Below are 56,211 nucleotides of genomic sequence, written 5' to 3' on the forward strand. Positions count from 1 at the left end.
CACCTACGATGAACGCAACCGGCTGATCACCGGACCCGAAGGCGACTACACCTGGACGCCGCGTGGAACACTCACCGAAATCGACGACGGATCCACCACCTCGCTGTACGCGTTCGACGGGTTGGGTCGGATGACCGCCGCTAACGAAGGCACCGCGGTCACCTACACCTACGACAGCCTCGACCGCATCGCGGCCCGCAACGGCTCGACCAGCGGTTTCGAGTTCAACGGCGCGTCGATCAACCCGACCACCGACGGCAACAGCATCTACACGTTGACACCGTCAGGGTCGATCTTCGCGCTCGACACGCCGTCGTCGTCGGCGAAGGTCGCGACGTTGAACCGCCACGGCGACCTGCAACGCATCACCAACCCGACCGACGGGACCACCGACGCCCACAACCTCACCGACCCGTGGGGCGCGCCGTTGACTTCGGCCGGTGACACCCCCGACGCCGGTTTCCAGGGCGACTACACCGACCCCGACACCGGCGACGTGTGGATGGGCGCACGCTGGTATGACCCCGACTCAGGCACCTTCTCAAGCCGCGACACCTACGCAGGCACCGCCGGCAACCCGAAATCGGGGAACCGGAACCTCTACGGCGAAGCCAACCCCAACAAACACTGGGACCCCACCGGACGCCTCCCTCAAGAGATGAGCGTCTGTCTTTCCCAGGGCGGCGACTTCGCTCAATGCGAACGCAACCACGCCGAGTATCTAGCCAACCAACAGGCAAGGCCTACGGCGACCTGTAGCTCGATCGAGACGTGCCAACGGACCACCAACAGCGTGCTCCCGGGGGGCCGCGACGGGTTCGGATCGAGCAACCTCCAACAAGGCTCCACTGGCGCCGCGGTCACCAACTGGCAGAAGGCCCTCGCCCAGGCAGGGTTCAGCCCCGGCACACCCGACGGCGATTTCGGACCCAAGACAGTCGCCGCGACCAAAGCCTTCCAACACGCAAGCGGCCTCACCGCAGACGGCATAGTGGGCCCCCTCACCAAGACCGCCATGCAACAAAACCTCACCGGCCACATCACCTCCGCCAAGCCGACACCGGTACCCAAAGAAACACCAGGCCGCCTCGCCGACCACACACTGATCAGCGACCCGAATGTGCGGCCGCAGGCGCCCGGGGAGTCACAGTTCGTTGACTTGGACGAGCTAGTCTTGGTTGCGCATGTCACCGCAATTGGCCTTGAGGCGCCTGACGAGCCGCTCGTTCTTGACGCGTCTCGGTCGGCCGTCTTGGCCGACATCGCCGCGGAGGCGTGGATCCATGGCTACCCGAACCCTCCTGCGTCCAAGCTCGGCGGTGGTGAGGACCGGAGTGGACCTTCAGCGGAAGAGCTCTTGTGCCCGGCGGTGTACAGCTTTTCAACTTGTGCTGACGCAGCGCTTCTCGGCGAGCTGGCGAAGGGATATAACGAGGCGATATTCCCCGAGTACGATGGTCACGATGACGTCGCAGGTAACGCGTTTCAACATCAGCTATGGGCAGCGACACTGACCGCGACATATGGCGAAGCTACTGCGCGAAGTCTGCTGATGTTCCATGAGCTGTCAAATCCTGAACAGACGCCCTTCGATTGGACGATGGATACATTCAACAACGAAGCTGGCATACAGCTAGCACTTGACTATCCGACCAACCTGGCGCGCTATGACGCGCTATCCGCCTACCAGAGCATCGCGTATGCAAATATAATAGCCGGAAATGGTTGCTTCATTGTTGACGATAATGTACCCCGGGAAAGCCAACCGGATTCGATTTGCACGATCAATCCAGGGTAGGAGAGCCGTGGAGCGTAACATTCTTGTACTTGCTATAGGCGCTTCAGTCTTGATGGCCCTGTTGCTGGGATGTTCTTCTACCAGCAGGCAAGCTGGCAATTTCGATAAGTCGGAGTGGCGCGATGCTGTGGCTTCTGAGGCAGGTTCTGGGGAGCTGCTTGGTCTATTTCCGGCTGACTCCGTCTTCGTGGTCGGTTGCCCGGGGCCATCAGACGAAAACGACGTCCCGCGCGTCGAGGCATTCGCGACGCTTGACCTAACTCCCGAGAGCGCAGCTACCATTCTCCGGGATGGTGGCTGGACGTTGGTCGACTCGGACCTTGCGAGCGTCGAGGCAATCAAGGAGCTACCCGGTGAGTCAGTAGCACATGTACGGATCATGTTCTCCGGTGAAGCCATACTTCTTCAGGTGCGACTCGCCGTGCCTGATGTCTGCGAATCCGGCCTCGTCTTCCCAGCGGTGCCGTCGGCTCTGCGGTAGGAACGGTCTGCCGCGGGTGGAGGTGACACCCGACGTGCAGGCTGTCAGGCATCGGTTGGCCGAATCCCGTCACCTCGCCGTCGCAGATGATTCAAGACGGTCGTCCGGTGCACCTCGTACCGTGCGGCAAGCTCGTTGATCGAGGCTCCAGCCGCATGGTCATCGATGAGTCTGTCGACGGCTGCCGAGTCGAGCCTGTGGTTCCGGCGGACCGCCCTTAGTTGTCTCGGACGTGGGCGCTCCGGACCGGCCTCAACCCGCCCGATCGCGTCGAGGACACCGTTGAGGGCCGTTCCCCAGGCGGAGAGCAGGTCACAAGGGTGTGAAAGCTGTCCCTCACGGTCCGCCCTAGGGGACTCGAACACTCGACCGTCTCGGTGCGTCGCGCACTCGCCGTCGACTCGGAAAGCGCGAGTTTTCGGATCAGCCCGCATGTCGCCACAGAGTTTCGACACCGACCAGCGATGGCGTCCTTGAGTAGCATGGGAGATACTCACACGCGACGAACCTGTCGCTGAGCGCATCGACAGGCGCAGCCTCCGCTGGCGTCGTCTCTCAGCCCTAGCCGACACCGATATCTCGTCTCGTTCCGGCGGCCCTCCACGCACAGCGCGGAGGGCCGCTCTCGTCGAGGTGGCGCAACCCAGGTCCGCCGCACTTGGGATCCGACGGTCCCCTCGCGCCAGCGGCCGGTCCGCTCGGGGTTGGGGCCACCTGCGCCTGGTCAAGACCTCGGGAATCGATCGAGGCTGCCGTGTTCGCCGATCATGTGGCAGACCATGGCCGCTTCGGTGCCGGTGGCCCAGTTGGCCCAGTCGAGGTCGCCCATGGGGACGTCGAGGGTGGCCCGCACGACCTGGTGATCGTGCAGCAGTACGAAGATGCGGAGCCCGTCGGTTGTGCCGTCGCGTTCGACGACGGGCACTGAGATGCCGGTCCACGGTCCAGATTCCCATTCGTGCTCAATCATGACAGGTCCCTTCGGGATCGGCGTCGGCGCTCGGGGCGACCAGAGCCTCTCGGCGTCGGAGGCGTCGGGACAGTGGGTTCACCGCCCAGGTGGGACGAGTTCGGTATTGACGTCAGCGAACACGCTGGGCTGTTCGCCTGCACACTCCCGTAGCGCCGAGGTTGGGACTCGATCGAGGGGCTCGAGTCGAGGTGTGTCGAATGCGGTCACGGCGTCGCCGTCGAATCCCCATCCGTATCCGCTGACGAAGAGCCGTCGTCCTGTTGCGCATTCGAGGCCCTGAGCGGCGATCAACAAGGTGTCGGTCACGAAACACGGCGCTGACCACGCTTCCCAGCCCGCTGGTTCCCCAGCAGGAAGAGCGGTCGAGCAGCTCACCGGATCGATCCAGTCACCGACGTCAGCGGCGAACTCCCCGTCACTGGAGCGGACCGCCCGTGCGCTGCACGATGCCAGGACCACCAGACAGGCGAGCCACACGGCCACGGTCATGACACCAGGCGTCGGCCGCCGCCGAGAGCGGGCACGGCCGGTTTCGAGGGGTTCAGGTTGGTTGTCGGTCATGTCAGGGGCCTCCCACCGTGAATGCTACGTATAAGTATGTCGACAGATAGGTAGCGATCCTTGAGCGTCGTCGTGTGGCCGAAGGAGAACTGCAACGCCGTCTCGGCGAGAACCTGCGACGCGTCCGCCGTGACCGGGGCCTGTCTCAGGAGGCGTTCGCGGAGTTCTTGGGGGTGCACCGCACCTACATCGGCAGCGTCGAACGAGGCGAACGGAACCTGTCGCTGCGTTCGGTCGAGCGCCTCGCCGACCAACTCGATTGTGATCCGCTCGACTTGCTCTCAGCTCCCTGACCGCGCCGACGGGTTGGCCGTTATCCCCAGGTTGGCTGTGGATAGCCGCGGGGATTTCCACAACGAATTCCACATCGAATTCAAGGATCTGCCCTTTTCGTCCACAGGGGACCGTCCATACGCTCCTGGTCTCGCTACAAACCACGCTTGTCCACGGGAGCCTCAGGGTTACCGCCCTCGCACCCGTCTCGGCAGGCCACCAACCCCCAAGGAGCGACCATGACCAACACCGCCGACAGCGAAACGCCATCAGCCGCTGACCTGTTGACCATCCCCGAGGCCGCCCAATACGCCCCCGCGTTCGGTCAGCGATTCATCCGCCGCCTCCTGGACATGCGGACCCTGCCCAAGGTCAAGATCGGCGGCCGGGTATTCGTCAGCCGCCGAGACCTCGACGCGCTCGTAGCCGCCCACCGGGACCCGCCTGCCCCAGACTGATGAAAATGCCGGTCCTCGAGGCTCCTTCAGTTGGCGGCATCGGCATCGCCGAACAAGGCTCGCCCCAGCGTGTTGGCCCGCGCTATTGCACCCACAAGCTGGTCGCGGGCTCGTCGATGGGTCTCTCTCGAAGGCCGCCACTCCTAACAGGTGACCCGCGGTTCAGCCTGGTTCCGGCCGATCCTCGTCGCAGACGGCGAGGAAGTCGCCGGGCGGCTCTCCGAAGTCCTGGAAGTCGATAGCCACCGCCGGGTGGGCGCGCCATCGTCTCTGCCGTCCATCTGATGGCTCGACGCGGTCCCAGGTAGGCCTGGCGTCCCAGAGTCCTTCACTGGCGGACATGCGGCAACGGGTGAAGGGGATTGCTTGTGCGCGCGCGAGCTGATATATTCGTAGTCGGCGTAGAGAGGACTGCATGCCGGTTCCCGACAAGGACCCCACCAAGACTGCGTCGCGGTGCTTGAGCTGAGGGTCCCTGCGCTACCAGTAATGATCTGAGAGCGAACGCCGCCTTCGGGCGGCGTTCGCCGCGTTCGGGTAGCCTTGGGTCTCTGTATCTTCTGTTCCTGGATGAGTCGGGCACGCACGGCGGGAGCCCAGCGCTGATCGTGGGCGGCCTCGCCGTCCACGAAGACGACGCGCTCCACCTTCAACGGAAACTCGAGTCGTTCCTCCAAGGCCGGATATCCGGTCCGCCTCATTCGCTGAACGCACTCAACCTCGAGCTCCACGCGACGGACATCAAGAACGGAAAACGGGACTGGGCGAAGGTCGACTACAACACGAGGCTCGACGTGTTGCACGGAGCGCTGGTCACCCTGGGCAGATATCAGGTGCGGTGGGCGAAGTTCCCACTGGCGTTCTTCGGAGCCGTCGTGGACGCGGCGAAGGTCAGCGATCGCCGAGAGCGGGAGCGGCTGGCCTACGAACTCGTGCTCAACAAGTTCGATGCGATGTTGTCCAGGGTGAACAGCGCCCCTGCCCGCCAGCGTGGCCTCGTCATCCACGACCAGCGAGTCGTGGGAGGAGGCAAGCGTGTGTGGACCGAGGAGCGAGCGATCCAGGAATGGACGAGGGACTGGCGCGAATCCGCTGGGCGCGTCGGCCAGCTGCATCACCTCGCGGACATCCCGCTATTTGCAGATTCTCAGGCATCTCGGCTGATCCAAGGCGCTGACCTGGTGAGCTATGCACTCTGGCGATACTACGGCGCCAGAGACCGCGAGTACCTCGACATCTTGTTGGACCGCTTCGACAGTGACGGGGTCGCACTTCACGGGCTCATCCACTACTCGCGGGACTTCGCTACGGGCACTTGCGACTGCCCGCCCTGCGTGAACCGCCTTGAGCGCGGGATGGACCCCAGAACTCCCTGAGGAACTCAGCTAGAGGCCGATGTCGCCGCCGGCCTTCGCTTCCCACATCGACGTCCGGCGCACCTAGCGGCGCATCACCGGGTCTCCGTCGGCCTAGCGGCGGGCGGGACGGTCGCTGTTCATTCGCTGCTCGATGCGGTCTGCGATCTCGACGTCTCGGCGCTGCGAGGCTTGCAGGTAGCGCAGCGACGCGTCCGAGGAGGCGTGGCCCATTCTCGCCATGATCTCGCGTAGCGACGCTCCGGCGGTAGCCGCTGAGGTCCCGGCCAGGTGGCGCAGGTCATGGAAACGGGTGGCCTCGTCGATGCAGGCTTGTCGCAGAGCGCGTTTCCAGTGCGGTGCGAAGTAGCCGTTGAGCAGCGGGCCGTCCTTGAGCGAGGTGAACACGAGCGCATCAGGGCCGTCACTCACGAAGGCGCTCAGGTGCTCGTCGACCATGGCGGCTACAGCGGTGGGGATCACGACGCTGCGATGCGCCGCGGCGGACTTCGGCGGACCAAGAGTCGCGCCCTGTCCGCGGATGAATGTCAACGCCTGATCGACGCGCAGCGTCCGGGCGTCGATGTCGACGTGGCGGCGGGTGAGCCCGGTCAGCTCGCCGAAACGCAACCCTGAGGTGGCGGCGACCCACACCAGCGCGGCGAACCGGGGGAGGATCGCGTCCGCGATGGCTTCGATGTCGTCCCAGCCCAGGGGTGGCCGTTCGGTTGAGCGTTCCGAGGCGGCGCCTTTGATGTGGACCGGATTCACGCGGATGACCCCGTCGTCTACGGCGGTGTCGAGCATCGTGCGGAACAGTCGGTACACCTTGGCGACCGTATTGGGGTGCAGCCCGGACTGTGACAGGCGGCCGTGCCATGCCCGCACCGCCGATGGCGTGATGCTGCGCAACTCGACCGACTCGAAGTCCGCCACGATGTGGGAGAGCTGAGAGGCATAGGTATCGCGGGTACGCGGACGAAGCTCGCGGCCCTCGAGCCAGCGAGTGGCGAAATCGCCGAAACGTTCCCGCCCACTCGATGGGTCGACATGGCGGCCCGCCACCAGATCGGTCTCTACTGAAGCCAGCCACGCACGCGCTTCGGCTTTGGTCGCGAAAGTCGTATCGGCGGGCACCTGGTTCCCGAGATGCGAATACCGTGCCTGATAGCGCCCAGACGGGAGCTTACGGATGTTGCCGAAAGGCCTGCTCGTGCCCATGCGCGCCTACTCTCGACCGACGTTCTAGGCGCACTCTAGGCACAAACGCCTCCGTCGCACCACGCTCAACCAGGCCAATAGGCCTTCTGACCTGCGATGTTACAGAGAGCGGGTGACGAGAATCGAACTCGCGTTCTCAGCTTGGGAAGCTGATGTTCTACCATTGAACTACACCCGCAGTGAGCAGCCAGCGTAGCTTCCGCGTTTCAGGGAGCCCCGTTCGTTGCGACACTGAGTTCATGGAAGCGTGCTCGACCCATACTCACCCGGCCCACGCCGGGGACGACTGTGGCCCACCCGTGAGCATGCTGCCGTCCCTGTGAGACGTCGCTGCGTCACGCGGCTCCGATGACGGCAATCGGAGGAATCGTTGCGGCAACCGGCCCGTCGGCCGAGGAGTTCGTGGACCTCGACGTCCCGTTGTGGGGCTGGGGAGCGCTTGTCGGAGCAATCGTGGTGCTGCTCGTCGGCGACCTGCTCCTCGTCCACCGCACACCCCACGAGATCTCGTTTCGCGCCGCCGCGATCGAGTCGGCGGTGTGGATCGCGATCGGCCTGAGCTTCGTAGGAGTGCTGGCGTGGTGGCAGGGCGGTGCCGCTTCCGGTGAGTACCTCGCCGGCTACCTGATCGAGAAGAGCCTCTCGGTGGACAACGTGTTCGTCTGGGCGGTGATCTTCAACTACTTCGCGGTGCCCAACCGCTACCAGTTCCGCGTCCTGTTCTGGGGAATCTTCGGAGCGCTCGTCCTGCGCGCTCTGTTCATCTTCGCCGGGGTGACGCTGCTCGAGACCTTCGACTGGATCCTCTACGTGTTCGGGGGGTTCCTGCTGTTCACGGCGTTCAAGATCTCCCGGAGCCACGGGACCGAGGTCCATCCCGAGTCCAACCCCGTACTGCGGGTCGTGCAGCGCGTCGTGCCCTCCACGACCGAGTTCGACGGCCAGAAGCTGTTCACGCGCCGAACGGGACGGCTACTCGCCACGCCGCTGTTCGCCGTACTCGTGCTGATCGAGACCACCGACGTCGTCTTCGCCGTCGACTCGATCCCCGCCATCCTCGCGGTGTCACGCGAGCCGTTCATCGTGTTCGCCTCCAACGCGTTCGCGATCCTCGGTCTGCGTGCCCTGTATTTCCTGCTCGCCGGCATGGCTGGGCGGTTCCGCTACCTCAACCGCGGTCTCGGGGTCATCCTCGCCTTCGTCGGTGTCAAGATGATCATCGTGGAGTGGTACCACTTCCCGACTGCCGTGAGCCTCGGGGTCATCGCGGGCGTCCTCGCCGTGACCATCTTCGCAAGCCTGCGGGCCGACGACGCCGACGCCGAAAGGGCGAATCGATGAGCACCGAAGCGCCTCTACTGGTCTTCGGCGACGACGGGTCACCCGAGGCCGACGTCGCCTGGCTCTGGATCAACAATCACCACTGGCCCGGTTGGCGCATCGAGGCCGTCACCGGGACGACGCCGGATCCCGCCGAGCACGCTCCGCCCCGACCCAGAGAGTGGACGCCGCCGTGGGACCGCTCGCCCACCGCGCCGGCCGACATCGCGTCGTTGTCCTTCCTCGTCGCGACGGGGGACCCGCGGGTACTGCTCGCCGAGCATCGTGACGCGGCGCTGATCGTCGTCGGGTCGCGGGGACTCGGCCATCTGCGAGCCATCTGGAAAGGGAGCACCTCGGAGTGGCTGATGCATCAGCCGGCCGCTCCCGTCGCCGTGATCCGCTCGGCTCGACCGGCGCGTTCGGCACTGATCTGCGTCGACGGCTCGGAGCACTCGTTGTCGGCCGTGCGCGCGATGGCACGCCTGCCCCTTGCGCCGGACGTCGAAGCGACGGTTCTCGCCGTGGTCGACGGAACGGTCGACGCCGGTGCGGCCACAGGATCCGCCGTCGGGCTCCTCGCCCACGAGGGAGTGGCAGCCAGCGAGCTCCACCTGAAAGGACGGCCGGCGAAGGTGATCCTCGATCGGCTCCGGGACGCTCCCGTCGACCTGGTCGTTCTGGGTACTCGGGGTCTCACCGGCGTCGACCGGATGAAGCTGGGTTCGACCGCGGCCAAGGTCGTGCGGGACGCGCCATGTTCCGCGCTCGTCGCCACGGTGTAGTTGTACAGGACAGCCTCTGTCTGATGTACGTTACGGCCATGGACGTCGCCGTTTCGGAGTTCCGGGCCCATCTGAGTGAATGGCTTGCGCGGGCGCAACAGGGCGACGAGATCGTGGTCACCGACAGGGGTACGCCCGTCGCGCGCGTCGTCGGGATCGGTCGTTCGTCGACCCTCGACCAGTTGACCGAGCAGGGAGTGATCTCTCGACCGTCTGCGGCCGGCCGACCGGCCGCGGCAGGAGCGAAACGGCCTCGATCCAAGCGTCCGGTCGCCTCACGTGTGAGCGAGCAGCGCGGCTGACCGATGGCGCTGGTCTATTTCGACTCCAGTGCGCTCGTGAAGCTGGTGGTGGAGGAGGACGGCACCGAGACCGCAGCGGCCCTGTGGGACGGGTGCGACGCGGCGCTGTCCAGTCGGATCGCCTACCCGGAGGTCTGTGCGGCGCTCGCCGCGGCGGAGCGGAACGACGATCTCGACAGCCGCAGCCACGCCGCCGCGCTCCGTGGATGGGAGACCTACTGGGCCGCGACGAGACCTGTCGAGCTCACCGTCGACGTCGAGCGCGCCGCCGGTGATCTGGCCCGCCGCCTTGCACTGCGCGGAGCCGACGCCATCCACCTGGCGAGTGCCCGTGCGCTCGGAGTGTCGGATCTCGTCGTCGCGGTGTGGGATCGGCGCCTCCACGCAGGAGCCATGGCCCTCGGCCTCGCGGTAGCGCCGGCGACGCTGGGGTCCTGACCAGCGACCGGGACGTCGCGGGCGTCGAGCCTCAGATCGGTTGAGCGCCGGGCGTCCCCGCCACGACCCGCCAGGTGCTCAGCGTCTCGGCCTGCTGGTCCGGCACCGTCGCATCGGCGATCGCCCGGTACGTCGTCGTCCAGGAATCGGGCGTGACCTCGCAGGTGCAGTAGCCCTTGCGAGCGTCGAAGAACCGGATCTGAGGGTTCGAGGCGGTCAGCAGAGGTGCGATCAGCCCGACGTTCTCACCGAGCGGGAACCGTGACGTGATCGACGAAGCCATGAACTCGGTCGCGACCACCGGCGAAGCGGCGTCGAAGGGATCGGGCTTCACGTCGCCGACCGTCGCCGAGTGGAAGTCGCCGGTGAGGACCACGACGTCGTCGACCCCGTCGGCCGCGATGGTCTCGAGGATCCGGCGCCGGTTCGCGAAGTAGCCGTCCCAGGTGTCGTTCACGACGACCGGTTCGTCGCCCAGCGGCAAGGTGGCGCCGTGCATCATCACCTGGTTGGCGAGCACCTTCCAGCGAGGGCCGGCCGCGCGCAGCCCGTCGAGCAGCCACGCCTCCTGGTCCGCTCCGAGCATCGAGTGATCGGGGTCCATGGCGGTCGGGCCGATCGTCGTGATCGGCAGGGCGTCGCCGAACCCGGGGATGGACACACGGTCGCCGTCGGTCGGCTGATCATCGCGGTACTGGCGGCCGTCCAGCATGAACAACGACGCCAGGTCACCCCAGTCGATGGTGCGGTGGATGTCCCAGCCGACGCCGTCGGGCGGGTCGAGCCGCACCGGCATGTGCTCGTACCAGGCGAGGTACCCCGCCGCACGGCGCTCGTCGAAGACCGCCCCGGTTGCGCCGTCGGGGCCGAACGGTCCCGCGTAGTCGTTGACCACCTCGTGGTCGTCCCAGGTGACGATCCACGGCCGGGCTGCGTGGCTCGCCTGCAGGTTCGGGTCCGTCTTGTAGAGCGCGTAGCGGTTCCGGTAGTCGGCGAGCGTGAAGCACTCACCGGCGGTGTGACTGCGGGCCGCCCCGCCCGGGATCTGGATCGGATCGCGGCCCGGCGCGGCCTCGTAGATGTAGTCCCCGAGCCAGACGAACAGATCGAGGTCCTCGAGGGCGAGGTTGGCGTGCGCCGCGTAGAAGCCGTGCTCGTAGTTCTGACACGACGAGAAGCCGAACCGCAGGGACTCCACCGTGGCCCCGACGGCCGGGAGGGTCCGGCACCGTCCCACCGGGCTCGTCCATTCGCCGATGCGGAACCGGTAGAAGTACCAGGTGTCGGCCGCGAGGCCGGTGGCGTCCACGTGGACCGAGTGGGCGAGGCCCGGGATCGCCGGAGTTCTTCCGCTCGCAACCAGACCGACGAAGGAGACGTCGAGCGCGACCTCCCAGGTGACGTCCAGGTTCTCGTCAGGCATGCCGCCGCCGTCGAGAGGCGTCGGCGCCAGCCGCGTCCACAGGATCACCGACGTCGACGTCGGGTCCCCGGACGCGACGCCGAGGGTGAACGGGTCGCCGGGCAGGTCGACCGGCTCCAGGGGTTCGGGCGTGGTCCCGGGTATCGGCTCTGCGGAAGGCGTAGGCGTCGGCGTCGTATCAGCGGGCGCCTGCGTGGACGACGTCGTGGTGTCCGGGGCCGGGCCGGCGCTGTCGTCGCCCCCCGAACACGCCGCCGCGAGTGTGGCGGCGACGGAAGAGGCGAGGAAGGCGCGCCGGGTCGGTCGCCAGGGTCGGGGAGTCACGGTGCAATCATCCCCCACCGGCGGGCGCGCCGACGCCGCGCCCGCGGTTCCCGTACCATCCGGCCATGACCGACGTGCACGAACCCCGGGCCGGCTTCACGCGGATGGAGGACTCCACCGCCGCGGACTGGGACATCATCACGATGCACCACGCCCAGCTCGTCGCCGGGCTCCCCGGCCGGATCATGGACCACCTGCGGCTCCTCGACGGCGACTTCGGCGGATTCGCGGTCGACCGTCTCACCCACAGTCTCCAGACGGCAGCGCTCGCCGAGGCCGACGGGCGCGACACCGAGTACGTCGTGTGCGCTCTCCTGCACGACGTCGGTGACACGCTCGGTCCTCTGGACCATCCCGGTGTCGCCGCGGCCATCCTCAAGCCGGTCGTGTCCGAGGCCAACCACTGGATGGTCGGCCACCACGGGATCTTCCAGGGCTACTACTTCTGGCACCACATCGGCCTGGACCGCAACGCCCGCGACGGCTTCCGTGACCACGAGCACTACGGCCGCACCGAGGAGTTCTGCCGGCTCTACGACATGGTGGCCTTCGACCCGGAGCGGACGACCCCGCCTCTCGAGTACTTCGCCGATGCCGTCGCCGAGGTGTTCGCGCCACCTTCGTTCGGGTGACCCGTCGTCGCCTGTCCCCCCGGCCGCGGCCCCAATAGGCTCGGCCCGATGGGAGAACCAACGCCCGAAGAACGTTCGCTGTGCGAGTTGTGGGAGGCCGACGCCGCCATCGGCGTCGGCGCGCCGACCGCCGGGCTCGGGCACTTCGCCGCCGACGTCTGTGCCCTGTGGGTGGACGGCCGCCGCCTCGAAGGCGTCGACGAGATCCGTCGCGAGGCCGAGGCGCTCGGTGGTGCCTCGGGCACCCGTGAGCTCACCTACTCCGAGGTGACCTGCCGCATCGTCGGCGACACCGGTGTGATCCACGGCCGTTATCTGCTGTGTGAGGAGATCGCCGCCATCGGCCCGGTGGAGATGACCGGCAGGTTCACCGCCACCTTCAACCGTGGAGCCGACGGCTGGGAGTGCGTCCTCGCGCACTACGACGGTCCGATCACCGCTCCCCATGCCCACGAGATCGGTGACGACGCATGATCCTGTCCGACCGCACCATCCGCGAGTCCCTCGACGCCGGGCGTATCGAGATCGACCCGCTCGGCGACAACGCCGTGCAGCCCTCGTCGGTGGACCTGCGTCTCGACCGCTACTTCCGGGTCTTCCGCAACCACACGCTCGGCATGATCGACGTGAAGAAGAACCTCGAGGCGCTCACCGAACCCGTCGAGATCACCGAGGAAGAGGCGTTCATACTCCACCCCGGGGAGTTCGTGCTCGGCTCGACGCTCGAACGTGTCCGCCTGCCCGACGATCTCGTCGCCCGCCTCGAGGGGAAGTCCAGCCTGGGGCGGCTCGGCCTGCTGATCCATTCCACCGCGGGCTTCGTGGACGCCGGCTGGAACGGCCAGCTCACCCTCGAGTTGTCGAACGTCGCCAACCTGCCGATCACGCTGTACCCGACGATGAAGATCGGCCAGATCAGCTTCCTGCAGATGACCACCCCCGCCGACGTGCCCTACGGCGGGAAGTCGGTCGGCTCCAAGTACCAGGACCAGGTGGGTCCCGTACCGAGCCGTTACTGGGAGAACTTCGAGCGGTAGCGCCCCGGTGCGAGACCAGCGAGGGCCGGCGCCCGGCGCCTCATGAGATGAGGCGCAGTCCGGAGTGACGGGTGGAGCGCAACCTCCCGACCCGCTCGCCGAGACGGTGGCGGCCCCCCGACAGCCACCAGAGGGCCACGATCCCGGCGAGCTCCAGCATGTGCGTCGTCTCGTCCAGCACCGTCGAGCTTCCCGTCGCGGCATCCACCACCCCGGTCACGAGGAACGTGACGCCCAGCGCCGACATCATCGGCACGAGTCCGATGGAGCGTTCCGGGCGCAACGCGGCGTAGCCGAATCCGATGGCAAGGGCCATGCCGAACGCCCCGAGATGACGCCCCACGTGGGGGGTCGCGCCCGCCTCGTCACCGGACACGAGCAGTGGGACGTTGAGCAGCACCAGGGTGGCCGCGATCGAGCCGAGCGCAATCCGCACCCATTCGCCGCGCCCCGCGTCTGGAGCACCCGCTCGTCGCAGGACCGCGCTCGTGAGGTCGGGTATCTCGGCGACGGTGTTCATCACCGCTGCCCGGCGCAGAGCGTGGACCCGCTCCTCGAAATGGCGGCAGGTCGCGCACGAATCGAGGTGTTCGGTGAGGTGCAGGCCGTCGGCGGAGTCGACCTCCCCGTCGACCCTCGCGGAGATGAGCGCACGTGCGTCGGGACAGTCCATATGGGAAAGGTCGTTCGGCGGTGGCGCCCGGTTCCCGACCGGGCAGAATCGATGTCGTGGATCGTGTAACCGAGCTGGCGCTCGCGGCGCGCGACGGGAACCGTCACGCGCTCGAGGAGTTCGTCCGTGTGACGCAGCGTTCCGTGTGGCTGCTGTGCCGCCACCTCGGGGATCCCGACACGGTCGAGGACCTCGTCCAGGACACGTATCTGAGGGCGCTGCGGTCACTGCCGCGATTCCGCAACGACGGTCCGGCCCGGGCCTGGCTCCTGCGCATCGCGCGCAACACGTGCGCCGACGCCACCCGCAGCCGTATCCGTCGCCGCCGGCGGATGGCGGAGGGGGAGGCGCCGGACACGCCCGTCGTCTCCGGCTCGTGGGAGGTCGTCGAGGACCTCCTGCGAGGCATCTCGGCGGAACGGCGGGAGGCGTTCGTACTCACACAGTTCGTAGGCCTGTCCTACGCCGAAGCCGCTGCGGTCGCCGGTTGCGCCGTCGGGACCATTCGATCTCGAGTCTCGCGAGCGCGAGAGGACCTCCTGGCGCTTCTCGACGACGAGACCAGGGGAGCGACCGGCTCGTCCGGCTGAAGGTCCTTAGATCTCCGGGAACTCCTCCCGGCGTCCGGGCGACCTCTTCGTCGTGCGGCGACCGACGCCGTCGAAGGAGGAAGACCCCGATGCGACGATTTCTCGTGCCACTGGTGCTCGTGGCACTGCTTGCCGCGGCCTGTGGCGACGACGACTCGGAGACTTCGGCGGACCCGACCGCCACGCCGACGGCGACAGTCGCAACGAACGGGGACGGGTCACGGTCGGCGCTCGTGGTCACCGACGCCCGGTACCGCCGTGCCGGCGAGGGACTCGGCGCGGCGTACCTCGTCATCACGAACACCGGCGATGAGGCAGGCCGACTGTCCGCTGCTGCCTCGGGCGCAGCCGGGGAGGTCCAGTTGCACGAGACCGTCACCGATGACGACGGACTGATGGGGATGGTCGAAGTGCCCGAGGGATTCGAGATCCCGGGTGGCGGTGAGCTGATCCTCGAACCCGGAGGCAAGCACCTCATGTTGATCGATCTCGCAGCGGACGCAGGAGGTCAGATCACGATCGAGTTGGTGATCGACGGTGACACGATCGCTGTCCCGTTCGCCTTCAGCGAGGAGCTCTCCGCGATGCCGGGCCACGACGGTGGCCAGTCGATGGAGGGCGGGTCTATGGACGATGGATCCATGGAGGACGCGTCGATGGAGGACGGGCAGTGACGGAGCGGCCGGTCCGCAGCAGCCCCGAGACGATGGCGATCACCCCCACGACGCCGGCCGCCGCTATGACGGCCCGGTCCAGTCCCGGGGGTGCGTCCGATGGGATGATCGCTCTCGAGAGGGCCTCGCGGCGCGTCCAGCTCCACAGGGCGAGCTCTGTCCCGGCCAGCGCGACGAACACTGCACTGACGCTGGGCGTCATTCGACCCCCGATGGTGAGTGCCACCAGGGCCGCTGCGAGGGCCGTTGCGGGCAGGGCCCAGAGCAGCAGCGATGGACTGGTCTCGGGGGGCACTGAGCGCACGGCCCACACGCCGGCCACGAGAGCGGCTGATGCGGTCACCGCCACCGTGGTGACGGTGCCTCTCCGCCCACCACCCACCAGCACCGCCAAGGCCCCGAGGGCTAGGGCCGTTACTGCTCCCAGGACCGGAGGAACGATCGAAGGACCTGACAGAAGAGTCGAAATGACCGTCACGCCCACGGCCCGGCCGTCGACCGTGAGCGGGACGACCGCCTCGAGGATCGTGTCGCCCGGTTCCGCTCCGGGGGGGCGGGCCGGGTTCATCCAGTGCGTGCGGTGATCGTGCCACGCGTAGCGGCCGTCAGAGGCGACGCGGCGCCACTCCGGCGCAGCATCAGGGTCGGCAGCAGGTGGGAGCTCGCGGTCGCCGAAACGGTCCTCGTTCAGGTATATGCTCGGCGAACGCCGGTTCTCCTCGACGGTCCCGTCGGCGCCGAAACGCATGTAGGGCTCGCCTCGGTAGCCGACGACGACGACCTCGGCTCCCGTCAGGTTGGTGAGTTCGAGGAAGCTGTCACCGCCGATGAACCTCAGCTCCAGCCCCTCGACTGCCGGCTCGACCGAGACGATCTCCGAGCGGTAGTCGGTCGGCCCGGCCGGGTCCGCAGCTGCTGGCCCGCCGATCGCCACGAGCGCCGCGCCGGCGATGAGCACGGCCACGGCGAACCGGGACATCTCAGCTGACCGTGACGACGATCTCACCACTCGGATGAACCGTGCAGATCCCGATGAACTCCCCGGCCGAACGGAAGCGTTGACGGAGTACCTCGCCCGCCCCGACGAAGAACGGGCCGATCAGATGGCCGCGGTCGTCCTCGTTCACGATCTCGATGACGTCGCCGACCGACATGTCGAGCTCCGCAGGGAGGATCTCGAGTGGCTCGCCGCGGTCGAAGGCTTCACCGGCCCCTTCGGGGATCACGTAGGACAACGTCGCAGCGTCCTCGGCGGCGGACTCGACGCCGAACGTGTCGGCCCCGCCGCCGCTACAGCCGACGAGTGCCACCGCGGCGACCATCACGGTCGCGAACGCGGCGGGTAGGACACGCCGTGGCGGTCCGGCGAGCCCCGACCGCGGAGGTCCGCTGCCGAGGCGGTCAGGTGACGTCACCGAGGAGTGTCTCCATGTCGGTGGCGAGGTCTGCTCCCCGGGTGCCGAACGGCCAGGTCACGACCAGTCGGCCCTCGTCGTCGACGGCGTACAGCGACCCGGTGTGGAGCACCTCGACGGCGCCGTCGGCGGTTGTGGCGACCTGGTAGTCGGCCCCGAACCCGTCGGCCGCGGCACGCAGTGCCGCCTCGTCGGTGGTCCGCAGGGGATGCGCGTCGGGAATGAACGATCGTAGGTAGTCGGTGATGACGCGATCCGTGTCCCGATCCGGGTCGATGGTCGCCATTGCCACCTCGACCCGCTCGGCCAGCGACGCATCGAGCAGGGACAGGGCGTAGCGGATGTCTGCGAGCGTCGTGGGGCACACGTCGGGACACGACGTGTAGCCGAAGTAGACGAGTAGGAGCCCGTCCTCGTCCGCGCGGAACGGGAACGGCGCTGCTCGGGCGGTCACGTCGGGCAGGGAGAGTTCGCCGACGACGGGTGCCGGCGTCCGGACGAACCCGGTGAGTCCGCCGGTGTCGGCAGTGGTCGGCGAGTCGGCGGCGGAATCGGGTGGCGCGGCCCCGGTCGAGCGGGATTCCCCGCACGCGGCGACCGTTGTGAGGCCGAGAGCAACCACGGCCGGGGCGATGATCCGCAGCCCTCTCATCTCAGCTCCAGGATGTAGGCCACCACCGCGTCCACCTCCCCGTCGGTGAGCACGTTCTCAGGCATCCGGACCGCGTACCCCTCGACGATGTCCGCGCCGGGTTCGGTGATGGCCCGCCTCAGGTACGCCGGATCCGCCGCCGCCGTCGTGCCGTCCAACAGAGATACCTCTGACCCGGCAAGGCCGCGCCACGACGGGCCGACGCCGCCTTCGCCCGACTGGCCATGACACGACACACATCCCTGTGCCGCGGCGATCTGGCGTCCCTCCGCAGCGAGGGGACTGAGCGCGATGTCCTCGCCGGGGCCGCTTCCACAACCGAGGGCGACGGCGGCGAGGACGACGGCGAGGACGACGGCAGTACTGCGGAGGCGGGAGAGAGTCGGGCACCGGGAGGTCACTACGAAGTAGGTCGTCCCGCGCCGCTTCCCGGTTCCCGGCGCTGACGGTGCCGTTCGAGGCGGCGGGCCCCCGTCGCAACCAGGGGCCGGAAGTCGCCGTCGGTCATGACCACGCCGTCGACGCAGTGGGTCTCGATCGTGCCGCCGCCGAACTGTTCGTCGTAGAGGCGGCGGTAGGCCCCGCCGGCCTCGACGAGCTCGTCGTGTGAGCCGGACTCGACGATCCGGCCGTCGTCCACGACGTGGATGACGTCGGCCGCACGGATGGTGGACAGCCTGTGCGCCACGGCGAGAGTCGTGCGACCCTCGACCAGTTCGGCCAGCGCCGCCTGGATGCGCCTCTCAGAGGCCGTGTCCAGCGCGGAGGTCGCCTCGTCGAGCACGAGGATGCGTGGGTCGTGCAACAGGACGCGGGCGATGGCGATGCGTTGGCGTTCACCGCCCGAGAGTCGGAAGCCCCGCTCGCCGACGACGGTGTCGTAGCCGTCGTCGAACTCGACGATGCGGTCGTGAATCGCCGCGGCCCGCGCGGCCTTCTCCACGTCGGCGTCGGACGCGTCGGGTTGCGCGTAGGCGATGTTGGCCCGCAGCGTGTCGGCGAAGAGGTAGGACTCCTGGGTGACCACGCCGACGATGTCGGCCACCGACGCGAATGTGAGGTCCCGCAGGTCGACCCCGTCGATGGTGATGGCGCCGTCGGTCACGTCGTAGAGCCTCGGGACGAGGTTGAGGATCGTCGACTTGCCCGCGCCGGACGCACCGACGAACGCGACGAGTTCTCCCGGTCGGGCCTCGAAGTCGATCTCGTCGAGCGTCGGGACCGGCTCGCCCTCGCGGGTCTCGTAGTGGAACGACACGTTCTCGAAGGCCAGACGGCCGTGGACCTCGTCGCGCCGCAGCTCGGTGGCGCCGGGGCGCTCGACGACGTCGGGTTCGGTGTCGAGGTACTCGAAGACGCGTACGAACATCGCCTGCGAGGACTGGAGCTCGACGAAGGTCTCCAGCATCCGCGCCACGGGGAAGAACAGCCGGTTCTGAAGCGTGGTGACGGCGACGATCGTCCCCGCCGTCAGGTTCGTGCCGCCGTCGATGAGAAGCCCTGCGGCGAGATACACGGCCACCGGGGAGAGACCCAGGAACGCCTGGATGACCGTGAAGAACGCCTGGCCGATGACCTGTTGACGGGTGGCGACGTCGGCCACCTCGCGGTTGCGTGTCTCGAACCGGCGGATCTCACGGTCCGACCGGCCGAACAGCCGGGCGAGCGTGAACCCCGAGACCGACAACGTCTCGTTGGTCAGGACGTTCATCTCGGCGATCGCGGCCTGGGACCGTCCTGTCAGCTCGCGGCGTCGCCGCCCCACCCAGCGCGTGGCCACCACGAACACCGGCACGGTCGCGAGGGAGATGAGCGTCAGCTGCCACGAGAGGATCGTCAGTGCCGCGAGCGCTGCGAGGAAGGTGACGCCGTTGGACAGGATCGACGACATCGTCGTCGTCACCGCGGTCTGCACGCCCCCGACGTCGTTGGCTATCCGCGACTGGAGGTCACCGGTGCGCGACGTCGCATAGAACGACAGCGACAACGAGTGGAGGTGGGCGTACACGCGGTCACGCAGGTCACGCAGGACGTGTTGGCCGAGGACGTTGGTCACCCACGTCTGCCACACGCCCAGACCGGTCGACGCGATGGTGATCGCCACCATCGCCACGGTGAGGACCCACAGGAGGCCGATGTCGGGCCCGCCGGTGTCGGGGAACAGGGCGTCGTCGAACACGACGCGGATGAGCAGCGGATTGACGACGCCGAGCAGCGATGTCGTGAGGACCAGGCCGAGCACGAGTGCGACCTGCCCGCGGTGGACCGCGAACAGCCCGATGACGCGCTTCCAGCTGAATCCGCTCATCGGGCGACCCTACCCAGGGGTGCCCGATGAGGTGCCGTCGGAGGTGGTCCCGTCAGGGCGACGCGACCGGCCCGGGCTCAGTCCTCGTCGGTGTCGTCAGCGAGTTCGCGGGCCTGGATGACCCAGTTCCACTTCCGGATCCGCCCGGGCACGCCGAGGGTCTTCTCGAGTTCGATGACGGCGGCCTCGTCCATCGACGCGATCTGTTCGAACGACGTGATACCCGTACCGGCGAGGGCCTTGAGGACGATCGGGTCGGTGCCCTTGATGCGGCTCAGGTCGTCGTGGTGTACCGGCGCAGCAGCGGGGGCGGCCTCGGCTTCCTCGGGCGCACCGGCGGCCTCGCCGGCGGAGGTGTCCGGCTCGTCGCCGCCGAGGGACACGTCGGTCGGCGGCGACCCCTCATGGTCCGGCTCGTCCTGGCCGTTGGAGGGCGCGGGGACGGCGGTGTCGGGCAGTGGGGCGACGGGGTCGGGTTCGAGGGTTGCGACCGGTGACGCCTGGCGCATGCCGAAGCCGAGGGGCCCCTCCAGTTCGGCCTCGGGCCGCACCCGGCTGGCGGCCGGCACGAGACGTTCCTCGTCGGCGGCCTTCTCGCCCTCCTCGATCGCCTCGAGGAGGTGCATGGCGATGTCGGCGACCTTGACCTGGTCGTCCTCGACGCCCTCACCCTTCACGCCGTCGTCGATCATCACGTAGCAGAACGGGCAGGCCGTGGCGATGCGCGACGCACCGGTTGCGAGCAGTTCCTGGGAGCGTTCGACGTTGACCGCCTTGCCGACGTGCTCCTCCATCCACATGCGTGCGCCGCCGGCGCCGCAACACATCCCCTCGGTCCCGTTGCGGCCGGCTTCGACGATCTCGAGCCCACCGATGGAGCCGACGACCTTGCGGGGCGCGAGGTAGACGTCGTTGTGGCGACCCAGGTAGCACGAGTCGTGGTAGACGAGGCGCTCGTCGAGGCGGGCTTCGGTCATGTCCAGGCGCCCGTCGGCGACGAGCCCCTCGAGGAACTGGCTGTGGTGGACCACTTCGTAGTGGCCACCGAGCTGCGGGTACTCGTTGGCGAGGGTGTTGAAGCAGTGCGGGCACTGGGTGACGATCTTGCGGACGCCCATCGTGTTGAGCGTCTCGACGTTCTGCATCGCCAGCATCTGGAAGATGTACTCGTTACCGGAGCGTCGGGCGGGATCGCCGGTGCACATCTCGGCGGGGCCGAGGATGGCGAAGTCCACGCCGGCGCGCTGCATCAGCTTGGCCATGGCCGTGGAGACCTTGCGGTTCTTGTCGTCGAAGCTGCCGGCGCAGCCCACCCAGTAGAGGTACTCGGCGTCGAAGGGGTCGCCGCCGTCGAGGACGCGGATGCCCTCGAGGTCGCCGACCCAGTCCGCCCGTTCGCCCTGGGACATCCCCCACGGGTTCCCCGAGTTCTCCATCGAGCGGTAGGCGGCGCCCAACTCGGTGGGGAAGTCGCTCTCCATGAGCGAGAGGTAGCGGCGCATGTCGAGGATCTTGTCGAGGATCTCGATGTTGACCGGGCAGGCCTCGTCACATGCCTTGCACGACGTGCACGCCCACACCTCCTCGGAGGTGATCCGCTCGAACACGTTGTTCGCGCCGATCGTGATCTCCGGGTCGGTGCCGAGCGGCGGCGACGTCGGAGGGGTGCCGGTGGCGGCCATGACCTCGCCGGTCTTGAGGACGATCTCGCGGGGGTCGAGGGACTTGCCGGTGGCGTGTGCAGGACACACGGCGGTGCACCGGCCACACATCGTGCACGAGTCCGTGTCGAGCAGTTGCTTCCAGGTGAAGTCCTCGATGGCGACCGCGCCGAACGATTCGAGTTCGGTCTCCATCAGGTTGCCCATAGGCCGCATCGCACCCTTGGGGCGCTCACGGTCCCGCAGATACATGTTCAGGGGCGAGGTGAACATGTGCCGCAGCATGGTGACGGGCAGGATCAACAGGAAGACGATGAACGAGACGACGTGGGCGATCCACCAGGCCTGGTGCCAACCAGCCAGGTTGTCGAGGCCGTCGACGGTGGTGGCGAGCGGGTAGCCGATGACCGACCACTTCTCGAAGTCCGGCGTGCCGTTCTCGGCGATGCGGAAGACCTCGGCACCGAAGCCGGTGACGCCGATCAGAAGGAACGTGCCGAGGATGACGGCGTGTTCGGGCTTGGACTTGATGCGGATGCGGTACGGCCGCATGGGGCGGGGTCCGTAGCGCCGGCCGATCGCCCAGAGCACACCGATCAGGAAGATCGCCCCGGCGATGTCGCCGACAGCGGAGTAGCCCTGGTACACGCGACCGTGGAGGAACTTGGCTGAGTCGGGTAGCTGGTGGTCGATCTCGAGGGTCGTCGTCACGGCGAGCAGGACGAGGAACCCGAAGTAGATCATCGAGTGCATGATCCCGGCGACGGGCTCACGCATGAGCGTCTGCATGTACACGCCGGCGCGGAAGTCGGCCAGGCGGCGCTTCACGTTGCGTGGCGTGGTGGACCGGTTGTCGGGCGCGCCGCGTTCCCAGTTGGCGACGCGGTTCGCGAACAGCACGGCGCCGACGACGATCAACACGGGGATCACCGTGTAGAACGCGGCTTTGAGCGGACTCGGGATGTTCCCGAAGACCTTGCGCGTGATGTCGGAGTCGCTTTCGAATCCGAGGGCGGTGGAGACGATCCCCGAGGCCGCGGTGAACGCGGCGACGGCGACGCCGAAGGCGATGACGACGTGGCGGGGCTTGACCGCTCGTCCGGAGTTCTCTGTGGTCATGGCGTTGGCGAGGCTAGTTGCCGCGGGCGCCGTCGGCGGAATCGCGGCGCCTTGCTTGTAGGAACGCGCCGGCGACAACCGCTGACGCCCGGCCGGGGCGCAGCCCGGGCGGAGGATGTGCACGGCGTACCGCGTGGGGTCCGAACGAGTTCACGATCCGGAAACACTCGCGAAAAACGGTCGTCCTACCTTCTGAGGCCGTGGATGTCGCTCTCGTGCACTGGCCAGGGGACGAGGCGAGGCGGCACCGACTCCGCAACCGTGGAGTCGCCCGTCTCCTTCTCGTCGCGCCCGACGCGGAGCCCCCGGCGATCGACCATTCCCTCGAGGACTGGGTGCGGATGCCCGCGCCCGAGGTGGACGTGCGGGCCCGGGTCGAAGGTCTGCGCCAACGTTTCGCCGCCTTCGACACCCCTCACATCGACGAGGACGGTGTCGTCCGGTTCGGCGACGACTGGGTTGCGGTTCCCCCGGTCGAGGCGCGCCTCGTCGGTGCGATGATCGACCGCTACGGCGCCTGCGTGGGCCGTGACGTGCTCGCCGCGGCGGCCTGGCCCGAGGGGAGTCCGGGTCGCAATGCCCTCGATGTGCACATGGCCCGGCTGCGCAAGCGCCTCGCCACCGTGGAGCTGGCGATTCGAACCATCCGGTCCCGGGGCTACCTGCTCGAGTCCGCGGCCTGATCTGTCAGATTTCCGTCAGATAGCGGACGTACCTTCGTAACGGGCGGCGAATCGGAGCGAAACACGCCATACCTAGCGTCAGGTCGACGTCAGAGTTCGCATACCAAGGAGGGAAGGGCTCGTGAGACGCAAGCTTGCGATCGGTGCCACCGCATCGATTGTCACGATGTTCCTCCTGACGGTCCCCGCGGCCGCTCAGGAAGACGGAACAGACCTACAACCGATCATCGACAACATGTGGGTGTTCATCGCAGGGATCATGGTGTTCTTGATGCAGGCCGGTTTCGGCCTCGTCGAGGCCGGCATGACCAGGGCGAAGAACGTCGCCAACATCATGGCGAAGAACCTCGCTGACATGTCGATCGGTGTCATCGCCTTCTGGGCGGTGGGATTCGGTTTCGCGTACGGCGCGGACTCGGGCAACATCATCGGCACCGACGGTTTCTTCCTCTCGGGAGCCCCGATCGGTATCGACGGTGGCCTGTCGATCTGGACCGACTTCTTCTTCCAGGTCGTGTTCGCCGCCACCGCCGTGACGATCGCGTCGGGAGCCATGGCCGAGCGCACGAAGTTCAGCGGCTACCTGATCTTCTCCGCGCTGATGACGGCGTTCATCTACCCCGTCGTCGTCCACTGGTTCTGGGGCGGTGGTCTGATCGCCAAGATGGAGGTCGGCGACGCCGTCTTCAGTGACTTCGCCGGCTCCACGATCGTGCACTCGACCGGTGGCTGGGCGGCGCTCATGGGCGCCTACTTCCTCGGTCCACGTATCGGGAAGTACGACGAGAACGGCAACCCGCGGGCGATTCCGGGCCACAACATGGCCTACACCATCATCGGTGTGTTCATCCTCTGGTTCGGCTGGTTCGGGTTCAACCCCGGCTCTCAGCTGGGCATGGACGAGGTCGTCGCCCGTGCCGGTGTGACCACGCTGCTCGCGGCAGCCGCCGGTGGCCTCTCGGCCGGTGCGGTCGTGTGGTTGAAGACCGGACGTATGGAAGTCGGCATGGCCGGCAACGGCGTGCTCGCGGGCCTGGTGTCCATCACCGCCGGTACCGCGGCGATGAACACCATGGGAGCCTTCGTCACCGGTCTCATCGGTGGCGCGATCGTGGTGTTCGCCGTCCTGTTCATCGACCGGATCGGCATCGACGATCCCGTCGGCGCCATCTCCGTGCACGGCATCTGCGGCGTGTGGGGAACCCTCGCCGTCGGTCTGTTCGCGGTCTACGACGACGGCTTCCTGGGACGGGCCGAGGCCGGCCTCTTCTATGGTGGCGGTATCGAGCAGCTGCTCGTGCAGCTCTTCGGTGCGCTGATCGTGTTCGCCTTCGTGGTGGTCGCAGCCGGCATCGTCTTCTTCACGCTGAAGAAGCTCAACCTCCTGCGGGTCACCCCGGAAGAGGAGATGCAGGGTCTCGACGTCATGGAGCACGGCTCGCCGGGCTACAACAACGACACGGTCACCGTGGGCAGCCACGGCATCCCGGAGACCGCCCCCAACACCAAGCTGCGGCTCTAGGAGGACGAGATGTTGCACATGATCACAGCGATCATCAGACCCCACAATGTGGAGACCGTGAAGGACGCGCTGCGAGAGCAGGGAATCCAGGGCATGACGGTCACCGAGGTCAAGGGATACGGCCGCCAGGGCGGTCACACCGAGACCTACCGTGGTGCCGAGTACACCGTGGACTTCATGCCGAAGGCCAAGATCGAGATCCTCGCGGAGAGCGATCAGGCCGACCTGGTGGTCCAGACCATCTCCGACGCTGCCCGTTCAGGGAAGATCGGCGACGGAAAGATCTGGGTCACCTCCGTGGACCGCGCAGTGCGGATCCGCACCGGCGAGATGGGTTCCGAAGCCGTCTAGGTTCCGGATTCGATGCACAGCTGAACTGATGGTGTGGGGCGTCGCCTTCGGGCGGCGCCCCACCCGCGTCGAGGGAGGGGGTCCGGACCCGGGTCAGCCCTTCGCCTGGTTGGCGACGGCCGCCGCGGCCGCGGCGATCTCGTCGGGGTCGCCCAGGTACCGCTGCGTGATCGCCATCTCCGTGGCGGGGCGCATGTCGTCCCCGATCTCGTAGACGAGTGGCACGCCTGTCGGGATGTTCAGGTCCGCGATCTCGTCGTCGGCGATCCCGTCGAGGTGCTTGACCAGCGCCCGGAGGCTGTTGCCGTGGGCCACGACGAGCGGGGTTCGGCCGGCGTAGAGGTCGGGGACGATCGCGTCGTACCAGTACGGCAACATCCGCTCGACCACATCGGCGAGGCACTCCGCAGCGGGGACCTGTTCGGGAGCGAGAGTCGCGTAGCGCACATCGTCGTTGGGGTTGTGGGGGTTGTCGGCGGTGATGGGCGGCGGCGGTGTGTCGTAGCTGCGCCGCCACACATGGACCTGGTCCTCGCCGTAGCGGCGGGTGGTCTCGGCCTTGTCGAGTCCGGTGAGGTCGCCGTAGTGGCGCTCGTTGAGGCGCCAGTGGCGGTGTACCGGCAGCCAGGAGCGTCCCATCTCCGACAGGGCACGGTCCGCGGTACGGATCGCCCTGGTGAGCAGGGAGGTGTGGAGCACGCCGGGTTCGAGCCCCTCGGCGGCCATCAGGCGGCCCGCTTCGGCCGCCTCGGTGCGACCCTTGTCCGACAGGGGACAGTCGTACCAGCCGGTGAAGAGGTTCTGGAGGTTCCACGTGCTCTGGCCGTGGCGGAGCAGGACGAGTGTTGCCATGGCGCGAGAGTACTGCGCCGCCCGCGACGGCCAGGCGTTTCCCGCGGCGACAGAGGAGTTGAGGGAATAGCACTCAGGTTTGCTTCGTTGGTATGACTACGAAGCGGAGGACCGGCCCGAGCCCGTGGCTAGCCTTCGACACGACCCCCAGCGACCGCGATCCGCCGAGCAGAGAGGCGGGATCGCTCCGCACGCACAAGGAGAAGAAGGCACATGGCCAAGGCTGTCGGCATCGATCTCGGGACGACCAACTCGGTCGTCAGCGTTCTCGAAGGTGGCGATCCCGTGGTGATCGCCAACACCGAGGGTTCGCGCACCACCCCGTCGGTGGTCGCGTTCGCGAAGAACGGCGAGGTCCTCGTCGGTGAGGTCGCCAAGCGGCAGGCCATCACCAACCCGGATCGCACGATCCGCTCGGTGAAGCGGCACATGGGCACCAACTGGTCCATCGACATCGACGGCAAGGCGTACAACGCCCAGGAGATCTCGGCGCGCGTCCTCCAGAAGCTCAAGCGCGACGCCGAGGAGTACCTCGGCGACGAGGTCACCCAGGCCGTCGTCACGGTGCCCGCGTACTTCGACGACGCCCAGCGCACCGCCACCAAGGAGGCCGGTCAGGTGGCGGGCCTCGAGGTCCTGCGCATCATCAACGAGCCGACTGCGGCCGCTCTCGCCTACGGCCTCGACAAGGACGGCGAGGATCAGACCATCCTCGTGTTCGACCTCGGCGGCGGCACGTTCGACGTGTCGGTTCTCGAGATCGGCGACGGTGTGTTCGAGGTCAAGTCCACCTCCGGCGACACGAGCCTCGGTGGTGACGACTGGGACCAGGCGGTCATCGACTGGCTCGTCACGTCCTTCAAGGACGACCACGGCGTGGACCTGGGCCAGGACAACATGGCCCTCCAGCGCCTCAAGGAGTCAGCGGAGAAGGCCAAGATCGAACTGTCGGGCCAGCAGGAGGCCCACATCAACCTCCCGTTCATCACGGCCACCGACTCGGGTCCGCTGCACCTGGACTACCGACTCAGCCGTTCGAAGTTCCAGGAGATGACCCGGGACCTCCTCGACCGCTGTCGCAAGCCCTTCGAGGCGGCGATCAACGACGCCGGCTTGAAGGACGGTGGGCTGGACCACGTCATTCTCGTTGGCGGTTCCACCCGGATGCCCGCCGTGACCGACCTGGTCCGTGAGATGACCGGCAAGGACCCCCACAAGGGTGTCAACCCCGACGAGGTCGTGGCGGTCGGCGCCTCCATCCAGGCCGGAGTGCTCAAGGGCGAGGTCAAAGACGTCCTGCTCCTCGACGTGACCCCGCTGTCTCTCGGCATCGAGACCAAGGGCGGCATCATGACGAAGCTCATCGAGCGCAACACGACCATCCCGACCAAGCGGACCGAGACCTTCACCACGGCGTCGGACTCCCAGCCGTCGGTGGAGATCCACGTGCTCCAGGGTGAACGGGACATGGCCCAGTTCAACAAGACGCTCGGCAAGTTCCAGCTGGTGGACCTCCCGCCGGCTCCCCAGGGTGTCCCCCAGATCGAGGTCACCTTCGATATCGACGCCAACGGCATCGTGCACGTCGGCGCCCGGGACAAGGCCACCGGCAACGAGCAGTCCATCACCATCACCGGTCAGTCGTCGCTGTCCAAGGACCAGATCGACCAGATGGTCCGTGATGCCGAGGCCCATGCCGACGAGGACCACCGCCGCCGTGAGCTGGCCGAGGCCCGAAACCAGGCCGACGGGCTCGTCTATCAGACCGAGAAGCTCATCCGTGACCAGGGCGACGGTCTCTCCGAGGAGGAGAAGACCGAGGTCAACGACAAGATCGCGGCGGTCAAGACGGCCCTCGAAGGCGAGGACCTCGAGACACTGCGTGACGCCACGGAGTCGCTGATGGCCTCGAGCCAGCAGCTCGGTCAGCGTCTCTACGAGCAGGCCGGCCAGGCCGGTGCGGACTCCGAGACGGCCGCCGACGGCGAAGACGACATCGTCGATGCCGAAATCGTCGAGGACGAGGACGAGGACGAGGACGGTCACGACGAAGAGGCGTCGTCGTGACCGACCCGGCCCATACCGACCCGCACCCGGGGACCATCCCCGGTGAGGAACCCCACGAGCCCGCACCCGAAGAGCTCGTGGAGGACCTCCCCCCTGCCGAACACCACGACGCCGGCCCCGTCAGCCGGGCGGACTACGACGCGCTCGAAGCCGACCGGGACCAGTACCTCGAGGCGGTCCAGCGGCTCAAGGCGGAGTTCGCCAATCACCGCCGCCGTACCGACGAGCAGCGCGGTGAGATGATCGAACGTGCCGCCGCCGGTCTGGTGGAGAAGCTGCTTCCGGTGCTCGACGCGTGCGACGCCGCGCTCGCGCAGGGGACCGAGGCCGTGCAACCGGTGGCGTCCCTGCTCGAGACCGTTCTCGCAGGCGACGGGTTGGAGCGCATCGCCGAACCGGGCGAGAGCTTCGACCCGGAGCGCCACGAGGCGGTCGTTCACAGTGCGGGTGAATCCGACGCCGACGGTGCGCCCGTGGTCGCCGAGGTGTTGCGCGCCGGCTTCGCCTGGAAGGGTCGGGTCGTCCGCCCGGCGATGGTGCGCGTGGAAGGCTAGGAGTCGATGACCGAGGTCAAACGCGAGTGGCTCGAGACGGACTACTACGGCGTCCTCGGCGTGCCCGAGAGCGCCTCGGCCGCCGACATCACCCGCGCCTACCGTGACCTCGCCCGCAAGCTGCACCCCGACCGCAACCCCGACGATCCCGCCGCCGAAGAACGCTTCAAGGAGGTGTCGGGTGCCTATGACGTCCTCCACGACGCGGAGCGGCGCAAGGCCTACGACCAGGTCCGCAAGATGGGACCTGCGGCCGGTGGCTTCGGGCCGGGCCCCGGTGGCGCCGGCGGCTTCAGGCCGGGTCCCGGTGGCGCCGGCGGTTTCGACTTCAACTTCGAGGGTGGCGACCTCGGGGACCTCCTCGGCAGCGTCTTCGGTGGCGCCGGTGGCCGTAGCCGTGGCGGCGCCCGTCCGGGCCGCGATCAACAGGCCCAGATAAGTCTCGACTTCGACGAGGCCGTCCGCGGCGTGACCACGACCGTCGCACTCGGCGACGCGCGTGGGGGCGAACCGCGCCGCATCAAGGTGCGTATCCCTCCAGGGGTCACCGACGGTCAGCGGATCCGCCTACGCGGGAAGGGTGGACCCGGCACCGGCGGCGGACCGGCCGGCGATCTCTACGTCGTGGTGCGGGTGGCCGACCACGAGCTGTTCGGTCGCGACGGCGCGAACCTCACTGTCACGCTGCCGGTCACGTTCAGCGAGGCGGCACTCGGCGCCACGGTCGCGGTGCCGACGTTCGACGGAGGAACCGTGTCGGTGAAGATCCCACCGGGTACCCAGTCGGGGAGGGTCCTGCGGGTGCGGGGACGTGGCGTCGAGACCGATGGGCGCCGCGGAGACCTGCTCGTGACGGTCACCGTCGCGGTCCCCCAGAAGCTGAACTCCCGTCAGCGGAAGGCCCTCGAGGCTTTCGCCGAGACCATCGACGAGTCCCCCCGTGACCATCTCGAGAGGAGCTGAGCCGGTGGACGCACGAGACGAGAGGCCAGGCACCGCCGACCGCGCTGTCTACGTGATATCGGTCGCTGCGGAGCTGACCGGGGTCCACCCCCAGACCCTGCGCGTCTATGAACGGCGTGGTCTGGTGGAGCCCGCGCGCACCGACGGGATGAGCCGCCGCTACAGCGAGAGCGACATCGAGCGGGTCCGACGGATAACCGAGCTCACCGAGGAGGGACTCAACCTCGCGGGTGTGAAGCGCGTTCTGGAACTCGAGGCGGAGGTGACGGACCTGCGGGCCCGCCTGCGCGCCGCGGGCACTCCGGGCTCTTCCCGCCCGCCCACGTCGCCGACCGACCTGGTGCCGGTCGGCCAGGAGATCGTGGTCTGGCGACGCCGTCGGTCCAGCCGCTGAGCCTCCGGGGCCCCGCCTGTACCCAATCCTGAGGAATTGACGGCCGTTTCCTTGTGACGACGGCGTGCGCTGTGGACAATACAGACGAGACGCACCCACGGAACGGCGAGGCTGGACGGCGATGCGTGCCAGCGGGCGAGTTCAGGTGATGCCCCCGGTGTCGGTTCACCCGGCACGGGGGCATCGTCGTTTTCCTGTCGCTGCAGCGCTCGCGTCGGCCACCGGATCCCTTGGGGCTCGTGACCGCCGGGGCCACTAGGCTTCGCCCGTACCAACACTTCGGAGGGGAGTCAGCCGTGCCCGCGACCGTGGTCGTCGGAACCCAGTGGGGGGACGAGGGCAAAGGCAAGTTCACCGACCTGTTGTCAGGCGAGATGGCCTATGTGGTCCGCTATCAGGGAGGCCACAACGCCGGTCACACCATCGTCGTCGGTGAGGAGCGCTTCGCACTGCAGCTGATCCCGAGCGGCGTCCTCTATGGCCACATCACGCCCGTCATCGGCAACGGCGTGGTGGTCGACCCCCGGGTCCTCATCGCCGAGATCGACGGTCTGACCGAGCGGGGAATCGACTGCTCCAAGCTGAAGGTCTCCGGGAGCGCCCACCTGATCTTCCCGTACCACCAGGATCTCGACGTCGTCACCGAGCGGCACCTCGGCAAGAACAAGCTCGGCACGACCAAGCGCGGGATCGGTCCCGCCTACGCGGACAAGGCTTCCCGGATCGGCCTGCGGGTCCAGGACATGTTGGACGAGAAGATCTTCCGGGAGAAGCTCGATGTCGTCCTCCACGAGAAGAACCCTCTGCTCGCGAAGGTCTACAACCGCCTCGGGTACGAGCCGGAGGCGATCGTAGAGACCTATCTCGGTGAGTGTCTGCCGCGGCTGGCACCGCACATAGCCGACACCGTCGGGCTCGTCCACGATGCGCTCGAGGCGAACGAGAACGTGCTGCTCGAGGGTGCACAGGCGACCTTCCTGGATCTCGACCACGGCACCTACCCCTACGTGACGTCGTCGAATCCCGTCGCCGGCGGTGCGTGCACAGGTGCGGGCGTCGGCCCCCGTCTCATCGACCGGGTGATGGGGGTCACGAAGGCGTACACGACGAGGGTCGGATTCGGTCCGTTCCCCACGGAGTTGCACGACGCCGTCGCCGACCACCTCGTCGACGTGGGTCACGAGTACGGGACCAACACGAAGCGCCGGCGCCGGTGCGGCTGGCTGGACACCGTCATGATCCGCCATGCCGCGCGGGTGAATTCCCTGTCCGACATCGCCATCACCAAGCTGGACGTTCTCGACGATCTGGACACGTTGAAGGTGTGCGTCGCCTACCGGGTCGGCGGAAGAGAGGTCTCGGCCCTGCCGTACCACCAGTCAGACATCCACGGGGCCGAGCCCGTGTACGAGGAACTGCCGGGGTGGAAGACGTCGCTGTCCGACGTGCGTGAGCCCGGCGACCTCCCAGCCGCGGCCCGGGACTACCTTTCGCTCGTGCAGGAGGCGTCCGGGGTGCCGATCACCCTCGTCGGTGTCGGCCCGGGCCGGAGCCAGTACCTCGAATGGAGCTGAACGGGGACCGGGCCGCCGTGGTCCCCGATGTCCTGGCGGCGCGCTACGCGTCGCCGGAGATGACGGCCATCTGGTCGCCGCGGGGGAAGGTGGTTGCGGAGCGCCGCCTCTGGATCGCCGTGCTGCGCGCCCAGGCGGACCTCGGCCTGGCGGTACCCGACGGCGCGATCGAGGCCTACGAGGCCGTCGTCGACGAGGTGGACCTGGACTCGATCATGGAGCGCGAGCGCGTTCTGCGTCACGACGTCAAGGCACGCATCGAGGAGTTCTGCGACCTCGCCGGCCACCAGGTCATCCACCGCGGCATGACGTCGCGGGATCTCACCGAAAACATCGAACAGGTCCAGATACGTGATTCGGTGGACCTCGTGTTGGGCCGATCCGTGGCGCTCGCCTCGGTCCTCGCCGCCCGGGCGACCGAGTACGCCGACTTGAACCTCGCTGCGCGCACCCACAACGTGGCCGCACAGGTGACGACCTTCGGTCGGCGCATCGCCATGGCCCTCGAGGAACTGCTGGTGGCCCGCGAACGCCTCGTGTCCTGGCGCGGTCGGTGCAGGCTGCGCGGTCTCAAGGGAGCCGTCGGGACCCAACTCGACCTCGTGACGCTGTTCGACGGTGACGCCGCCCGAGCCATCGAACTCGAGGCCCGGGTGGCCGCCGAACTCGGCTTCGTGGACACCCTCGACGCACCCGGGCAGGTCTACCCGCGTTCGCTGGATCACGAGGTGGTGGGAGCGCTCGTCCAGATGGCCGCCGGTCCGGCGGACTTCGCCCGGACGCTGCGACTGATGGCGGGTCACGATCTGGCCGGCGAGGGATTCGGCGCGGGCCAGGTGGGGTCCTCGGCGATGCCGCACAAGATGAACGCCCGGTCCTCCGAACGCATCGGTGGTCTGCTCACCGTGCTGCGGGGATTCGAGGCGATGACCGCCGGTCTCGTCGGCGACCAGTGGAACGAGGGTGACGTGTCGTGCTCGGTCGTGCGGCGCGTGGCGCTGCCCGGGGCGTTCCTCGCCGCAGACGGACTCTTCGAGACGGCCCTCGTCGTCGCCTCGGACATGGCGCCGGTCGAAGCGGCGATCGCCGCGGAGCTCGACAAGATGTTGCCGTTCCTCGCGACGTCACGCTTGATGCTGGCTGCGACTGTGGCGGGACTCGGCCGTGAAGAGGCCCACGAGCTGGTCGGTTCGGCGGCCCGGGCGACCCTCGACGACGTCCGCCGGGGTGGGTCTTCGGCGGCGCTCGCGCAACGGCTCGGCGCAGACCCACGGTTCCCCCTGGACGTCGAGGCGACCGCGGCGACCATCGCCGACGCGGGCGATCAGACCGGTCGAGCGCGTGAGCAGGTCCGGTCGGTCACCGACCGGGTGGCCGGACTGGTGGCGGCCGCCCCGGAGATCGCGAGCTATAGGCCGACCGCCATCTTGTGATCGGCGTGCTGCCGACCGGTCAGCTTCCCCGGCGGATTCCGGCGTCCCGCAACGTCGCAGCCGGCACGCCCAGCTCCCGCCACGCGGCGTACGTGATGCCCTTGCGTTCGCTGTAGTTGGCGGCGGCGGAGATGAACCCGGCCTCGAGCTCGGAGAGATCCGGCTTGTTCTCGCTCGCCTCGAGTTCCTCGGTCAGATCCATCCGTTCCTGAATCAGGTTGAGCTTTGTCAGCTGGTCCGCATTGTCGATCTCCTCGGCGATCTTCGCGAGCCGTTTGTTGATCGATTCGGGCGTGCGGCGGCGTCCACGGCGGGGCTTGTGCGCCTCCAGAGCCTCGAGATAGGACCGTACGGCACGCCCTTCGGCGCGCCCCTGGGCCATTGCTGCCTTGTGTTCCGGGGTGAGCGAGGACGGGCCCCGCTTCGACTTTGCTGCGTTCATTGTGACCATCAAATCGCCGTTTGCCCGAAGATGCAACTCGCCAATTGGACCGGAAAGGACCGAGCTCATAGAAACCGTCGACGCCCGACCCATGACGGGTCGGGCGTCGACGACCATCAGGTCGGGAACAACTCAGGAGACGCGGGTCAGCGTGAACATGGCGACGGGGAAATCGAAGCCCCAGACATCCGGAGAAAGGTCCGCCGAACCACTGATACCCGGATGCATCGTGATGCGACCGTTCTCGGCCAGAGCGCTGTTGGACATTCCGGTGCCGGTCTCGCCGCCCGAGCACGGCGGCACGAGGTCGTCGAGATCCTCGGTGTTGACCTCGGTCCCGGCGTCGTAGGCCATGGCGTAGACGGTGACCGGGCGGTTCTTCAGGATGGGCAGCGGGATGTTGTCGATCCCGGTGAAGCCGTCGTTGGTGCACACGACCATCGCAACGGCCGAGAACTCACGGCCGAAGAAGCCGTCGGCATGGAACGAAGCGGTACGGCTCTCGCCCGGGAAGACCGGACCCTCGCCGTCGGCGCCGACACCGGATGCGATTCCGGAGTCCTCGAGGCCGCGGTCCGCGGCGAGGTAGCCCGCGAGCGGGGCGAGGTTGCCGTTCTCGGCGATCTCGCGGAGCCCCGGCGACGCGAACTGATAGAGCCCGAACAGGTCGAGCGGTTCGTCGTCGACAGCGAACACCGGTGGGGTCATGGGCTGACCCTCCGTGAGGTTGGTGAATGTCAGCTCGTAACGCGGGCCCGAGCCGAACAGTGCTCCCGCCGTGGGTACCGACGTCGCGAACAATGCGACGACGCCTATGGCGGCGATGATCAGTGCGATGGATTTCTTCATGTGACCGAATCCCTTCCGATTCGTCGACTTCCCCTACGCGAACGTTTCGTCCACGTAGCCGCCCCGAACGGCGACACCGTGGTCAACGACAGGAGTCCGGATCCGGTTCCAACGAATACCCGTGGCCGGTTCCCAACCGGGTCAGGAGGGCCAACGGGTCGGGAGTTTCCGCGGGTAGTGGGACGCGCAACGGGTCAGGCCCGCGAGCCTGACCCGTTGAAGATGATGTGTGGTCGGGACCGGCGTCGATCCGGTGACCTTCCGCTTTTCAGGCGGACGCTCTGCCAACTGAGCTACCCGACCGGGACCGGTACGGAACCGGTGTGGCGGTCCTGACGGGATTTGAACCCGCGACCTCCGCCTTGACAGGGCGGCGTGCACTCCAGACTGCACTACAGGACCGTAGAGCCGTCACACTGTACCAACCGCGCGCCCGACACCAATCTTCGAACTCGGCGAATCGCGCAGAAACCCCGGTGGTTCAGCCCGTGAAGCCGATTGCGGGGACCTGGACAGCTGCGGCGCCGACCCAGACGTACTCCCATGCCTCGGGGTTGGGGCCCTGTTGCGCGACACCGGGCGGATACGACGGGACGAAGCCGAAGCGGCGGGCATTGGTGTAGTCGTCGGCGCTCAGCCACGCGAACGCGGCTGTCGACTCGAACTGGGCGAAGCGCTCCGTTCCCTCGGAGATGTCGACCGCGTAGTCGCGCCCGACCGCCATCGTCCGGAGCCGCTCGTCGGCGGTCGGATCGCCGGTGCTGGTCGGGGCGGCGGTCTGAGCCTCGGTCCCCGCGAGTGGCCCGTCGTCGAACAGCGACACGTAGCGGGCGTTGTCGACGGGCTCGATCGCCACGTCGCCGTCGATCAGTTCCTCGGTGGCGGCGATGAGCGGCGCGATCACCGCCGCCAGCATGGCCAGCACGATGATGACGGCGAATACGGCCGCCATCGCTCTGCGTCTGTCGCGTCGCATCGGGCCCACCCCTGGCGTGTGTTCGGCGCACCCCCAACGGGATTCGAACCCGTGTTACCGCCTTGAAAGGGCGGCGTCCTAGGCCGCTGGACGATGGGGGCCGGGAGCACAGAGGTTACCAGCGACGACGCGCGGCGCCGTAGGGTTCGCCTCCGTGAGCCCACTGTTTCCCGGCTTCGGTGTCGCCCTTCCGATCCAGGAGGAGTTCCGGGTCGCCGACCTGGTCGCTCTGGCGGTCCGCGCCGAGGAGACGGGCTTCGCCACGGTGTGGACGGGCGAGATCGCGGGCCCGGAGATCTTCTCGCTGCTCGGCGCCGTGGCCGTCTCGACCGACAGCGTGCGTCTCGGTGCCGGAGTCGTGTCGGTGTTCACGCGGTCGGCTGCGCTCACGGGCATGGGCTTCGCCACCCTCGCCGGACTGGCCCCGGGTCGGGTGGTCGCGGGCATCGGCGTGGGAAGCCGCTTCATCGTGGAGCGCTGGCATGGCGGCGCGTTCACCGACACCGCCGAGACCCTGGTCGAGTACGCCGAGGTCCTGCGCTCCGTCGTCGCAGGCGAGCGGATCGCCCACCCCGGTCCCCGCGTGCACGTCGACGCCTTCCGGGTCACGGTTCCCGACGCGGCTCCGATGCCGGTGTTCTTCGGGGCGATGACCCCGCTCGGGCTCCGCCTGGCCGGCCGCCACGCCGACGGCGTCGTGCTCGCGTTCTGCCCACCCTCGGAGATCGCCCGCAGGGTGGGGATCGTCCGGGACGCCGCCGCCGCGGCGGGCCGGGACCCCGACGACGTGGAGATCGTCGCCTACCTCAACTGTGACGCCGGTGACCACACCGAGGCGGCCGTCGAGCGGATGCGACGCCTCATCGTCCAGTACGCCGTGCAACCCACCCATGCACCGTCGTTCGTCGGCGTGTTCGACCGGATCGAAGAGGCTCAGCGCCTGTGGGCCGCGCAGGATCGGGCGGCCGCGGCAGCGCTGGTGGACGACGACGTCGTCGCAGCCCTGACTCCCGTGGGCGAAGCCGCACTGGTGGTCGACCGTCTCAGCGAGATGCGCGCCGCGGGCGTCGACGAGGCCATCGTCTTCCCGCAGGTTCCGACCCCGGGAGACTCGGCTTCGGCTCTGGTCACCGTGGAGCGCGTGGCTGCCGAACTGGCCCGTCGCGCGAGCTGAACGCGCCGGTCGTCGGCGGTGACCCTGACCCGGAACAGCGTTCACATGTCGTTCACAATCAGGCAACAAGAGCGAAACGCGGTCTTGGAAGCCTGCCGGTCGTACCCCCAAACTGTCCGGGCCCACCACGTTCGCCCCCTGAGGGCGAAGGAGAAGAGACACGACATGGCCTACCGCGCTGAGTACCTGTGGATCGACGGCACCGAGCCGACCGCCGAGATCCGCTCCAAGACGAAGATCCTCGCCGACGGCGACGAGCCGGGAATCTGGGGCTTCGACGGCTCCAGCACCAACCAGGCGACGGGTGACAACTCCGACGTCGTCCTGCAGCCGGTCTTCCAGTGTCCCGATCCCATCCGCGGTGGGGACAACATCCTCGTGATGTGCGAGACGCTCCTCACCGCCGACCTGTCACCGCACCCCTCCAACACCCGTGCCAAAGCGCTCGCGGCCCTCGAGAAGTACGCCGACCAGGAACCGATCTTCGGCCTCGAGCAGGAATACACGCTCATCAACCCGGAGACCGGTTGGCCCGCGGGATTCCCGCCCAACGGTTTCCCCGCCCCCCAGGGTCCCTACTACTGCGGTGTCGGAGCGCTCAAGATCCACGGCCGCGACCTCATCGAGGACCACACCACGGCCTGCATCGAGGCCGGACTCGCGATCTCGGGCACCAACGCCGAGGTCATGCCCGGGCAGTGGGAGTTCCAGATCGGCCCGGTCGACACCGTCACGGTCGGTGACCACCTCTGGGTCGCCCGGTACCTCCTCTACCGCCTCGCCGAGGATCACGGGGTGGAGGTCAGCATCGAGGCCAAGCCCATGAAGGGCGACTGGAACGGTGCCGGCATGCACACCAACTTCTCCACGAAGGCGATGCGCGAGGGTCCCTACGAGAACATCACCAAGGCGTGCGAGGCCATGGGCGCCTTCGGCAAGCCCGAGGAGCACCTCACGGGCTACGGCGTCGGCATCGAGGATCGCCTGACCGGCGCCCACGAGACCCAGCGCTTCGACCAGTTCAGCTACGGCGTCTCGGATCGCGGCGCCTCGATCCGCATCCCCTGGCAGGTCGCCAAGGACGGCAAGGGCTACATCGAGGATCGGCGTCCCAACGCCAACGCCGACCCGTACGTCGTGTCGGCCCTGCTGACCAACACGATCTGTGAGGCGCTCGCCTGAGCGTCGCTCGCATCTGAACCCGAACTGCAGGGAGGCGGCGCCACGGCGCCGCCTCCTTCGCGTCCGGGCCTCGGACCCGCCGAGTCAGTCTTCGCCGAGTTCGCCGAGCGCGCGGATTCCCTCGGCGAGCATGTGGGTGAGGTAGTCGTACACGGCGAGTTGGATGTGATCGGGGCTCCCCTCGACGAAGTCGTCGGGATCGGTGTCGGCGTCCACGTCCAGGACGGTGCCGATCACGAGTCTCGTGGCGTTGATGGCCCGGACCCATTCGTCGAGGGTGTCGGCGTCGATCTCGTCGTCGTCGAGGGTCGACGTGATGGTCTCGATCGCCGCAAGGCGGTTGTCCCGCAGGTCGTCGCCCACGAGCTCACGGTGGCGCGCCTCCATGGCGGGGTCCTGCGGGTAGGTCTCGGGGAAGAGACGCCACGCTCGCTGGTCCTCACCGAGGATCATCATCCGGGTCTGGTCCATGAGGTTCCCGAGGAGGGCGCGTTCGTCGTCACTCAGGTCCAGGCGCGCCGTGCCCGAGCCCGTCGCGGTGAACCAGATGGGGTCGCGTCGACTCACGATTCGCGTTCCATGGACGCCCACAGGCCGTGTTCCTGGAGGCGCAGCACGTCCATCTCCGCCTTCTCCCGGGGGCCGTCGGAGACGACCGCGCGCCCCTCGGTGTGGACCTGCATCATGAGCTTCTGAGCCTTGGCCAGGCTGTATCCGAACAGCTTCTGGAAGACCCAGGTCACGTAGTCCATGAGGTTGATCGGGTCGTCCCAGACGATGACGATCCACGGTCGGTCGACGTCGACCTCTTCGTCGAGGTCCGTCTCGGAGATGGTGCTGGGCGAGGGACCCGGACTCATCGCAGCGCGGGGGCGGGTGTCGTGTCGGCGGTGTCGCCGTCTGCGTCACCGGGGTCGGGGCCGTCGACGTCACCGGGGTCGAAGCCGGCCACCGCGAGGTGAAGACGCAGGACCACCGTCACCAGTGCGACGGATCCGGCGACGTGGAAGCCGACGAGTAGCACGGGGACGTCGTTGAAGTACTGGACGTAGCCGATCGCAGCCTGGGCGACGATGACCGCGAGGACGGTGTTCGACCGCGTGATCTGTTCGGCCGAGGCGCCCTCACGGCGCAACACGACGGCGAGGCCGATGGCGACCAGGCAGAGCGCGACGACCGTCGACCCGTGGATGCGCGCGACGTCGGGCACGTCGAACCCGAGCCGTTCCACGTCCTCGTCGCCCCCGTGGGGACCCGAGCCGGTGACGATCGTCCCCGTCACGACGGCCCCGAGCGTGAGCAGGCTCGTGAGTCGGACCAGGCGGACCTGCGCGGGACCGTGCCCGTCGCGGGGCCGGTGGGCGCCGTCGGCGAGATGGTCGGGGATCCCCGACCGGTGGTGCAGGACCACCGCGTTCCAGATCAGGACGATGGACAACAGGAAGTGTGAGATCACGAGCCACGGGGTCAGGTGGTAGATCACGACGAGTCCGCCCAGGACGATCTGGCCGAGCACCCCCGCGACCAGTCCGAGGCTCCACAGCGTCAGATCCCGGCGACGTGGCCGACGGGCGAGTGACCCGAGCACGGCGGCGATCACCGCGATCGACACGATCCCGGTGATGAGCCGGTTCACGAACTCGATCAGCGCGTGGTACTCGAGATCCGCGTGGAACTGGTCCTCTTCGCACGACGGCCAGTCCGAACAACCGAGTCCCGAACCGGTCAGGCGGACCGCCGCGCCGGTGACGATGATCACGGCGAGGGCGACGAGTGCCACCACGGTGATCGCGCGGTAGCGCTCAGGAGAAATGCGCCGGCGCATGACGTCGATCCTACGGCCGCCCGCTCCGGTGGGGCACACCGGGGCGACGATCGTCGAAACTCTCGCGGTACCTGCCCGCGTGCTTTGGTCAACCGGCCCCGACGGTCGTACCCTGCACGGACGTGGAGGCCGTCATCGGAGTCGAGTCGAACGTCGGTGTCCGCCGACGGGTTGCGGCATATGTCGCGCTGACGAAGCCGCGGATCATCGAGCTGCTGCTCGTCACCACCGTGCCGACGATGATCGTCGCCGAAGAGGGCGTCCCCTCGGTGTGGCTCATGATCGCCACCGTCATCGGCGGCACGCTCGCCGCCGGCGGCGCCAACGCCATCAACATGGTGGTGGATCGCGACATCGACGCCGTGATGCACCGCACCCGCAACCGCCCGCTCGTCACGGGCGAGGTGACCCCGACCGCGGCGCTGGTGTTCGCCCTCGGCCTCGAGGCCGTCTCGTTCCTGTGGCTGTGGGGTTTCGTCAACCTCCTCAGCGCGGTGCTCGCCGTGAGCGCGACCGCGTTCTACGTGTTCGTGTACACGTTGTGGCTGAAGCGCCGCTCCACGCAGAACATCGTCATCGGGGGAGCGGCCGGGGCGGTCCCCGTGCTCGTCGGGTGGGCCGCCGTGACCAACGATCTGTCCTGGGCGCCGCTGGTCCTGTTCGCCGTGATCTTCTTCTGGACGCCGCCCCATTTCTGGGCGCTCGCCATCCGTTACCGCGACGACTACTCGGCGGCGTCGGTGCCGATGCTGCCGTCGGTCGCTCCCGAGCGCGCCGTCGGGATCAACATCGTCGTCTACAGCGTCATCGTCGTCGGGCTGTCCGTCGTGTTCGGTCCCGTGGCCGGCCTCGGCATCGGCTACCTCGTGGCGGCGCTGGTCAGCGGGGCCGTGTTCCTGGCCTACGCCGTGCTGGTTCTGCGCTCTCCGACCGAGGCGAACGCGATGCGCCTGTTCGGCTGGTCGATCACCTACGTGGTCGTCCTCTTCGCGGCGATGGCCGTCGACGAGGTCGCGAGATCCGGACTGTGAGACCGATGTCGGGCCCCGGGATTGCGGATCGGCCCGTGGCGTTGTGTACTGTCCCCCGCCGGAGGGAGTCCCACGGCGACGCCCTCCGCCGCGTAGCATCTCCGAAGCAGCCGACCGCGTGGTCGCACAGAACGTGAACGCATGACTGCCACCGACACCGCCACCTCTGAGACCACCGACCCGGCCACACGGCCGGACGATGAGGTCTCCCCTACCCGCAACCCGGTCGACGCCTTCGTGTCGGTCCTCACGACGGGTGATCACAAGGTCGTCGGCCGGCTCTGGATCGTCATGTCGCTGCTGGTCGGGGGATTCACGCTCGTCCTCGGCGCCCTCGTCGGCATCGAGCGCACCGACACCGCGGGTGTCGACGTCTTCGCAGGGCTCGAGGCCTACCTCCAGTTCTCGACGCTCTACCGGGTTCTGCTCGTGTTCGGATTCGTCGTGCCGCTGTTCATCGGCCTGGCCACGTACCTCGTTCCGCTGCAGATCGGTTCGCCGTCGGTGGCGTTCCCCCGGGCGGCGGCGGCTGCGTTCTGGGCGTGGCTGGTCGGCCTCGGCACCCTGATCACCGCCTGGGCACTCGACGGGGGCCTCGTCCCCGGTGGCGAGCCCGAGGCGGTCGAACTCTCGCTGCTGGCCTTCGGCGCCACGGTGATCGCACTTCTGCTGGCGGCGGCCGTCATCGTGACCACGGTGTTCACCCAGCGGGCCGAGGGCATGACGATGGACCGGGTGCCCCTGTTCTCGTGGTCGATGGTGGTCGCCGGTGGCCTCTGGGTGCTCTCGCTGCCGGTACTTCTCGCCAATCTCGGCGTCGCCTGGATCGACATCCGGGGCGAGGGCCCCACGCTCTACGGCAACGGCGAGAACCTGTGGGGTCAGGTCGAGTGGGCCTTCGACCAGCCGCAGGTGTTCGCCTACCTGATCCCGGCGCTGGGCGTCATCGGTGAGGTGTTCGTCTCGGCCTTCCGGGCCCGCCAGCCGCTGCACTTCGTGATGCAGGGAGCGATCGGTGCGGTGGGCGTGCTCAGCTTCGGCGCCTACGCGCAGACGTTCTTCAACCCCACCGCCGACACCACGCCGCCGTACGTCGTGGCCGGAGTCGCCATCGCTCTGCCGGTGCTCGTTCTCCTCGGCGGTTGGGCCACGCTCGCCCGTGACGCGGGCGGCCGGCCCACCCCCTCGCCCCAACTCGGGTTCGCTGTCGCGACCGTCCTCGCCGTGCTGGCAGCGGTAGCGGTCGGTGTCGTGAAGGTGCTCGGCGGACTGCTGGGCTTCCTGCGGGAGTTCGGCGCCGACACACAGAGTTGGCAGGCCGATCTCGACGACTTCCTCGACCCGTTCGAGGACCTGCGGGGCTCGGCCATCGAGTCGGGGCTGCTGAACGTCGTCGTGCTCGCCGGGTTCATCGGTGCGGTCGCCGGCCTGTACCACTGGGCACCCAAACTCTTCGGCCGCCGCCTCAACCCGCTCGTGGGCGGTCTCGCGGCGCTGCTGATCCTCGTGGGGACACTCGCACTCGTGGTGCCCGATGTGATCACCGGGTTCATGGACCAGCCCGATCCGCTCGCGGCGGGATTCCCGCTCCTCGGAGACTTCCGTGACGGCGTCGAGATCCTCAACGCGATCTCGATGATCGGCGCCTTCGTGGTGTTCGCCGGACTCGCCCTGGTCGCTCTCGACGTACTCGGTGCCATCGCCGTGCCCGGAGCGGGCGACGGCGACGATGCCGACGACCTCGGTGGTGTCACTCTCGAGTGGTCCACCACCAACCCGCCGCCGCCGGGCAACTTCGCAGCGGCTCCGGTGGTACGGAGCGAGGCGCCGCTTCTCGATCCGCCCGCCGGGGACGCGACCGACGGGGAGGACGCCTGATGGCCACCGCCACGATGGACCCGGGCACGACCGCTCCGCCGCCGGGTCGATTCCTCGCCCCGATTCTGCCCCGTCGACGGACGCTGCTCGTCGCCACTGCGCTCGGTTCGGGCGCCACCATCATGTTCTTCGCGGGGATGCTGGGGGTCTACCTCTCCGAGCGGGCCGACTTCCTGCGTGACAATCCCGGAGGCAGCTGGATCCCGTCGTCGGTGACGGTGGAGCTCACCGCTCCGTCGGTCATCGCCTGGACGCTGCTGTTGTCGGTGGTGACGATGCAGTGGGCCGTGTACTCCGCAGCACGCGACGACCGACCCCACACGCTCATCGCAACCTCGGTGACGGCCCTGTTCGGCGTGGCCGTGATCAACCAGTTCGTGTTCCTCTACAAGCAACTCGGACTCGAGATCGACGCAGGTGGCGTCAGCACCGCTCCGGTTCTCATCTACGCCGTGACAGGCACGTTCCTGTTGATCCTCGTGGTCGCACTCACCCTGCTCGCGACCATGTCGTTCCGGGCCCTGGCCGGTGGAGACCTCCGGTCCCACGTCGACGGCATGGCCGCGGCGTCGCTGTACTGGTACGTGATGGTCTTCGTCTACATGATCGTCTGGGTGGCGATCTTCATAACCAAGTAGCTGCCATGTTGACTCACGGATTCAAACTCTTCTTCGGCTTCACGGCGATCGCCGTGGTCGCCGCCATCATCTACGGCGTCGCGAGCGGTGACACGACGGCGGGGAACTACCTCGGCGTGGTCGACCGCCAGGCGTGGAAGGGCGCCATCAGCCTCGGTTGGCAGGGCGGCGTCGGCGATCACACGGGCTACGTCATCCTCTGGCTCCTCGCCATCTCCGGCGGTGTCGTCGCGCTGGTCCTCGCCTACTGCCGTGACGCGGACCCCGACGCCGTCGCCGAGGTCATGCAGACCGACGGCGTACCTCCGGCCCAGGCCCCCACCCGCCCGGACGCCTGGCCCCTGATCGGCGCTCTCGCCGTCGGTGTCACGATCATCGGTCTCGTCACCCACGCGGCCATCTTCGTCATCGGTGTGATCCTGCTGGGCGTGGTCGCCCTGGAGTTGATCCTGTCCACCTGGGCCGACCGGGCCACCGGCGACCCCGCCACCAACGCCGAGATTCGGGGCCGCGTGGCCCGTCCGATCGAGGTCCCGGTGCTGGGGGCCGCTGCGATCGCCGTCGTCGTGCTGGGCGGATCGCAGGTCATGCTCGCCGTGAGCAAGGCCGCAGCCGTGTGGGTCCTGACGGGTGTCGCGACGGTCGTCTTCGTCGGTGCCATAGCGCTGGCGGCGATGCCCAAGCTCAGCCGGCCGATCATCGGCGGTGCGGTGGCCCTCATCGTCGTGGCCTCTGTCGTCGGCGGCATCGTCGGCGCAGTCGTGGGCATCCGCGACATCGAAGAGCACCACGACGAGGAGCATTCCGAGGAGATCGAAGAGGATGCGGCGGCCGTCGGGGTGGCCGATCTCGTCGGCACCGTGGAGGACGAGTCGTGAGCAACGCGTCCTCGCGTCATCGCGCGGCGTCTGCCGACTTGGCGCACCGGGTTGACGAGGTCCACACTGCGGATGTGCCTCCCCGTCGACGTCCCATCGGCCGGACCGCTGCCCTCGTGGCGACCGTCGCCCTTCTGGCCACGGCCTGCGGCAACAAGCCCCTCGACACCTTCGATGATCAGGGTCCGGCAGCCCGCGATATCAACAGCGTGATCCTGCCCGTGTTCGGCATCGCGATCATCGTCCTGATTCTGGTCTCCGGTGCGATCCTGTTCACGGCCTGGCGCAACCGGGTCTCCGCCAAGGACGCCGAGGCCGCTGCCCTGGCCAACGGCACCGATGCCGACCCGACGGGCCTCTACGGCGACGACGAGTTCCCCGAGCAGGTCCATGGCAACACCACGCTGGAGATCGGCTGGACGGTGATTCCCACGGTGATCCTCTCGGTCGTCGCCGTGTTCACGCTCATCGGGATCTTCAAACTGAACGACGTCAGCGCGGACGAAGGGGACCTGCGGGTGACCATCGTCGGCCAGCAGTGGTGGTGGGAGTACCAGTACCACCTCGACGGCGATACCGACACGCCGCCGGACTTCGTCAACGCGAACGAGCTCGTCATCCCCGCCGGCCAGCAGGTTCCGCTGGTGGTCACCAGCCGCGACGTCATCCACTCGTGGTGGATCCCCCAGCTCAACGGCAAGCGCGACGCGCTCCCCCTGGGGACCTCGCCCTGGACGATCGAGGCCGACGACCCGGGCCGCTACAAGGGCGTCTGCACCGAGTTCTGTGGACTCTCGCACGCGTACATGCGCATGTTCACCATCGCCCTCTCCCCCGAGGACTGGGACGCGTGGGCGGAGAACCAGATCCTGCCCGCCACCGTCCCCGAAGTCGGAACACCCGAGGACGCCGGTTGGCAGATCTACCAGGCCAACTGCGCCCAGTGCCACGTCATCACCGGACTGACCGACACGAACCTCGACGGCGAGATCGACGACTGGGACATCTACGACGGGCCCAACCAGATCAGCCCGGCACTGCTCTCGGGCGCGGCGCCGAACCTCACCCACTTCGCCAGCCGGACCACCTACGCGGGATCGATCTTCGACCTCTACGTGGACCGGGCCGAGGGGAGCGACTACCTCGACGTGGCGGCCGAGGGCGACGTCGACGTCGGCCAGCTCACGGCGTGGTTGCGCAACGCTCCCGCCGAGAAGGCCAACCGTTGGCAGGACGGGCGCGGCATGCCGGCGTTCACCAACCTGACGCCCGACGACATCACCAACCTGATCGCCTTCCTCACGAGCCTCGACTGACCATGAACTGGTACCTGGGAGCCCCGCAGATGCACCGGAGAGACGCCTGATGGCGATCACCGAAGAACCCCTCCAGCTGACGACCGGCGACACGGTCGCCACGGTCGAACGCCCGATGGGCGCGCTCACCCGGCCCCACGGGGACAAGGGTTGGCGCAGCTGGCTGTTCACCGTCGACCACAAGCGCATCGGCATCATGTACGGCGCCGTGTCGATCTTCTTCTTCGTCGTGGGCGGCATCCAGGCCCTGATCATCCGCCTCCAGCTCGCCCGTCCCGAGGGTCGTATCGTCTCGGAGGACCTGTACAACCAGCTGTTCACCATGCACGGCGTCACGATGCTGTTCCTTGTGGGCATCCCACTCGGTGCCGCCTTCGCCAACTACCTGTTGCCGTTGCAGATCGGTGCGCGTGACGTCGCCTTCCCGCGTCTCAACGCCTTCAGTTTCTGGTGCTTCCTGTTCGGCGCGCTGTTCCTCAACTCGTCGTGGTTCCTCGGCGGGGCGCCCGACGGTGGCTGGTTCGCGTACGCGCCGAACACGGGCGTCGCGTTCTCGCCGAGCGACGGAATGACGTTCTACGCGCTGGGACTCCAGATCCTCGGTATCGCATCGCTCGTCTCGGCGGTCAACCTGATCACGACGGTGCTCAACATGCGGGCGCCCGGCATGTCCATGTTCAAGATGCCGATCTTCACGTGGATGATGCTCGTCGTGCAGTTCCTGCTGCTGTTCGCCATGCCGGTCATCGCGGTGGCGCTGTTCTTCTTGACCTTCGACCGCCTCTACGACGCCAACTTCTTCAACGTCGCCGCCGGCGCCGATCCGCTGCTGTGGCAGCACCTCTTCTGGATCTTCGGTCACCCCGAGGTCTACATCCTCATCCTTCCCGCCTTCGGCGTGATCTCCGAGATCATCCCGACCTTCAGCCGAAAGCCGATCTTCGGTTACCCGTTCATGGTGTTCTCCGGCATCGTCATCGGCTTCATGGGCTGGGGCGTGTGGGCCCACCACATGTTCACGTCGGGCATCGGCCCGGTGTCGGTGGCCGCGTTCAGCCTCTCGACGATGTTCATCGCGGTGCCCACCGGCGTGAAGGTGCTCAACTGGGTCGCGACGATGTGGGGTGGTCGCCTCCGCTTCACCACGGCGATGCTGTTCGCTTCGTCTGTCGTGGCCATGTTCACGATCGGCGGCTTGTCGGGCGTGACCCACGCGGTCGCTCCGGCGGACACCCAGCAGACCGACACCTACTACATCGTCGCCCACTTCCATTACGTGATCTTCGGCGGCATCATCCTCGGGCTCTTCGGCGGCCTGTACTTCTGGTGGCCCAAGATGTTCGGCCACATGTTGAACGAGAAGCTCGGCAAGGCCAACTTCTGGACCATGCTGATCGGCTTCAACCTGACCTTCTTCCCGATGCACATCCTGGGCCTGCAGGGAATGGCGCGGCGCTACCACACATACTCGGCCGAGGATGGTTTCGGGGCGCTCAACCTGTTGGTCTCGATCGGGTCGTTCGTCATCGCCCTCAGCGTCGTCTTCTTCGTGATCAACATCCTCTACAGCCGCAAGAAGGCGAAGACGTCGCCGCCGCCGGGACCGGACCCATGGGACGCGCGCAGCCTCGAATGGAGCGTCGCGTCGCCGACCCCGGTCCACAACTTCGACACGATCCCGACGGTGGAGCACCAGGACGACTGGTGGCACCGCAAGTACGGGTACGACGAGAACGGCAAGGTCGTCCGCCTGGCCTCGGCGGCCGAGATCGCCCAGAAGGGTGACAGGACCGACGTTCATCTGCCGTCGCCGTCGTACTGGCCGCTCGTCCTCGCCGGAGCGCTCCCGGTTCTCGCGTACGCCCTGATGTACTCGCTGTGGCTGCTCGTCCCGGCGGGCCTGCTCATCGTCGCGTCGCTGTTCGGTTGGGCGCTCGAGCCCGTCGACGATCCGGATGTGCCCCATGGGGGCCACGGCGGCGATGGTCATGGTGGCCCCGACGGCGATCCCGACGGCGACGTGACGGCGGCGCTCGACGAGGCCTCGACCACCGAGGAGGGCGCTCCCGTTGGCTGACGCGACGATCTCGGCGCCCGCAGCGGCGACCGATCACCACGACGATCATCCGCCCACGACCACCGGCATGTCCAACACGAAGTTGGCCATGTGGTTGTTCCTCGGCTCGGAGTGCCTGCTCTTCGGCGCCCTGATTTCGACCTACATTCTCAACAAGTCCCGCCTACCCGAAGGTGAACTGGGACCCGAGGACGTCTTCGACATCCCGTTCACGTCGGTCTCGTCGTTCGTCCTGCTCATGAGTTCGCTCACGATGGTGCTGGCGGTGTCGAACATCACACGGGGCGACCTCGAGCGGTTCCGTATCTGGGTCGCCACCACCGCGATCCTCGGCGGGGCCTTCGTTGCCAGCCAGGTCTACGAGTTCACCGTCTTCTACGAAGAAGGCCTCGGCTACACCACCAACATCTTCAGCTCGAGCTTCTTCACCCTCACCGGGTTCCACGGCGCCCACGTGATCATCGGCATCATCATGTTGATGTCGCTGCTCGTGCTGTCCAACCAGGGCCGACTCGGTCAGCAGAACGCCGAAACGGTCGAGATCGTCGGCTTGTACTGGCACTTCGTCGACATCGTCTGGATCGTCATCTTCACGCTCATCTACCTGTTCCCCTGATCCCGCCACCCAGTCCGAACACCACCAGGCAGGAAACGAAATGACCGCCACCGACGTCGAGCACGCTGAAAGCCACGAGGACGGCCACGCGCATCCCTCGGACTGGGACTACGCGCGTATCGCACTGATCCTGGGTGTCCTCACGGCCATCGAGGTCTTCACGTACTTCGAGTCGGTTCACAATCTCGGCACGAACGCGCTGCGGGTGATCCTGGTCGTGTTGATGGTGCTGAAGTTCGTCTACGTCGGTGCATGGTTCATGCACCTCAAGTTCGACAAGCCGATCCTGCGCAACCTCTTCGTCATGGGGCTGAGTCTCTCGTTGCTCGTGTACCTGGGGATGTTGACGGCGTTCCGGGTCTGGCCCACCTGACGTGACCGCCCTGCTCGCTGCCGACGTCGACGTCTGGGAGTTCGAGCTCCACCCCGAGGTGTGGCTGATCGTCGCCGCCGCGATCGGGATCGGCTGGTATGTCGTGAAGGTGATCGCGCCCCACGCCGTGCCGGCGGGCACCCCGGCGGTCACCACCGCCCAGAAGCGCTACTTCGTCGCGGCCCTCGCGGCGCTCTACATCGCGTCCGCGTGGCCTGTCCACGACATCGCCGAGGAGTACCTCTACTCGGTGCACATGATCCAGCACCTGCTGATCACCTTCGTCGTGCCGCCCCTGTTCCTCCTCGCGACCCCGACGTGGCTGGCCCGCCTCGTCGTCAGCGAGGACGGTGAGTCCGGTGTCTGGGTCAGGCGGCTGGCGCACCCGGTCGTCGCGGGAGTCCTGTTCAACGCGGTGATCGCGCTCACGCACCTGCCGTGGGTGGTCAACACCTCCGTCGAGAACGGCCCTTTCCACTACTTCGTCCATCTCGCGGCGTTCGCTGTGGCCATGCTGATGTGGATCCCCGTGGCCGGGCCTCTACCGGAGCTCCGACTCAGCCTGCCCGGGCAGATGATCTTCCTGTTCACGATGTCGATCATCCCGACCGTGCCCGCAGGGTTCCTCACCTTCGCCGAGGGCGCTCTGTACGACTCCTATGATCACGACGTCCGCCTGTGGGGAGTGTCGATCCAGACAGACCAGCAGACCGCCGGGCTGATCATGAAGGTGGTCGGTGGGTTGTTCCTGTGGACCATCATCGCCATCTTGTTCTTCCGCTGGGCGAAGCAGCACGAAGCGCCGCGGCGACCGGGACGGACGGTCGCGTCCGGTGCGGCGGTGGGCGAGTCGGCGGACTCAACCGGGTCATCTCCGCCCCCAGAGCGGACCGGATCGGACGCGCTGACGTTCGACGAGGTGGAGCGGGCGTTCCGCGAGTCGGGCCCTGCGCCCGTCGAGCAGGGGCGGGCAACCGGCGACGGGTGATCGGCGAGGGTGCCGGTCGCCGGTCCTGTTCGATGCCATGTAGTCAGCTAGCTACGCTGCGTGGCAGTTCGTCCACGTCGGTGTTGTTCGTGTTGCTACTGGGGGAGCCGGGGGAATAGTGGGCCTTGCGGCTCATGTCGAACGACCTATATCGTCTCCCAGTGCTGTCGACCGGCAGCCCCTACGTCACTCTGAGTAGGGATGACCAGCGGGATGGGACCGATGAGGCCACCGGAACTCAGTGACGTCACGTTCCGTCCTGCAGCTGACGCGGCTGAACGCGACCGTGGTCGCCGCCTGCAGGCCGCCGTCTACCGGTCGCGTGGTTTCGTCACGGGCATGGAGCCGGGGGCCATGCTCGTCGACGACTACGTCGAGATCGCCACCTACTTCGTCGCGGTCACCGGCGGCGGTGAGATCATCGGCTCGGCGCGTCTCATTCCAGGCGAGTTGGTCGTCCCGCCGACCCTGAACACCTTCCACCTCGATCCGCCCTCGCGGGAGATGGTCCGTACGGTGGGCCTCGACCGGATCGCCGAGGTCGCCTCCCTCGCAACGGATCCCACCGCCCCCTATCCGTCGTTCGGCGTATCCGCCGGCTTGTACCGGGCGATGCTCCACCACTCATTGGGCTCCGGCCGCCGCCACGACGTCTGGGTCGCTGCGGTGGAACCGGCGCTCCTGCGCATCCTCCACCGGGTGATGCGCATCCCACTCGACGTCATCGGGGACCCGGGCCCCTACTTCGGCGCTGAGCGGACACCCATCCGCATCGACCTCGTTCCGGGAATGACCCACGTCCGCCGCCACGAACCGGAGGTGTGGGACTTCTTCCAGACGGGAATGGTCATCGACCTCACGAGGTCGGATGCGCCCGCTGCCGCCCGCGCCGACCGCACCGAGGGCTGACGGAGTCCGGGGTCGGCTGTGGCACAGTCACGCAACCGCCATCCTCATGATCGGACCCGCGCGTGCCGATCCTGACACGGTCGTGAAGACAACTACCTGGCGCTGGGTGCTCGCAGGGGGCACGGCCGCCGCGCTCATCGGCGTGGCGGGAGGAGTGTTCGCCGCGCTCGCACGAGGTCTCGTGGTGGTCGGCTTCGTCGTCGTGATCGTGACGGCGCTGCGCCGCACCGCGGCACTCCAGACCCGCCCGTGGATGGTCGTCGCTGCCGGCGGCCTCGTCACCACCCTGTCCGCGCTCATCCGCGTCGTCCACGGTGCCATCGTCGACGAGAGGTACCCCTACCCGTCTCCCGCGGACCCCGTCGTCTTCGTGGGTTACGGTCTCATCGCCGCCGGTGGGGTGTGTTTCCTGAGGGCGCGTACGAAGACGCCCAGCATCGACGCCGGCGTCGATGCCGCACTGGTCACCGGGCTCGCTCTGTTCCCGCTCGCGACCGTCGTGATGCCCCAGTACTTCACCGACTCGTCGGTGGTGATCTACGAACGCGCGGGCACCGCCTTCTACCTCCTGCTCGTCGGCGTCCTCGTCTTCGTCACGGCCCGGTTGTCCTTCGGGCCGGGCGAACGTAACCAGTCGTACTACCTCCTCGCCGTCGCCGGAGCGATCCTGATCTCCAACGACGTCTTCCTGCGCCTCGACGCGGCGGGCTACGACCAGGCCCTCGACGCAGCGTTCACCATCGCCCCGTTCGCCTTCGTTTTCGCCGCGGCGGCGATCACGCACCCGGGAGCGGCGCGCCTCACCTCCGAACCGGACTTCAGGCCGCGCCGCCTCACGTCGCGACGCATCGTCTTGTTCTCCGCTGTTCTCGTGAGCGGCCCTCTCATGCTCGTGGCCGCGGCGCTGGACTGGACCGACGCCAACGAGATCGTCGTGGCCGTCTGGTCGGGTTTGCTCTTCGTGCTCGTCGTCGTCCGCACGATCGGCCTCGTGCGCGGCCAGCAGAACATGGCCGATCGTGAGCGGGTCCTGCGAGATGCCAGCGCCGCCCTGGTGAACGTGAACACCCCGGCTGAAGCCGATGACGTACTGTGCCGGGCCGCGCTCGGCCTCGTTCCCGCGCGGCCGGTGGCGAGCGTCGCCATCATCGACAACGACCGACCTGACGGCACGTTCACCACCCTCGTACGGGACCGGCGATCCGCCATCGTCAGGTCCGAGCAGAGTCGCCCCGCGTCCCTGCCCGCCGAAGTCCGCGAGTCGGTCCACTTCGAAGAGGTCGGGCCCGCCGCGAACGAGGACGTCCTCGCCGCGCCACTCGACGGCGAGGGCCACCGGCTCCTCGTTGTGAGTACCACCTCGCTCCCGCCGATGTCGCGGGACGCACTGTTCTCACTCGCCGAGGTCGGCCGCCTCGCCCTCGAGTCGCTGTCGACCCGCGAGGAGCGGCACCGGCGACGCAGTGACCGACGACTCCGTGCGCTCGTGGAGCAGTCATCCGACGTCTTGATGGTCCTCGACGGGGACCACCGGATCTCGTTCATCTCGCCATCGTGTCGGCGCCTCATCGGCCGCCCGGACAACGAGATCATCGGGCGGGTCGTCCTGGATCTGGTTCACCCGGAGGAACGACGCGCGGTCGAACGCCTGCTGGCGCGGCACCGCGACCAGGAGATGGTCGAAGCCCGCCTGCGCACGGATGCCACATCCGACGACCGCTGGTTCGAGGTGACGTGTCGGGACCGCAGTGCGACCGCCGATGTCGGCGGCGTCGTCGTCACGGCTCGGGACGTGACTGAGCAACGGCGCGCGGAGCAGCAGATCGAACGCAGCGAGGCCCGGTTCCGGTCGCTCGTCCAGCACACCGGTGACGTCGTCTGCGTGACCGATACCCAGGGCGTCATCACCTATGTCAGCCCGGCCATCGAGGAGGTCCTCGGCTACAGCGCCGCCGACGTGACCGGCGCAGACCTCTTCGACGTTCTCGACGAGGGTCCGGCCACCCACCGCCTCTCCAACGCCGTCCGCCTCGGGTTGACCGGTCGCCTCGACGTCGAGGTGCAGACGACGGCGCGCGACGGCCTCGTACGGATCCTCGACGTGACGGTGACCGACCTGCGCAACGACCCCGCGGTCGACGGGGTCGTGCTCAACATCCGCGACGTGACCGTGCGCCGCCAACTCGAACAGGACCTGCGCCACAAGGCCCACCACGACGAGCTCACCGGCCTCGCCAACAGGACACTGTTCACCGAGCGACTGGAAGAGGCCCTGCGCAACGAGGCCTACTCGGGTCTCGTCGCTGCCCTCTTCATCGACCTCGACGAGTTCAAGGACGTCAACGACAGCCTCGGCCACGTCGTCGGTGACGTGGTGCTGGGGAGCATCGCAGCCCGACTCCAGTCGAGCCTGCGTCTCGGTGACATGGCGGCGCGATTCGGTGGCGACGAGTTCGCGGTCCTTCTGACCGGCGTGTACGGCGAGTCCGAGATCGATGCCATCGCCGACCGCCTCCTCGCGAGGATCTCCGAGCCGCTAGCCGTCGATGGACGGTCCCTCGACATCACGGCATCCATCGGGATCGCCGTCGACGAGGACCGCACGTCGGAGGCGTCCGACCTCCTGCGTGCCGCTGACGTCGCGATGTACCGGGCCAAGGAGGCGGGCAAGGGTCGTCACGAGATCTTCGAGCAGCACATGCAGGACCGGGCCCTCGAACGCCTCGAGCTGCGCACCGCGCTCGGCCGGGCCATCGACGCGGACCAACTCGAGCTGCACTACCAACCGATCGTCGACCTCAAGTCCACAGCGGTGTGCGGTGTCGAGGCGCTGCTGCGCTGGCAGCACCCCACCCGCGGTTGGATAAGTCCGGGTGCGTTCATCCCCCTCGCCGAGGAGACGGGTCTCATCGTCCCGATCGGCCTGTGGGTCCTGGAGAGAGCCTGTCGCGACGTCGCTCGTTGGCACGCAGAGGGGCACACCCCCTACCTCTCGGTCAACGTCTCGGGCCGTCAGCTGGTGGAACCCGACGTCGTCAACGCGATGTCGCGGATCGTCGTGGAGTCGGGCCTGGATCCCAAGGCGATCGTTCTCGAGGTGACCGAGACGGTCCTGCTACCCGACGAGCCCCGCACCCGCCAACACATCGCCGAGTTCCGACGCCGTGGGTTCCGCGTGGCCATCGACGACTTCGGGACGGGCTACTCGTCGCTGCAGTACCTGCACCGCTTCACGCCTGAGATCATCAAGATCGACCGTTCGCTGGTCGGTCCCCTGGAGCACGGCGACGACGGAGCGATGGCCGAGGCCGTCATTGACCTGTCCCGCCGGGTGGGCGCCGAGGTGGTCGCGGAGGGGATCGAGACGCCCCGCCAGGTCGATCAGCTGCGGATACTCGGCGCACGGTACGGCCAGGGCTTCCTGTTCGGTCGCCCGGCTCCGATCTCCGATGGCTTCCCGGTCATCTCCTATGGCGACCCGCAGATCCCGCAGACCCCCGGCTTCGAGCGTCGCAAGTCGACAGAGTCCCACTGACCTGGTCCGGTGTCGGCGGCGGGTTCACCGCCGCTACGGTCCTCCCTCATGCTCGACGTGAGACTTCTGCGCAGTGACCTCGACGGCGTGAAGGCGGCCATCGCCAGTCGCGGTGAGGACACTTCGGCCCTCGACGAGATCGCCGAACTCGACGAGAACCGGAGGCGTGTCGCCGCCGAGCGTGACGACCTCCGCAGTCGCGTCAAGGCACTGTCGAAGCAGATCGGGGGCCTGCACCGCGACGGTCGTGGGGATGAGGCGGCCACTCTGACCGAGCAGAGTCGCGAACTCGGTGAGAGGGAGAAGGCGCTCGACGCGGAGGCCGAGAGGATCGACGCCATCGTGCGCGATGCCCTGCTGCGGGTCGGCAACATCCCGTCGGCGGACTGCCCGATGGGGACGTCGGCCGAGGACAACGTGATCCTCCGCACGGAGGGGTTCGACCCGGCCGGCTACGGAGAACATCAGAAGGTCCCACACTGGGACTTCGCCGTCGCCGGTGGACTGCTCGACGTCGAGCGTGCGACGAAGATGTCCGGCGCGATGTTCGTCATGTACCGGGGTCTGGGCGCCCGGTTGGCGCGGGCCCTCGTCCAGCTCGCGCTGGATCGCAACGGTGACGTCTTCGAGGAGATCCGCCCACCGACGCTCGTGCGTACCGAGACGATGGTGTCCACCGGGCACCTTCCCAAGTTCGCCGATGACGCCTACCACGCGGAGCGCGACGACCTGTGGGCCATCCCGACGGCCGAGGTCCCGCTCACCTCGCTCGCCGGCGATGAGATCCTCGCCGAGGCCGACCTGCCGACGCGCCTGATGGCGCACACCTCCTGTTTCCGACGCGAGGCCGGGTCCGCCGGTCGTGACACCCGGGGTCTGTTGCGCGTCCACGAGTTCGACAAGGTGGAGATCCTCGCCTACACGACTCCCGACCAGGCCGCCGATGTGCATGCCGACCTCCTGGCCCGGGCGGAGTCGCTCATCGCCGATCTCGGGCTCGCGTACCGCATCGTCGACATCTGCACCGGCGATCTCGGGAACTCGGCGGCACGCACCTGGGACGTGGAGGTCTTCGCCCCCGGGGCTGACCGCTGGCTCGAAGTCTCCTCGGTGTCGTGGTTCAGCGACTACCAGGCCCGTCGGGCCAACATCCGCTACCGGCCGACGGAAGGCTCCGGGACGGCCATCGTGCACACCTTGAACGGCTCGGCTCTCGCCGTGCCGCGTGTGTGGGCGGCGCTGACCGAGACACACCGTCGTAGCGACGGCTCCATCGCTGTTCCCGAGTGCCTGCATCCCTACATGGGCGGCATCGAGGTCATCGAGGTCGCTGCCGCAGGCTGACGCCCCGGTTCCGGGCCCGTCGCCGGGTGGGCTCAGGCGATCTCCAGGCCGAGGACAGCGGCCGCCGTGCCGGCTACGAGTGTGACGCAGCCGTAGAGAATCCCACGTACCACCCTGCCGGTGCGCGCCATCACGGCGATCTCCTGCGCGACCGTCGAGAACGTGGTGAACGCGCCCAGGCCGCCAACCCCGACGGCGGTCATCGTGGCGCTCGACGTCGCGGCGAGGGTACCGAGGAGACCGGCCCCGAGCGTGTTCACGAGCAGCGTCCCGGTGGGCCACGTCGGTCGGTTCAGCGAGTGGACCGCGCCCGCCCGTGCGAGCGTCCCGACGATCGCGAGGGCCACGAATCCGATGGCGGTCATGTCGCCGGTCCCGCCGTGGCGGGCGGTTCGCGCCGCAACGCGGGCACGGCGCGAGTCGCGGCTGCCCCGACGATCGCGGCCGCAACCCCGGCAGCGATCGATCCGAGCCCCCAGATCAGCGCGGTTCCCCATTCGTCGGACCGGATGCGGTCGGCGAGGTCTACAGCGAGGGTCGAGAACGTCGTCAGGGCCCCACAGAAGCCTGTGGTCACGGCGAGTCTCAGATGGGGCCCCTCGCCGGTGGGTCGGGCCACCCACGCGGCGATGACAGCACCGAGTAGGAGGCTCCCCGCGAGGTTGACGGCGAGCACCGCCCAGGGCATCTCACTGTCCGGGGCCGCTTCGACGATCACCCAGCGCGTCCCCGCTCCGGCCAGTCCGCCCAGAGCGATCCATGCGGGAGCCGTGGACCTCGCGACCATGGCGCCGACCTCCCGTCTGCTGCCCGACGCGCCACCTGCCACGGCGCCCGACCGTACCCGGACCTCGGCAGGCGCACGGCCATCGCCTCGTCGCACACACACGGGCACCACACTGGTGGGGATGGAACTCGACGCGTTCCGGGACCTCAACATGCGCCAGGGCCTCGATGAGGCTGACGCGGCGGGTGATCCCGTGACCCAGTTCGGTCGTTGGTACGACGATCTCGCCCGGATCGGCTATCCCGACCGTGAGGCGGTGGTGGTCGCGGTAGCCGACGCCGAGGCGACGCCGTCTGCCCGGCTCGTCCTGCTGCGGGACTTCGACGAGCGCGGTTTCGTCTTCCACACGAACTACCGCAGTCCCAAGGTCGTCGCCGTCGAGGCGAATCCCCGGGCGGAACTGCTCTTCGCCTGGGTGTCGATTCGTCGCCAGGTGAGGGTGGGTGGAATCGTCAGCCGCCTGGACCCGACGGAGTCCGACGCCTACTGGGTGACACGTCCGCGAGGGAGTCAGATCGGCGCCTGGG

Annotated in this window: 58 protein-coding genes and 4 tRNA genes (1 of these 62 only partly in view); 38 read left to right on the top strand and 24 right to left on the bottom strand. The window is 67.8% G+C overall.

Translation table 11 applies throughout. The features are described 5' to 3' along the window. Positions 1-1,798 (top strand): peptidoglycan-binding protein (locus tag RIE08_02580; protein ID MEQ8716473.1); only part of this gene is annotated, 1,798 nt, incomplete at its 5' end. Positions 1,799-1,805: 7 nt separating this feature from the next. Further along, positions 1,806-2,279: a hypothetical protein gene (locus RIE08_02585; protein ID MEQ8716474.1), complete on the top strand. Its 474-nt coding sequence runs from the start codon at positions 1,806-1,808 to the stop codon at positions 2,277-2,279. A gap of 724 nt (positions 2,280-3,003) precedes the next feature. Here RIE08_02585 and RIE08_02590 read toward each other — a convergent pair. Next, positions 3,004-3,249: a hypothetical protein gene (locus tag RIE08_02590; protein MEQ8716475.1), complete on the bottom strand. Its 246-nt coding sequence runs from the start codon at positions 3,247-3,249 to the stop codon at positions 3,004-3,006. A gap of 78 nt (positions 3,250-3,327) precedes the next feature. Continuing rightward, positions 3,328-3,813 (bottom strand): hypothetical protein, encoded by a 486-nt coding sequence (locus tag RIE08_02595; protein MEQ8716476.1) that lies wholly within the window; start codon positions 3,811-3,813, stop codon positions 3,328-3,330. Between the two features lie 74 nt (positions 3,814-3,887). Between RIE08_02595 and RIE08_02600 the strand changes: the two genes are divergently transcribed. The 3 genes from RIE08_02600 to RIE08_02610 all read left to right on the top strand — a co-directional run bounded on the left by RIE08_02600 (position 3,888) and on the right by RIE08_02610 (position 5,920). Next, positions 3,888-4,106 carry a helix-turn-helix transcriptional regulator gene (locus tag RIE08_02600; GenBank protein ID MEQ8716477.1) on the top strand — a complete coding sequence of 73 codons (219 nt, stop codon included), beginning with the start codon at positions 3,888-3,890 and terminating at the stop codon, positions 4,104-4,106. Positions 4,107-4,325: 219 nt separating this feature from the next. Further along, positions 4,326-4,544 (top strand): helix-turn-helix domain-containing protein, encoded by a 219-nt coding sequence (locus tag RIE08_02605; protein ID MEQ8716478.1) that lies wholly within the window; start codon positions 4,326-4,328, stop codon positions 4,542-4,544. 566 nt (positions 4,545-5,110) lie between these two features. Continuing rightward, the gene (locus RIE08_02610) at positions 5,111-5,920 is read left to right on the top strand and encodes a DUF3800 domain-containing protein (GenBank protein MEQ8716479.1); all 810 of its coding nucleotides are present in this window, start codon (positions 5,111-5,113) and stop codon (positions 5,918-5,920) included. A gap of 93 nt (positions 5,921-6,013) precedes the next feature. On the opposite strand, the gene RIE08_02615 is transcribed toward RIE08_02610, so the two are convergent. Beyond that, complete coding sequence (locus tag RIE08_02615; protein MEQ8716480.1) at positions 6,014-7,120, bottom strand: tyrosine-type recombinase/integrase; 1,107 nt, start codon at positions 7,118-7,120, stop codon at positions 6,014-6,016. Between the two features lie 107 nt (positions 7,121-7,227). Further along, positions 7,228-7,298: transfer RNA gene (locus RIE08_02620), tRNA-Gly, on the bottom strand. 170 nt (positions 7,299-7,468) lie between these two features. Here RIE08_02620 and RIE08_02625 point away from each other — a divergent pair. Genes RIE08_02625 through RIE08_02640 form a run of 4 tightly spaced genes read left to right on the top strand, consistent with a single transcriptional unit; the run spans position 7,469 to position 9,965 of the window. Next, a complete protein-coding gene (locus RIE08_02625) occupies positions 7,469-8,461 on the top strand; it encodes a TerC family protein (GenBank protein MEQ8716481.1) in 993 nt (330 codons plus the stop codon). After that, the gene (locus RIE08_02630) at positions 8,458-9,225 is read left to right on the top strand and encodes a universal stress protein (protein MEQ8716482.1); all 768 of its coding nucleotides are present in this window, start codon (positions 8,458-8,460) and stop codon (positions 9,223-9,225) included. The genes RIE08_02625 and RIE08_02630 overlap by 4 nt, the downstream gene beginning before the upstream one ends. Positions 9,226-9,263: 38 nt before the next feature. Beyond that, on the top strand, positions 9,264-9,527 hold the full coding sequence (locus RIE08_02635; GenBank protein ID MEQ8716483.1) for a type II toxin-antitoxin system prevent-host-death family antitoxin: 264 nt from the start codon (positions 9,264-9,266) through the stop codon (positions 9,525-9,527). Between the two features lie 3 nt (positions 9,528-9,530). Next, a complete protein-coding gene (locus tag RIE08_02640; protein MEQ8716484.1) occupies positions 9,531-9,965 on the top strand; it encodes a type II toxin-antitoxin system VapC family toxin in 435 nt (144 codons plus the stop codon). Between the two features lie 31 nt (positions 9,966-9,996). Here the strand turns inward: RIE08_02640 and RIE08_02645 are convergent, their stop codons facing one another. Continuing rightward, complete coding sequence (locus tag RIE08_02645; GenBank protein MEQ8716485.1) at positions 9,997-11,712, bottom strand: alkaline phosphatase D family protein; 1,716 nt, start codon at positions 11,710-11,712, stop codon at positions 9,997-9,999. Positions 11,713-11,777: 65 nt separating this feature from the next. On the opposite strand from RIE08_02645, the gene RIE08_02650 reads away from it, so the two are divergent. The 3 genes from RIE08_02650 to dcd are packed head-to-tail and all read left to right on the top strand — an operon-like array spanning position 11,778 to position 13,381. Beyond that, a complete protein-coding gene (locus tag RIE08_02650; protein ID MEQ8716486.1) occupies positions 11,778-12,344 on the top strand; it encodes a phosphohydrolase in 567 nt (188 codons plus the stop codon). Positions 12,345-12,392: 48 nt separating this feature from the next. After that, the gene (locus RIE08_02655; protein ID MEQ8716487.1) at positions 12,393-12,818 is read left to right on the top strand and encodes a DUF4440 domain-containing protein; all 426 of its coding nucleotides are present in this window, start codon (positions 12,393-12,395) and stop codon (positions 12,816-12,818) included. Then, positions 12,815-13,381, top strand: a complete 567-nt coding sequence (dcd, locus tag RIE08_02660; GenBank protein ID MEQ8716488.1) for a dCTP deaminase — start codon at positions 12,815-12,817, stop codon at positions 13,379-13,381. The genes RIE08_02655 and dcd overlap by 4 nt, the downstream gene beginning before the upstream one ends. A gap of 40 nt (positions 13,382-13,421) precedes the next feature. Here the strand turns inward: dcd and RIE08_02665 are convergent, their stop codons facing one another. Continuing rightward, on the bottom strand, positions 13,422-14,054 hold the full coding sequence (locus RIE08_02665) for a zf-HC2 domain-containing protein (protein ID MEQ8716489.1): 633 nt from the start codon (positions 14,052-14,054) through the stop codon (positions 13,422-13,424). Positions 14,055-14,110: 56 nt separating this feature from the next. Between RIE08_02665 and RIE08_02670 the strand changes: the two genes are divergently transcribed. Both RIE08_02670 and RIE08_02675 read left to right on the top strand, forming a co-directional pair. Beyond that, positions 14,111-14,644, top strand: coding sequence for a sigma-70 family RNA polymerase sigma factor (locus tag RIE08_02670; protein MEQ8716490.1), 534 nt, complete (start codon positions 14,111-14,113; stop codon positions 14,642-14,644). Positions 14,645-14,733: 89 nt separating this feature from the next. Beyond that, a complete protein-coding gene (locus RIE08_02675) occupies positions 14,734-15,318 on the top strand; it encodes a copper chaperone PCu(A)C (protein ID MEQ8716491.1) in 585 nt (194 codons plus the stop codon). Here the strand turns inward: RIE08_02675 and RIE08_02680 are convergent. The 6 genes from RIE08_02680 to RIE08_02705 form a co-directional block, all read right to left on the bottom strand. Continuing rightward, positions 15,269-16,297, bottom strand: coding sequence for a hypothetical protein (locus RIE08_02680; protein ID MEQ8716492.1), 1,029 nt, complete (start codon positions 16,295-16,297; stop codon positions 15,269-15,271). The two genes, RIE08_02675 and RIE08_02680, sit on opposite strands and share 50 nt — an antisense overlap. 1 nt (position 16,298) lies before the next feature. Beyond that, positions 16,299-16,733, bottom strand: a complete 435-nt coding sequence (locus RIE08_02685) for a hypothetical protein (protein MEQ8716493.1) — start codon at positions 16,731-16,733, stop codon at positions 16,299-16,301. Then, complete coding sequence (locus RIE08_02690) at positions 16,720-17,385, bottom strand: SCO family protein (GenBank protein ID MEQ8716494.1); 666 nt, start codon at positions 17,383-17,385, stop codon at positions 16,720-16,722. The genes RIE08_02685 and RIE08_02690 overlap by 14 nt, the downstream gene beginning before the upstream one ends. Continuing rightward, positions 17,382-17,786 (bottom strand): cytochrome c, encoded by a 405-nt coding sequence (locus RIE08_02695; protein ID MEQ8716495.1) that lies wholly within the window; start codon positions 17,784-17,786, stop codon positions 17,382-17,384. The genes RIE08_02690 and RIE08_02695 overlap by 4 nt, the downstream gene beginning before the upstream one ends. After that, positions 17,786-19,693, bottom strand: a complete 1,908-nt coding sequence (locus tag RIE08_02700) for an ABC transporter ATP-binding protein (protein ID MEQ8716496.1) — start codon at positions 19,691-19,693, stop codon at positions 17,786-17,788. The genes RIE08_02695 and RIE08_02700 overlap by 1 nt, the downstream gene beginning before the upstream one ends. A gap of 77 nt (positions 19,694-19,770) precedes the next feature. After that, positions 19,771-22,473 (bottom strand): heterodisulfide reductase-related iron-sulfur binding cluster, encoded by a 2,703-nt coding sequence (locus RIE08_02705; GenBank protein ID MEQ8716497.1) that lies wholly within the window; start codon positions 22,471-22,473, stop codon positions 19,771-19,773. Between the two features lie 200 nt (positions 22,474-22,673). Between RIE08_02705 and RIE08_02710 the strand changes: the two genes are divergently transcribed. From RIE08_02710 to RIE08_02720, 3 genes are all read left to right on the top strand, one after another. Beyond that, positions 22,674-23,156 (top strand): winged helix-turn-helix domain-containing protein, encoded by a 483-nt coding sequence (locus RIE08_02710; GenBank protein ID MEQ8716498.1) that lies wholly within the window; start codon positions 22,674-22,676, stop codon positions 23,154-23,156. Between the two features lie 121 nt (positions 23,157-23,277). Beyond that, a complete protein-coding gene (locus RIE08_02715; GenBank protein ID MEQ8716499.1) occupies positions 23,278-24,678 on the top strand; it encodes an ammonium transporter in 1,401 nt (466 codons plus the stop codon). Between the two features lie 12 nt (positions 24,679-24,690). Further along, a complete protein-coding gene (locus tag RIE08_02720) occupies positions 24,691-25,029 on the top strand; it encodes a P-II family nitrogen regulator (protein ID MEQ8716500.1) in 339 nt (112 codons plus the stop codon). 93 nt (positions 25,030-25,122) lie between these two features. Here the strand turns inward: RIE08_02720 and gpmA are convergent, their stop codons facing one another. After that, positions 25,123-25,881 (bottom strand): 2,3-diphosphoglycerate-dependent phosphoglycerate mutase, encoded by a 759-nt coding sequence (gene gpmA / locus RIE08_02725; protein ID MEQ8716501.1) that lies wholly within the window; start codon positions 25,879-25,881, stop codon positions 25,123-25,125. A gap of 213 nt (positions 25,882-26,094) precedes the next feature. Between gpmA and dnaK the strand changes: the two genes are divergently transcribed. The 6 genes from dnaK (at position 26,095) to purB (ending at position 32,866) form a co-directional block, all read left to right on the top strand. After that, positions 26,095-27,948: a molecular chaperone DnaK gene (dnaK, locus tag RIE08_02730; GenBank protein ID MEQ8716502.1), complete on the top strand. Its 1,854-nt coding sequence runs from the start codon at positions 26,095-26,097 to the stop codon at positions 27,946-27,948. Next, the gene (locus RIE08_02735) at positions 27,945-28,502 is read left to right on the top strand and encodes a nucleotide exchange factor GrpE (GenBank protein ID MEQ8716503.1); all 558 of its coding nucleotides are present in this window, start codon (positions 27,945-27,947) and stop codon (positions 28,500-28,502) included. Before dnaK ends, RIE08_02735 begins: the two co-directional genes overlap by 4 nt. A 6-nt stretch (positions 28,503-28,508) precedes the next feature. Beyond that, entirely contained in the window at positions 28,509-29,465 is a 957-nt protein-coding gene (locus tag RIE08_02740; protein MEQ8716504.1) for a DnaJ C-terminal domain-containing protein, read from the top strand. Between the two features lie 4 nt (positions 29,466-29,469). Further along, positions 29,470-29,859 (top strand): helix-turn-helix transcriptional regulator, encoded by a 390-nt coding sequence (locus tag RIE08_02745; protein MEQ8716505.1) that lies wholly within the window; start codon positions 29,470-29,472, stop codon positions 29,857-29,859. 296 nt (positions 29,860-30,155) lie between these two features. Beyond that, complete coding sequence (locus RIE08_02750) at positions 30,156-31,433, top strand: adenylosuccinate synthase (protein MEQ8716506.1); 1,278 nt, start codon at positions 30,156-30,158, stop codon at positions 31,431-31,433. Next, positions 31,424-32,866, top strand: coding sequence for an adenylosuccinate lyase (gene purB / locus RIE08_02755; GenBank protein ID MEQ8716507.1), 1,443 nt, complete (start codon positions 31,424-31,426; stop codon positions 32,864-32,866). The genes RIE08_02750 and purB overlap by 10 nt, the downstream gene beginning before the upstream one ends. Positions 32,867-32,885: 19 nt before the next feature. On the opposite strand, the gene RIE08_02760 is transcribed toward purB, so the two are convergent. The 6 genes from RIE08_02760 to RIE08_02785 form a co-directional block, all read right to left on the bottom strand. Beyond that, positions 32,886-33,308, bottom strand: a complete 423-nt coding sequence (locus RIE08_02760; protein ID MEQ8716508.1) for a hypothetical protein — start codon at positions 33,306-33,308, stop codon at positions 32,886-32,888. 132 nt (positions 33,309-33,440) lie between these two features. Continuing rightward, positions 33,441-34,157, bottom strand: coding sequence for a spondin domain-containing protein (locus tag RIE08_02765; GenBank protein MEQ8716509.1), 717 nt, complete (start codon positions 34,155-34,157; stop codon positions 33,441-33,443). A 230-nt stretch (positions 34,158-34,387) separates the two neighbouring features. Further along, positions 34,388-34,460: transfer RNA gene (locus RIE08_02770), tRNA-Phe, on the bottom strand. A 21-nt stretch (positions 34,461-34,481) separates the two neighbouring features. After that, positions 34,482-34,559 (bottom strand) — tRNA-Asp (locus RIE08_02775). Positions 34,560-34,638: 79 nt separating this feature from the next. Next, positions 34,639-35,133, bottom strand: coding sequence for a hypothetical protein (locus RIE08_02780; protein ID MEQ8716510.1), 495 nt, complete (start codon positions 35,131-35,133; stop codon positions 34,639-34,641). Between the two features lie 28 nt (positions 35,134-35,161). Continuing rightward, positions 35,162-35,234 (bottom strand) — tRNA-Glu (locus tag RIE08_02785). 53 nt (positions 35,235-35,287) lie between these two features. On the opposite strand from RIE08_02785, the gene RIE08_02790 reads away from it, so the two are divergent. After that, positions 35,288-36,307 carry an LLM class flavin-dependent oxidoreductase gene (locus tag RIE08_02790; protein ID MEQ8716511.1) on the top strand — a complete coding sequence of 340 codons (1,020 nt, stop codon included), beginning with the start codon at positions 35,288-35,290 and terminating at the stop codon, positions 36,305-36,307. Between the two features lie 165 nt (positions 36,308-36,472). Further along, complete coding sequence (gene glnII / locus RIE08_02795; GenBank protein MEQ8716512.1) at positions 36,473-37,489, top strand: glutamine synthetase GlnII; 1,017 nt, start codon at positions 36,473-36,475, stop codon at positions 37,487-37,489. Positions 37,490-37,573: 84 nt separating this feature from the next. On the opposite strand, the gene RIE08_02800 is transcribed toward glnII, so the two are convergent. The 3 genes from RIE08_02800 to RIE08_02810 are packed head-to-tail and all read right to left on the bottom strand — an operon-like array spanning position 37,574 to position 39,314. Next, positions 37,574-38,056 (bottom strand): DUF2017 family protein, encoded by a 483-nt coding sequence (locus RIE08_02800; GenBank protein ID MEQ8716513.1) that lies wholly within the window; start codon positions 38,054-38,056, stop codon positions 37,574-37,576. Next, positions 38,053-38,349: an ATP-dependent Clp protease adapter ClpS gene (clpS, locus tag RIE08_02805; GenBank protein MEQ8716514.1), complete on the bottom strand. Its 297-nt coding sequence runs from the start codon at positions 38,347-38,349 to the stop codon at positions 38,053-38,055. The genes RIE08_02800 and clpS overlap by 4 nt, the downstream gene beginning before the upstream one ends. Further along, positions 38,346-39,314, bottom strand: coding sequence for a COX15/CtaA family protein (locus tag RIE08_02810; protein ID MEQ8716515.1), 969 nt, complete (start codon positions 39,312-39,314; stop codon positions 38,346-38,348). Before RIE08_02810 ends, clpS begins: the two co-directional genes overlap by 4 nt. Before the next feature lie 122 nt (positions 39,315-39,436). On the opposite strand from RIE08_02810, the gene RIE08_02815 reads away from it, so the two are divergent. From RIE08_02815 to serS, 12 genes are all read left to right on the top strand, one after another. Next, on the top strand, positions 39,437-40,345 hold the full coding sequence (locus RIE08_02815) for a heme o synthase (GenBank protein MEQ8716516.1): 909 nt from the start codon (positions 39,437-39,439) through the stop codon (positions 40,343-40,345). Positions 40,346-40,486: 141 nt separating this feature from the next. Next, the gene (locus tag RIE08_02820) at positions 40,487-42,223 is read left to right on the top strand and encodes a cbb3-type cytochrome c oxidase subunit I (protein MEQ8716517.1); all 1,737 of its coding nucleotides are present in this window, start codon (positions 40,487-40,489) and stop codon (positions 42,221-42,223) included. After that, positions 42,223-42,861, top strand: coding sequence for a cytochrome c oxidase subunit 3 (locus RIE08_02825; protein MEQ8716518.1), 639 nt, complete (start codon positions 42,223-42,225; stop codon positions 42,859-42,861). Before RIE08_02820 ends, RIE08_02825 begins: the two co-directional genes overlap by 1 nt. A 5-nt stretch (positions 42,862-42,866) precedes the next feature. After that, positions 42,867-43,739, top strand: coding sequence for a hypothetical protein (locus RIE08_02830; GenBank protein MEQ8716519.1), 873 nt, complete (start codon positions 42,867-42,869; stop codon positions 43,737-43,739). A gap of 116 nt (positions 43,740-43,855) precedes the next feature. Continuing rightward, the gene (gene coxB, locus RIE08_02835) at positions 43,856-45,055 is read left to right on the top strand and encodes a cytochrome c oxidase subunit II (protein MEQ8716520.1); all 1,200 of its coding nucleotides are present in this window, start codon (positions 43,856-43,858) and stop codon (positions 45,053-45,055) included. Positions 45,056-45,104: 49 nt separating this feature from the next. After that, positions 45,105-47,132 carry a cytochrome c oxidase subunit I gene (gene ctaD, locus RIE08_02840; protein ID MEQ8716521.1) on the top strand — a complete coding sequence of 676 codons (2,028 nt, stop codon included), beginning with the start codon at positions 45,105-45,107 and terminating at the stop codon, positions 47,130-47,132. After that, positions 47,125-47,748 carry a heme-copper oxidase subunit III gene (locus tag RIE08_02845; GenBank protein ID MEQ8716522.1) on the top strand — a complete coding sequence of 208 codons (624 nt, stop codon included), beginning with the start codon at positions 47,125-47,127 and terminating at the stop codon, positions 47,746-47,748. The genes ctaD and RIE08_02845 overlap by 8 nt, the downstream gene beginning before the upstream one ends. A 40-nt stretch (positions 47,749-47,788) precedes the next feature. Next, a complete protein-coding gene (locus RIE08_02850) occupies positions 47,789-48,121 on the top strand; it encodes a cytochrome C oxidase subunit IV family protein (GenBank protein ID MEQ8716523.1) in 333 nt (110 codons plus the stop codon). A gap of 1 nt (position 48,122) precedes the next feature. Beyond that, a complete protein-coding gene (locus RIE08_02855; GenBank protein MEQ8716524.1) occupies positions 48,123-49,109 on the top strand; it encodes a cytochrome c oxidase assembly protein in 987 nt (328 codons plus the stop codon). A gap of 222 nt (positions 49,110-49,331) precedes the next feature. Further along, a complete protein-coding gene (locus tag RIE08_02860; protein MEQ8716525.1) occupies positions 49,332-50,018 on the top strand; it encodes a hypothetical protein in 687 nt (228 codons plus the stop codon). A gap of 46 nt (positions 50,019-50,064) precedes the next feature. Next, positions 50,065-53,553: an EAL domain-containing protein gene (locus RIE08_02865; GenBank protein ID MEQ8716526.1), complete on the top strand. Its 3,489-nt coding sequence runs from the start codon at positions 50,065-50,067 to the stop codon at positions 53,551-53,553. A gap of 48 nt (positions 53,554-53,601) precedes the next feature. Beyond that, on the top strand, positions 53,602-54,897 hold the full coding sequence (gene serS, locus RIE08_02870) for a serine--tRNA ligase (protein ID MEQ8716527.1): 1,296 nt from the start codon (positions 53,602-53,604) through the stop codon (positions 54,895-54,897). A 32-nt stretch (positions 54,898-54,929) separates the two neighbouring features. Here the strand turns inward: serS and RIE08_02875 are convergent, their stop codons facing one another. Both RIE08_02875 and RIE08_02880 read right to left on the bottom strand, forming a co-directional pair. Continuing rightward, positions 54,930-55,262 (bottom strand): CrcB family protein, encoded by a 333-nt coding sequence (locus tag RIE08_02875; protein ID MEQ8716528.1) that lies wholly within the window; start codon positions 55,260-55,262, stop codon positions 54,930-54,932. Further along, complete coding sequence (locus tag RIE08_02880) at positions 55,259-55,684, bottom strand: CrcB family protein (GenBank protein ID MEQ8716529.1); 426 nt, start codon at positions 55,682-55,684, stop codon at positions 55,259-55,261. Before RIE08_02880 ends, RIE08_02875 begins: the two co-directional genes overlap by 4 nt. A 121-nt stretch (positions 55,685-55,805) precedes the next feature. Between RIE08_02880 and pdxH the strand changes: the two genes are divergently transcribed. After that, a protein-coding gene (gene pdxH, locus RIE08_02885; protein ID MEQ8716530.1) for a pyridoxamine 5'-phosphate oxidase crosses the window boundary here: on the top strand, positions 55,806-56,211 show its 5' portion. It continues 230 nt past the right edge of the window; 406 of the gene's 636 nt are visible here — the first part of the coding sequence; it begins with the start codon at positions 55,806-55,808; its stop codon lies off the right edge, out of view.

It is taken from the genome of Acidimicrobiales bacterium, assembly GCA_040219085.1.
Taxonomy (GTDB): domain Bacteria; phylum Actinomycetota; class Acidimicrobiia; order Acidimicrobiales; family JAVJTC01; genus JAVJTC01.

Bases quoted from the DNA above. Each gene is read 5' to 3' on its own strand.
- RIE08_02590 (MEQ8716475.1), bottom strand. From the start codon at position 3,249: ATGATTGAGCACGAATGGGAATCTGGACCGTGGACCGGCATCTCAGTG.
- RIE08_02595 (MEQ8716476.1), bottom strand. From the start codon at position 3,813: ATGACCGACAACCAACCTGAACCCCTCGAAACCGGCCGTGCCCGCTCT.
- RIE08_02605 (MEQ8716478.1), top strand. From the start codon at position 4,326: ATGACCAACACCGCCGACAGCGAAACGCCATCAGCCGCTGACCTGTTG.
- RIE08_02615 (MEQ8716480.1), bottom strand. From the start codon at position 7,120: ATGGGCACGAGCAGGCCTTTCGGCAACATCCGTAAGCTCCCGTCTGGG.
- RIE08_02625 (MEQ8716481.1), top strand. From the start codon at position 7,469: ATGACGGCAATCGGAGGAATCGTTGCGGCAACCGGCCCGTCGGCCGAG.
- RIE08_02630 (MEQ8716482.1), top strand. From the start codon at position 8,458: ATGAGCACCGAAGCGCCTCTACTGGTCTTCGGCGACGACGGGTCACCC.
- RIE08_02635 (MEQ8716483.1), top strand. From the start codon at position 9,264: ATGGACGTCGCCGTTTCGGAGTTCCGGGCCCATCTGAGTGAATGGCTT.
- RIE08_02640 (MEQ8716484.1), top strand. From the start codon at position 9,531: ATGGCGCTGGTCTATTTCGACTCCAGTGCGCTCGTGAAGCTGGTGGTG.
- RIE08_02650 (MEQ8716486.1), top strand. From the start codon at position 11,778: ATGACCGACGTGCACGAACCCCGGGCCGGCTTCACGCGGATGGAGGAC.
- RIE08_02655 (MEQ8716487.1), top strand. From the start codon at position 12,393: ATGGGAGAACCAACGCCCGAAGAACGTTCGCTGTGCGAGTTGTGGGAG.
- dcd (MEQ8716488.1), top strand. From the start codon at position 12,815: ATGATCCTGTCCGACCGCACCATCCGCGAGTCCCTCGACGCCGGGCGT.
- RIE08_02665 (MEQ8716489.1), bottom strand. From the start codon at position 14,054: ATGGACTGTCCCGACGCACGTGCGCTCATCTCCGCGAGGGTCGACGGG.
- RIE08_02675 (MEQ8716491.1), top strand. From the start codon at position 14,734: ATGCGACGATTTCTCGTGCCACTGGTGCTCGTGGCACTGCTTGCCGCG.
- RIE08_02680 (MEQ8716492.1), bottom strand. From the start codon at position 16,297: ATGTCCCGGTTCGCCGTGGCCGTGCTCATCGCCGGCGCGGCGCTCGTG.
- RIE08_02690 (MEQ8716494.1), bottom strand. From the start codon at position 17,385: ATGAGAGGGCTGCGGATCATCGCCCCGGCCGTGGTTGCTCTCGGCCTC.
- RIE08_02700 (MEQ8716496.1), bottom strand. From the start codon at position 19,693: ATGAGCGGATTCAGCTGGAAGCGCGTCATCGGGCTGTTCGCGGTCCAC.
- RIE08_02705 (MEQ8716497.1), bottom strand. From the start codon at position 22,473: ATGACCACAGAGAACTCCGGACGAGCGGTCAAGCCCCGCCACGTCGTC.
- gpmA (MEQ8716501.1), bottom strand. From the start codon at position 25,881: ATGGCAACACTCGTCCTGCTCCGCCACGGCCAGAGCACGTGGAACCTC.
- dnaK (MEQ8716502.1), top strand. From the start codon at position 26,095: ATGGCCAAGGCTGTCGGCATCGATCTCGGGACGACCAACTCGGTCGTC.
- RIE08_02740 (MEQ8716504.1), top strand. From the start codon at position 28,509: ATGACCGAGGTCAAACGCGAGTGGCTCGAGACGGACTACTACGGCGTC.
- purB (MEQ8716507.1), top strand. From the start codon at position 31,424: ATGGAGCTGAACGGGGACCGGGCCGCCGTGGTCCCCGATGTCCTGGCG.
- RIE08_02760 (MEQ8716508.1), bottom strand. From the start codon at position 33,308: ATGAACGCAGCAAAGTCGAAGCGGGGCCCGTCCTCGCTCACCCCGGAA.
- RIE08_02765 (MEQ8716509.1), bottom strand. From the start codon at position 34,157: ATGAAGAAATCCATCGCACTGATCATCGCCGCCATAGGCGTCGTCGCA.
- RIE08_02780 (MEQ8716510.1), bottom strand. From the start codon at position 35,133: ATGCGACGCGACAGACGCAGAGCGATGGCGGCCGTATTCGCCGTCATC.
- glnII (MEQ8716512.1), top strand. From the start codon at position 36,473: ATGGCCTACCGCGCTGAGTACCTGTGGATCGACGGCACCGAGCCGACC.
- clpS (MEQ8716514.1), bottom strand. From the start codon at position 38,349: ATGAGTCCGGGTCCCTCGCCCAGCACCATCTCCGAGACGGACCTCGAC.
- RIE08_02810 (MEQ8716515.1), bottom strand. From the start codon at position 39,314: ATGCGCCGGCGCATTTCTCCTGAGCGCTACCGCGCGATCACCGTGGTG.
- RIE08_02820 (MEQ8716517.1), top strand. From the start codon at position 40,487: ATGACTGCCACCGACACCGCCACCTCTGAGACCACCGACCCGGCCACA.
- RIE08_02825 (MEQ8716518.1), top strand. From the start codon at position 42,223: ATGGCCACCGCCACGATGGACCCGGGCACGACCGCTCCGCCGCCGGGT.
- RIE08_02830 (MEQ8716519.1), top strand. From the start codon at position 42,867: ATGTTGACTCACGGATTCAAACTCTTCTTCGGCTTCACGGCGATCGCC.
- ctaD (MEQ8716521.1), top strand. From the start codon at position 45,105: ATGGCGATCACCGAAGAACCCCTCCAGCTGACGACCGGCGACACGGTC.
- RIE08_02850 (MEQ8716523.1), top strand. From the start codon at position 47,789: ATGACCGCCACCGACGTCGAGCACGCTGAAAGCCACGAGGACGGCCAC.
- RIE08_02860 (MEQ8716525.1), top strand. From the start codon at position 49,332: ATGAGGCCACCGGAACTCAGTGACGTCACGTTCCGTCCTGCAGCTGAC.
- RIE08_02865 (MEQ8716526.1), top strand. From the start codon at position 50,065: ATGATCGGACCCGCGCGTGCCGATCCTGACACGGTCGTGAAGACAACT.
- serS (MEQ8716527.1), top strand. From the start codon at position 53,602: ATGCTCGACGTGAGACTTCTGCGCAGTGACCTCGACGGCGTGAAGGCG.
- RIE08_02875 (MEQ8716528.1), bottom strand. From the start codon at position 55,262: ATGACCGCCATCGGATTCGTGGCCCTCGCGATCGTCGGGACGCTCGCA.
- RIE08_02880 (MEQ8716529.1), bottom strand. From the start codon at position 55,684: ATGGTCGCGAGGTCCACGGCTCCCGCATGGATCGCTCTGGGCGGACTG.